Annotated in this window: 51 protein-coding genes (1 of these 51 running past the window's edge); 13 read left to right on the forward strand and 38 right to left on the reverse strand. The window is 40.1% G+C overall.

All coding sequences use genetic code 11. The features are described from left to right. On the forward strand, positions 1 to 59 hold the 3' end of the coding sequence (locus JET18_RS09210; protein ID WP_202090310.1) for an SDR family oxidoreductase. 745 nt of this gene lie to the left of the window's left edge; 59 of the gene's 804 nt are visible here — the last part of the coding sequence; the start codon falls outside the window, past its left edge; it ends in the stop codon at positions 57 to 59. Positions 60 to 115: 56 nt separating this feature from the next. On the opposite strand, the gene JET18_RS09215 is transcribed toward JET18_RS09210, so the two are convergent. After that, a complete protein-coding gene (locus tag JET18_RS09215) occupies positions 116 to 652 on the reverse strand; it encodes a hypothetical protein (RefSeq protein ID WP_202090311.1) in 537 nt (178 codons plus the stop codon). A 49-nt stretch (positions 653 to 701) separates the two neighbouring features. Next, positions 702 to 1,694 carry an aldo/keto reductase gene (locus JET18_RS09220; protein WP_202090312.1) on the reverse strand — a complete coding sequence of 331 codons (993 nt, stop codon included), beginning with the start codon at positions 1,692 to 1,694 and terminating at the stop codon, positions 702 to 704. A 140-nt stretch (positions 1,695 to 1,834) separates the two neighbouring features. On the opposite strand from JET18_RS09220, the gene JET18_RS09225 reads away from it, so the two are divergent. Further along, a complete protein-coding gene (locus JET18_RS09225) occupies positions 1,835 to 3,109 on the forward strand; it encodes an NAD(P)/FAD-dependent oxidoreductase (protein ID WP_202090313.1) in 1,275 nt (424 codons plus the stop codon). A gap of 255 nt (positions 3,110 to 3,364) precedes the next feature. On the opposite strand, the gene JET18_RS09230 is transcribed toward JET18_RS09225, so the two are convergent. The 5 genes from JET18_RS09230 to JET18_RS09250 form a co-directional block, all read right to left on the reverse strand. After that, positions 3,365 to 4,261, reverse strand: a complete 897-nt coding sequence (locus JET18_RS09230; RefSeq protein ID WP_202090314.1) for a hypothetical protein — start codon at positions 4,259 to 4,261, stop codon at positions 3,365 to 3,367. Positions 4,262 to 4,273: 12 nt separating this feature from the next. Continuing rightward, entirely contained in the window at positions 4,274 to 5,104 is an 831-nt protein-coding gene (locus tag JET18_RS09235) for a complement C1q domain-containing protein (RefSeq protein WP_202090315.1), read from the reverse strand. A 10-nt stretch (positions 5,105 to 5,114) separates the two neighbouring features. Further along, complete coding sequence (locus tag JET18_RS09240; protein WP_202090316.1) at positions 5,115 to 5,942, reverse strand: complement C1q domain-containing protein; 828 nt, start codon at positions 5,940 to 5,942, stop codon at positions 5,115 to 5,117. A 275-nt stretch (positions 5,943 to 6,217) separates the two neighbouring features. Next, the gene (locus tag JET18_RS09245; protein WP_202090317.1) at positions 6,218 to 6,538 is read right to left on the reverse strand and encodes a helix-turn-helix domain-containing protein; all 321 of its coding nucleotides are present in this window, start codon (positions 6,536 to 6,538) and stop codon (positions 6,218 to 6,220) included. 16 nt (positions 6,539 to 6,554) lie between these two features. Beyond that, entirely contained in the window at positions 6,555 to 6,989 is a 435-nt protein-coding gene (locus tag JET18_RS09250; protein ID WP_202090318.1) for a transposase, read from the reverse strand. 664 nt (positions 6,990 to 7,653) lie between these two features. Between JET18_RS09250 and JET18_RS09255 the strand changes: the two genes are divergently transcribed. Continuing rightward, the gene (locus tag JET18_RS09255) at positions 7,654 to 9,276 is read left to right on the forward strand and encodes an AraC family transcriptional regulator (protein ID WP_202090319.1); all 1,623 of its coding nucleotides are present in this window, start codon (positions 7,654 to 7,656) and stop codon (positions 9,274 to 9,276) included. 152 nt (positions 9,277 to 9,428) lie between these two features. After that, positions 9,429 to 11,276 carry a chloride channel protein gene (locus JET18_RS09260; protein WP_202090320.1) on the forward strand — a complete coding sequence of 616 codons (1,848 nt, stop codon included), beginning with the start codon at positions 9,429 to 9,431 and terminating at the stop codon, positions 11,274 to 11,276. Between the two features lie 231 nt (positions 11,277 to 11,507). Here JET18_RS09260 and JET18_RS09265 read toward each other — a convergent pair whose 3' ends face one another. From JET18_RS09265 to JET18_RS09280, 4 genes are all read right to left on the reverse strand, one after another. Continuing rightward, complete coding sequence (locus JET18_RS09265; RefSeq protein ID WP_202090321.1) at positions 11,508 to 12,776, reverse strand: hypothetical protein; 1,269 nt, start codon at positions 12,774 to 12,776, stop codon at positions 11,508 to 11,510. Positions 12,777 to 12,970: 194 nt separating this feature from the next. Beyond that, positions 12,971 to 14,518, reverse strand: coding sequence for a serine hydrolase (locus tag JET18_RS09270; RefSeq protein ID WP_202090322.1), 1,548 nt, complete (start codon positions 14,516 to 14,518; stop codon positions 12,971 to 12,973). 193 nt (positions 14,519 to 14,711) lie between these two features. Beyond that, positions 14,712 to 16,517 (reverse strand): hypothetical protein, encoded by a 1,806-nt coding sequence (locus JET18_RS09275; protein ID WP_202090323.1) that lies wholly within the window; start codon positions 16,515 to 16,517, stop codon positions 14,712 to 14,714. Positions 16,518 to 16,744: 227 nt separating this feature from the next. Further along, complete coding sequence (locus JET18_RS09280) at positions 16,745 to 17,359, reverse strand: hypothetical protein (RefSeq protein ID WP_202090324.1); 615 nt, start codon at positions 17,357 to 17,359, stop codon at positions 16,745 to 16,747. Positions 17,360 to 17,701: 342 nt separating this feature from the next. Here JET18_RS09280 and JET18_RS09285 point away from each other — a divergent pair, with 342 nt between their 5' ends. Continuing rightward, positions 17,702 to 18,298 (forward strand): Crp/Fnr family transcriptional regulator, encoded by a 597-nt coding sequence (locus JET18_RS09285; protein ID WP_202090325.1) that lies wholly within the window; start codon positions 17,702 to 17,704, stop codon positions 18,296 to 18,298. Between the two features lie 411 nt (positions 18,299 to 18,709). Beyond that, positions 18,710 to 19,054 (forward strand): mannan-binding lectin, encoded by a 345-nt coding sequence (locus JET18_RS09290; RefSeq protein WP_202090326.1) that lies wholly within the window; start codon positions 18,710 to 18,712, stop codon positions 19,052 to 19,054. A gap of 79 nt (positions 19,055 to 19,133) precedes the next feature. Here JET18_RS09290 and JET18_RS09295 read toward each other — a convergent pair whose 3' ends face one another. Next, on the reverse strand, positions 19,134 to 19,916 hold the full coding sequence (locus JET18_RS09295; RefSeq protein WP_202090327.1) for a helix-turn-helix domain-containing protein: 783 nt from the start codon (positions 19,914 to 19,916) through the stop codon (positions 19,134 to 19,136). A gap of 72 nt (positions 19,917 to 19,988) precedes the next feature. Here JET18_RS09295 and JET18_RS09300 point away from each other — a divergent pair, with 72 nt between their 5' ends. After that, positions 19,989 to 21,194 carry a CynX/NimT family MFS transporter gene (locus JET18_RS09300; RefSeq protein ID WP_228728508.1) on the forward strand — a complete coding sequence of 402 codons (1,206 nt, stop codon included), beginning with the start codon at positions 19,989 to 19,991 and terminating at the stop codon, positions 21,192 to 21,194. Positions 21,195 to 21,626: 432 nt separating this feature from the next. Here the strand turns inward: JET18_RS09300 and JET18_RS09305 are convergent, their stop codons facing one another. Further along, complete coding sequence (locus JET18_RS09305; protein ID WP_228728509.1) at positions 21,627 to 22,334, reverse strand: DUF421 domain-containing protein; 708 nt, start codon at positions 22,332 to 22,334, stop codon at positions 21,627 to 21,629. A gap of 74 nt (positions 22,335 to 22,408) precedes the next feature. Further along, positions 22,409 to 23,173: an MBL fold metallo-hydrolase gene (locus JET18_RS09310; protein WP_202090329.1), complete on the reverse strand. Its 765-nt coding sequence runs from the start codon at positions 23,171 to 23,173 to the stop codon at positions 22,409 to 22,411. Positions 23,174 to 23,264: 91 nt separating this feature from the next. Between JET18_RS09310 and JET18_RS09315 the strand changes: the two genes are divergently transcribed. Further along, positions 23,265 to 23,582, forward strand: a complete 318-nt coding sequence (locus JET18_RS09315) for a winged helix-turn-helix transcriptional regulator (RefSeq protein ID WP_202090330.1) — start codon at positions 23,265 to 23,267, stop codon at positions 23,580 to 23,582. Here JET18_RS09315 and bioA read toward each other — a convergent pair. The 5 genes from bioA to JET18_RS09340 form a co-directional block, all read right to left on the reverse strand. Further along, a complete protein-coding gene (bioA, locus tag JET18_RS09320; protein WP_202090331.1) occupies positions 23,572 to 24,861 on the reverse strand; it encodes an adenosylmethionine--8-amino-7-oxononanoate transaminase in 1,290 nt (429 codons plus the stop codon). The genes JET18_RS09315 and bioA overlap by 11 nt on opposite strands. 180 nt (positions 24,862 to 25,041) lie before the next feature. After that, on the reverse strand, positions 25,042 to 26,028 hold the full coding sequence (gene bioB / locus JET18_RS09325; protein WP_048507779.1) for a biotin synthase BioB: 987 nt from the start codon (positions 26,026 to 26,028) through the stop codon (positions 25,042 to 25,044). A 2-nt stretch (positions 26,029 to 26,030) separates the two neighbouring features. Next, a complete protein-coding gene (gene bioD / locus JET18_RS09330) occupies positions 26,031 to 26,645 on the reverse strand; it encodes a dethiobiotin synthase (RefSeq protein WP_202090332.1) in 615 nt (204 codons plus the stop codon). A 49-nt stretch (positions 26,646 to 26,694) separates the two neighbouring features. Next, complete coding sequence (locus JET18_RS09335; protein WP_202090333.1) at positions 26,695 to 27,795, reverse strand: aminotransferase class I/II-fold pyridoxal phosphate-dependent enzyme; 1,101 nt, start codon at positions 27,793 to 27,795, stop codon at positions 26,695 to 26,697. Continuing rightward, positions 27,788 to 28,411: a hypothetical protein gene (locus JET18_RS09340; RefSeq protein ID WP_202090334.1), complete on the reverse strand. Its 624-nt coding sequence runs from the start codon at positions 28,409 to 28,411 to the stop codon at positions 27,788 to 27,790. Before JET18_RS09340 ends, JET18_RS09335 begins: the two co-directional genes overlap by 8 nt. Before the next feature lie 214 nt (positions 28,412 to 28,625). Between JET18_RS09340 and JET18_RS09345 the strand changes: the two genes are divergently transcribed. Beyond that, entirely contained in the window at positions 28,626 to 30,113 is a 1,488-nt protein-coding gene (locus JET18_RS09345) for an aminotransferase-like domain-containing protein (RefSeq protein WP_202090335.1), read from the forward strand. Positions 30,114 to 30,726: 613 nt separating this feature from the next. Here the strand turns inward: JET18_RS09345 and JET18_RS09350 are convergent. Genes JET18_RS09350 through JET18_RS09390 form a run of 9 tightly spaced genes read right to left on the reverse strand, consistent with a single transcriptional unit; the run spans position 30,727 to position 44,463 of the window. Further along, positions 30,727 to 31,911: a PepSY-associated TM helix domain-containing protein gene (locus JET18_RS09350; RefSeq protein ID WP_202090336.1), complete on the reverse strand. Its 1,185-nt coding sequence runs from the start codon at positions 31,909 to 31,911 to the stop codon at positions 30,727 to 30,729. A 1-nt stretch (position 31,912) separates the two neighbouring features. Next, entirely contained in the window at positions 31,913 to 34,381 is a 2,469-nt protein-coding gene (locus tag JET18_RS09355) for a TonB-dependent receptor (protein ID WP_202090337.1), read from the reverse strand. After that, a complete protein-coding gene (locus tag JET18_RS09360) occupies positions 34,368 to 35,756 on the reverse strand; it encodes an AMP-binding protein (RefSeq protein WP_202090338.1) in 1,389 nt (462 codons plus the stop codon). Before JET18_RS09360 ends, JET18_RS09355 begins: the two co-directional genes overlap by 14 nt. Positions 35,757 to 35,760: 4 nt before the next feature. Then, on the reverse strand, positions 35,761 to 36,006 hold the full coding sequence (locus tag JET18_RS09365) for an acyl carrier protein (RefSeq protein ID WP_062646915.1): 246 nt from the start codon (positions 36,004 to 36,006) through the stop codon (positions 35,761 to 35,763). 1 nt (position 36,007) lies between these two features. After that, complete coding sequence (locus JET18_RS09370; protein ID WP_202090339.1) at positions 36,008 to 37,411, reverse strand: MATE family efflux transporter; 1,404 nt, start codon at positions 37,409 to 37,411, stop codon at positions 36,008 to 36,010. Continuing rightward, the gene (locus tag JET18_RS09375) at positions 37,408 to 39,222 is read right to left on the reverse strand and encodes an IucA/IucC family protein (RefSeq protein ID WP_202090340.1); all 1,815 of its coding nucleotides are present in this window, start codon (positions 39,220 to 39,222) and stop codon (positions 37,408 to 37,410) included. Before JET18_RS09375 ends, JET18_RS09370 begins: the two co-directional genes overlap by 4 nt. A gap of 7 nt (positions 39,223 to 39,229) precedes the next feature. Then, positions 39,230 to 40,546 carry a lysine N(6)-hydroxylase/L-ornithine N(5)-oxygenase family protein gene (locus JET18_RS09380; protein ID WP_202090341.1) on the reverse strand — a complete coding sequence of 439 codons (1,317 nt, stop codon included), beginning with the start codon at positions 40,544 to 40,546 and terminating at the stop codon, positions 39,230 to 39,232. After that, positions 40,539 to 42,965, reverse strand: a complete 2,427-nt coding sequence (locus JET18_RS09385) for a GNAT family N-acetyltransferase (protein WP_202090342.1) — start codon at positions 42,963 to 42,965, stop codon at positions 40,539 to 40,541. The genes JET18_RS09380 and JET18_RS09385 overlap by 8 nt, the downstream gene beginning before the upstream one ends. Then, positions 42,937 to 44,463 (reverse strand): pyridoxal phosphate-dependent decarboxylase family protein, encoded by a 1,527-nt coding sequence (locus tag JET18_RS09390; RefSeq protein ID WP_202090343.1) that lies wholly within the window; start codon positions 44,461 to 44,463, stop codon positions 42,937 to 42,939. The genes JET18_RS09385 and JET18_RS09390 overlap by 29 nt, the downstream gene beginning before the upstream one ends. Positions 44,464 to 44,680: 217 nt before the next feature. Here JET18_RS09390 and JET18_RS09395 point away from each other — a divergent pair, with 217 nt between their 5' ends. Continuing rightward, positions 44,681 to 45,778 (forward strand): Fe(II)-2OG oxygenase family protein, encoded by a 1,098-nt coding sequence (locus JET18_RS09395; protein WP_202090344.1) that lies wholly within the window; start codon positions 44,681 to 44,683, stop codon positions 45,776 to 45,778. Positions 45,779 to 46,049: 271 nt separating this feature from the next. Here JET18_RS09395 and JET18_RS09400 read toward each other — a convergent pair whose 3' ends face one another. From JET18_RS09400 to JET18_RS09435, 8 genes are all read right to left on the reverse strand, one after another. Continuing rightward, complete coding sequence (locus tag JET18_RS09400; RefSeq protein WP_202090345.1) at positions 46,050 to 46,571, reverse strand: GNAT family N-acetyltransferase; 522 nt, start codon at positions 46,569 to 46,571, stop codon at positions 46,050 to 46,052. Positions 46,572 to 46,648: 77 nt separating this feature from the next. Beyond that, a complete protein-coding gene (locus tag JET18_RS09405) occupies positions 46,649 to 47,725 on the reverse strand; it encodes an NAD(P)H-dependent flavin oxidoreductase (protein ID WP_202090346.1) in 1,077 nt (358 codons plus the stop codon). After that, on the reverse strand, positions 47,722 to 48,252 hold the full coding sequence (locus JET18_RS09410; protein ID WP_202090347.1) for a YceI family protein: 531 nt from the start codon (positions 48,250 to 48,252) through the stop codon (positions 47,722 to 47,724). Before JET18_RS09410 ends, JET18_RS09405 begins: the two co-directional genes overlap by 4 nt. Positions 48,253 to 48,347: 95 nt before the next feature. Then, positions 48,348 to 48,917: a Crp/Fnr family transcriptional regulator gene (locus JET18_RS09415; protein WP_202090348.1), complete on the reverse strand. Its 570-nt coding sequence runs from the start codon at positions 48,915 to 48,917 to the stop codon at positions 48,348 to 48,350. Positions 48,918 to 48,955: 38 nt separating this feature from the next. Next, positions 48,956 to 49,561: a 5'-methylthioadenosine/S-adenosylhomocysteine nucleosidase family protein gene (locus JET18_RS09420; RefSeq protein ID WP_202090349.1), complete on the reverse strand. Its 606-nt coding sequence runs from the start codon at positions 49,559 to 49,561 to the stop codon at positions 48,956 to 48,958. Between the two features lie 525 nt (positions 49,562 to 50,086). After that, the gene (locus JET18_RS09425; protein WP_202090350.1) at positions 50,087 to 50,785 is read right to left on the reverse strand and encodes a DsbA family oxidoreductase; all 699 of its coding nucleotides are present in this window, start codon (positions 50,783 to 50,785) and stop codon (positions 50,087 to 50,089) included. 86 nt (positions 50,786 to 50,871) lie between these two features. Further along, a complete protein-coding gene (locus JET18_RS09430) occupies positions 50,872 to 52,044 on the reverse strand; it encodes an MFS transporter (RefSeq protein WP_202090351.1) in 1,173 nt (390 codons plus the stop codon). 1 nt (position 52,045) lies between these two features. Next, the gene (locus JET18_RS09435) at positions 52,046 to 52,981 is read right to left on the reverse strand and encodes an alpha/beta hydrolase (protein WP_202090352.1); all 936 of its coding nucleotides are present in this window, start codon (positions 52,979 to 52,981) and stop codon (positions 52,046 to 52,048) included. A gap of 158 nt (positions 52,982 to 53,139) precedes the next feature. Here JET18_RS09435 and JET18_RS09440 point away from each other — a divergent pair, with 158 nt between their 5' ends. Next, positions 53,140 to 53,520 carry a winged helix-turn-helix transcriptional regulator gene (locus JET18_RS09440; RefSeq protein WP_202090353.1) on the forward strand — a complete coding sequence of 127 codons (381 nt, stop codon included), beginning with the start codon at positions 53,140 to 53,142 and terminating at the stop codon, positions 53,518 to 53,520. Here the strand turns inward: JET18_RS09440 and JET18_RS09445 are convergent. After that, on the reverse strand, positions 53,510 to 54,706 hold the full coding sequence (locus JET18_RS09445) for an MFS transporter (protein ID WP_202090354.1): 1,197 nt from the start codon (positions 54,704 to 54,706) through the stop codon (positions 53,510 to 53,512). The two genes, JET18_RS09440 and JET18_RS09445, sit on opposite strands and share 11 nt — an antisense overlap. A gap of 426 nt (positions 54,707 to 55,132) precedes the next feature. Here JET18_RS09445 and JET18_RS09450 point away from each other — a divergent pair, with 426 nt between their 5' ends. Both JET18_RS09450 and JET18_RS09455 read left to right on the forward strand, forming a co-directional pair. Beyond that, positions 55,133 to 55,882 (forward strand): NUDIX hydrolase, encoded by a 750-nt coding sequence (locus JET18_RS09450; RefSeq protein ID WP_202090355.1) that lies wholly within the window; start codon positions 55,133 to 55,135, stop codon positions 55,880 to 55,882. Between the two features lie 75 nt (positions 55,883 to 55,957). After that, positions 55,958 to 56,689: an MBL fold metallo-hydrolase gene (locus JET18_RS09455; RefSeq protein WP_202090356.1), complete on the forward strand. Its 732-nt coding sequence runs from the start codon at positions 55,958 to 55,960 to the stop codon at positions 56,687 to 56,689. A gap of 18 nt (positions 56,690 to 56,707) precedes the next feature. On the opposite strand, the gene JET18_RS09460 is transcribed toward JET18_RS09455, so the two are convergent. Continuing rightward, positions 56,708 to 57,049: a helix-turn-helix transcriptional regulator gene (locus tag JET18_RS09460; protein WP_202090357.1), complete on the reverse strand. Its 342-nt coding sequence runs from the start codon at positions 57,047 to 57,049 to the stop codon at positions 56,708 to 56,710. Positions 57,050 to 57,671: the final 622 nt, after the last annotated feature.

The following is a 57,671-nucleotide window of genomic DNA, read 5'->3' on the forward strand; positions in this document are numbered from 1 at the left end:
TTAAAAGGTTTTTCCCCGGCCTGCTGGCAAAAATTGTCCGTAAAGCAAAAGTGGTCTGACAAGTGGTAAAACGACAAAAGGGCGAAAAAGCTTATCTGCCATTTCACCCTTTTGCTTATTTTATATTATTTTCCGCTTCAAATTGCTTCTGTGCATAAAAAAACTTTTCATCTGCCTTGAAAACTTTCTGGTACAGTTTCTGTTTTTCACGGCCAAGTTCAAGCATCTGATCCTGTGCTGCCCGGATTTCCTGAGCTTCTTTACCGTAGCGCATCAGTTTCTCCTGCTCTATTTCTTTTCGTGAAAACAGGAAAAGTTCTTTAAGCAAAGCATAATACTCAATGGCAGCCTGCTGAACTTCTTTTCCTTTTTTAACGCCTTCTGTATCTGTTTTTTCGATGTCTTTAATAACCGTATTGAATGCAGCTTCCTCTTTGTCTATGGTATTCAGAGCTTTGGCATAGTCATGAGCGATCAGATAATTCAGCTTGACGGATTCAAGACCTTTTTCACCGATCAGCATCGCCTTGACCTGAGATTCTTTTTTAGCAAGAACTTCATTGAGACCTGTGGCTTTTTTGTTACTGCATGAATAAAAGACAGTAAGTATTAAAGCTGCAAACAAGACCGGACTGAAAATTTTACGGATCATAAGGTTCAGTTTATAGTAATTCAATTTAAAGGTAAAAAATAATTCCTTATCAACCGTTCGGAACCTGTGCTTTTTCATAGATAAGTCCTCCGGATTTCAATTCATTCCAAAAATCTGCGGGAATATCTGCATTCAAAGCATTTACATTATCCTGAACCTGTTTCGGGCGGCTGGCTCCGGGAATAATAGAAGCGAATTCATCAGAAGCCAGCACAAAATGTAAGGCAGCATGCACAATATCTGTATTATATTTTCCTGCAATTTCAGCAATCCGGGCTCTTTTTTCTGCCATTCCTTTTGGAATCACATCCTTGTAATTGTACCGTTCCCGGCCTGCAATATATCCTGAATTGTATCCTGCACCGGAAACCAGTTTTACGCCTGCTTTTTTTACGGCTGGCAGAAGTCTGTCAACCGCATCTTCATGTTCCAGGATTGAATACTGTGTGGCAGAAAGACAGATATCAGGATCCGCAGAATCGATACAGTCCAGAATGGGTTCAATTTTATTCACACCCATGCCCCAGGCCTTGATTATTCCCTGGTCGCGTAATTCGGAAAGAACTTTGAAAGCCCCTTTCCTTGCCTGTTCCAGAAAATAGGGATAACGGTCTCCTACCTGATCTTCGGAAAGGTCATGAATATAAACAATGTCAATATGATTCAGTCCGGTTCTCTGAAGACTGTCTTCGATGGATTTTTTGATGGCATCGGCTGTGTAATCATGTTTAAAATCATAATTCAGCGGCTTCTTCCACATCGTAGGCGGAACTTCAGATTCAGGAACTTCATGGAAAAGCCTTCCCACTTTAGTTGAAAATAGGAAATCATCTCTTTCCTTATCCTTTAAAAAATCTCCGAATCTTCTTTCACTTTTCGTCAGTCCATACCAGGGAGACGTATCAAAATAACGGATTCCCAGATCCCATGCAGCCTGAAGTATTGTTTGCGATTCTTCATCACTGATATCTTCGAAGGCAGTTCCTATGGCTACTCCACCTAAGCCTAATCTGTACTTTTCATTTAAAATGTCTGTTTTCATATGATTGTATTGAGTGTTGGTGGTAAACAGGATGCAAACATCGTGCTTTTCAATTCTTATATTATGTTAAATGTTTGATTTGCTATTCCTTTGGTCCTGTTATTGAATGAAATACATACACCACCCCATATTCATTGTATATGAAAAAGCATATCGTAATCGCAGGAGGAGGATTTGCTGGCATCAATCTTATCAAATCCCTCAGAAACGACAAAAGATTCAGAATCACGCTGGTTGATAAAAATAATTATCATTTCTTTCCGCCGCTGATCTATCAGGTTGCCACCTCATTTATTGAAGCCTCCAATATCAGCTACCCTTTCCGTAAATTATTCTCTAATGATAAGCACGTAAGTTTTCATATGGGAAATCTTATCCGGGTAACTCCTGAAAACAGGACTTTGGAAACAGATACCGGAACTCTGCATTATGATTACCTGGTTCTGGCCATGGGAACAGAATCTAATTTTTTTGGAATGGAAAATGTCCGGAAACATGCACTCCCGATGAAAACCATAGAAGAAGCACTTTATTTACGGAACCATATTTTGCTGACCCTGGAAGAAGCGGCCCGGAATAAAGACATAAAAGAAGCTGAAAAACTACAGAATATTGTGATCGCTGGAGGTGGTCCTACCGGTGTGGAGCTGGCTGGAATGCTGGCAGAAATGGGAAAATATATTGCACAGAGAGAATATCCTGAAATTAAACTCAGCCTGTCCAGTATTTATCTGATAGATGCATTACCGTCCTTGCTTTCTCCCATGAGTACAGTGGCTCAGAAAACAGCTTATGAAACCTTAAGGGAATTAGGCGTTAAAATTCTGCTGAATGTTTCCGTCAAAGATTATAAAGACTGTAAAGTCATTCTGAGCGACGGCAAATCGATTGAAACAGAGACTCTGATCTGGACCTCCGGAGTTATAGGCAGAGAAGTTCCCGGTATTCCCGAAGAAAGTATCGGAAAAGGAAGAAGGCTCCTTGTAGATGCTTATAACAAGGTGGAAAATACCCAAAATATTTACGCTGTTGGTGATCTCTGTCTGATGCTGTCTGAAGAAAAATATCCGAATGGTCATCCGCAGCTTGCTCAGGTAGCCATTCAGCAGGGAAAAAATCTGGCGGCCAATTTTCAGCGTATAGAAGATGAAAAAGTACTGCATTCCTTTGAATATAATGATAAAGGAAGCATGGCAATTATTTCAAAATTCAATGCTGTGGTGGATCTTCCAAAGTATTCTTTTAAAGGCTTCCTGGCGTGGCTCACCTGGCTTTTTATCCATATTATTCCTCTGGTAGGGTTCCGCAGTAAAGTTCAGCTGGCAATGGACTGGTTCCGCCTGTTTATTACCAACAATCCTTCCATAAGGCTCATTCTGTATCCTAAGAAAAATACGAATAACGGAACAACATAAAAAGGCTGAAAGCTGGAACAGAGAGGATGAAAGTTACTATTAGACAATCATACTAAACAACTGCCTTTAAATTCGTTGAAGCTGATTAAAAAATTAGTTAAAACAGCGGTATTTGTGCTGTTGGACTTCAATAGCTTCCCTCCTCAGGCTTCAAACCTCCTGACCCTATTATACAAACAAAAATGTCTTAACCCAAAATAAAATAACCTCCCGAGATGAGAGGTTATTTTTATGTATAATTTAGATTTTTATGAATTACTGCTCCACAATGGTCAGAACGTTGTAGCCTCCTGTATTCAGAAGAGGACGTTTGTCCGGATCCCAGGATACATTGATCCATACAAAAGGTCTCAGTTTATCACCTGCATTCAGGTATAAACTTGCAGTGGATGCAGAGCCTACGATCACAGCATTGGGCGAATTTCCGGTATCCTGTGGATAGCCGTTATTGGTTTTAATTCTCTGTATAACGGCATTGGAAGCGTTTCTTACTTCCCAGATGGCCTCCGTCTGGTTTTGCCCAAAACTGGTATTCACCTGGCTTGGAGCCAGCGCAAAAGTAAAAGTAACGAAGTAAACGCCTGCTCTCGGGGCAATAAACTCTCCTGTAGCAGGATTAAAGTTCGTTCGTGGCTGTCCGGAATCCGAATCTAATTTTTCAGTCCATGATGTAAGATAGGCTGAAGATCTGCCCGGAATTCCGTCTGTATAATCTCCTGTCGGCCATAAACCTGTTTCAAAAACAGTAGAATTGTTATTGGTTTTTTCGGCCATAACAATAATTCTCGGTTTTCCGTAAGGGAGAATCGGTACCCAGACCGTCCCATCCGAATATTCTATATATCCCTGTACTCCAATGGCCGGATTCGGGTTGTAGCGCATCGCTCCGGCTCCGGCTTCAGCAGCGGTCTGATTGGTCATTCCTATCGCCATAGAACCATTGGCTCCGTTTCGAAGATCGATGGCTGTTTTAGGAGCAGCGACGCCTACGCCCATTTTTCCTGTTTTATCAATAATGACCTTTTCAGTAGTACTGATCTCAACGGCATTGGTTGAAGCCGGATTAGCATTACCTATGCCAATCTGAGCGAATGTTATATGAGGAAGAATTCCAAGGCCCAGGAATACTAGTGTTTTTATATTGAATTTCATCTTTTTCCGTTTTTATAGTTCGTAAATGCTGATACTGTTATTCGTACCGCTGTTGGCTGTGTTGATATTTCTGCTGCCTCCGAAATTGTGGAATACCTTGAACTGTATCGTATTGCCCGCTGATAAATTGAAAATAGCTGTACAGTTACCGCCCACAATATTATTCACCGTAGAAACATCCCATGCCGGATATGAATTGACACTTCTGTAAGTCTGGATATTATTTGTGGATGCATTACTTTCGATAATGGTTTCTATCCTTGAATTCTGGGCAATATTGCCATCTGCCAGCGTAATATTGAAGGAAACTATATAAAACCCGGTTCTTGGTGCTGTAAAGGTTCCTGAGGTGGCATTAAAATTCGATTGGGAATCGGTAAGCACAGCCCATCCGTTTACCAGTGTTGTGGAATTGTTGGCAAGAGCCAGGGCACTGTTTTTGTTGGCCAGAACCAAAGCTTTTGGAGGCAGGGTCATCGGAAGGTTATGCCAGGCTACTCCATCCGAATACTGGATAATATTTCCGGTGCTGTAACGTATTGCTCCTCCACCGGCTGCAGCAGCGGTCTGCGTACTTGTTCCCAAACCAATGATTCCCTTCTGATCTGCAGAACGGACATCTACTTTAGTTTTGGGATTTAAAAGTCCCACTCCCAGTTTGCCTTCAGAGGTCACCACTACATCATTGAGGATCTGAGGGGCGGAAGGCGGCACACTGCTGTTGTCTTTTGCACCGTCTACATGAAAGGTCTGCATGGGATCTTTGGTGTAGACCCCTACTTGTGCCTGCAGAGAGAATGGCAGGAAAAAGATCAGGAACTGATATAAAGTTTTTATTTTCATTGTGTATTTTTTAATGTTCAATAATGGTCAGGTTGTTGAATCCCGCGTCCGGGTGTGTCCAGTCTGCATTTGCTCTTAATACCCTTGCTCCGGATCCTGTGATATTCTGATTAAGCTGCGGACGGACAGTCTGGTTGGCGGCTAAACTTACAGTAATCACCGCAGAACCTCCTACCTGTGCTTCTTCATTGCCACGGGCAAATGTTTTGTAAGAGCGGGCCAGGATAGAGCCTGTAGTAGGACTGTAGAACTGGCTGGTGACTTCAGAAGAATTGGCTACTGTACCTGAAACAAAATTGTAGGTCATCAAAAATGTGTAAACTCCGGCTCTGGGTGCAGTGAAGATTCCTGTGGCAGGATCAAAGCTTCCGGAAAGATCTCTTACCTCGTCCCATCCGGTAATATTTACATCGGTATTGTAGCCTACAGAAAAGGCGTTGGTCATTCTTGCCACGACTACAGCTTTTGTAGGAAGAACAAGTGCGGCTTCCCAGACACTTCCGTCGGAAACCTGAATCCTGGCCTGGGCAGGCTCGTATCTCACGGCACCGGCACCGGCCGCACTGGCTGTCATGGTGGTAGAGCCCAACCCTATGGCATTCTGCAATCCGGCTGAACGCATATCCAGCTTTACAATGGGGTTTAAAACGCCAGCTCCTATAAAACCGGAATTGGTAATGATCAGATCATTGCTGAGTTCTGTGGGAGTGGGTGAAGCTGTGTTATCTTTTGCACCGTCTATGTGCAGGATTCCCAGCGGATTGCTGGTACTGATTCCTATCTGCGCACCAATATGCGCCGAAGCCAGGATGGCCAGGGATAGCAAACTTTTTTTCATTAGATGTGTGTTTAATAATTTTATTTGGAATCTGCTGATTTTAAAATGTTTACTACCACCAGAAACCAAAGCACAAAAGTAAATCATTCTTTTCAGGCTTTTTCAAAAATTTAAAAATAACCGTTATTTTATGCATACAAAATTTAAAAAAATATTGAAGGTATTCAAATACATGTTGTGAGATATTCAGAAAAAACAACATGAAATAACCTTCATAAACATTTATTATACAAATATTTGTAATTTTTTATCTGAATATATATCCTTTTTTACTTTTAAAGGAATTTCTTCTTCCAGCGGGCAATGGTATTCCGGCTCAGTTTAAAATGCCTGGCCAGCTCTGCATTATTATAATTCTTATTTTTCTGATAATTGAGGATTTCAAGAATAGACTTCCGGTCGAAAGAACGGTGTTTCTGATTAAAGGTGAAAGCCGCTTCATCTTCTTTGCCGCTAAGGATGCTGCTGCAAATGATAACGTCCAATATGGAGAAATCTTTTTTTGAGAGTATCGCAGCAAAAGCTTCTTTTTTTTCAGGAAATCTTTCGTTGATGAGATCGGTGTAGATTCTTTTATAATCGGGAATATTTTCCATTGTGTTTTTTTGAGTTTTATTTTTCCATCAGGTTATATTTGTGAAGCCATTTGTAGAGGGTGCTTTTAGGGATTTTATAGTCGGAAATCACTTTGGATTTCGTCATCTCCCCTTTTCTGATCTTGTCCAGGACAAACTCGATGATCTCTTTGGTATAAAGGCTTTTACGAAACACAGGGAGCGAATCCGGTATTTTTTTCTTCTGCATGTAATTCATCGAAGACTGCGGAGAGTATAAGATCAGATGCTGGGAATAGAGCCTGAAAAAATCGTATTCCAGCAGCTTGGACCAGCGAAGCAGCATTTCCGTGTCAAAAGCCGAAGATTCATACATGTTCAGGATCTCTTCTTCTCTGCAATTGAGGAATTTACAGATCCGTGACATTTCAATGCCGTTCCCGGCCACCTTTTCTTTGATCATCGACCCAATGTTCAGATTTTTTAAATCCATACTGTTTTTATATTGTTTTGTGTTTTTTAGTGGATTTTGGGACAGAATTTAATGTTTGGGATGCATAAAGGAAAAGCAATAGGGCAAAATTTCCAATTGAGGGATCAGAAAATTTTGACGGAATTATTGCTTTTCATAGATGTGTTTTAGAATTTTTTAAGCCTGATTTTGTTTCCTTCTACAACCAGCATATCCTATTCTGGTACAACATTAGAGTTTTCCCTGGAGATGTAAAAACATGCGGTGTTATAAATTCCGAATCCCTTACCGCAATTAATCTTCCTGTTCATTTTATTTTTAACGCGATTTTCCAAAGCTCTGTTAATTCTTTTACGTTCCGGCCGCAAAGACACTCTGTTAAGCAAAGGCTGTCTGCTGTTTTGTTGGGAAGAAAGCTTCCATTTCCTTTAAGAGAGGGGCAATATTAGACCTTTCTCCGGGAATGAAAAAGAAAAGGATGAGACTATTTCTGAAAAAAGAGGCCTTTAAAAACCTGTTTTTACCACAAATAGAATCAACACAATTTAAACTGATTAATTGAATTTAAATTATTTATTATCAATTGATTAAAAATATTAATTCATAATTTAAATTCTGAAAATATTACACTATTATTATGATTTAATTATTAATATTGTACTTAATTTGCTCCTTCAAAAAACACATGATGAAGAATACCGTTTTACTTTTGATCTGTTTGATTTTCGGATTTTACCAGGCTCAGCTCAATCCCGAACTTTCTACCATTTCCCAAATTGATTCGGCAGTTAACCAGGCTGATGAACTCTACAAAACCAATCCGGCCCAATCCATAGAACTTTTAAATGCAATTCATCAAACTTCAAAAAAGAAAGGGTATAAAAAAGGAATACTTGAGAGCAGTGTTATGCTGATGGCCAGATATTACGACGCCGGAAACCATAAAAAAGTAATTGATCTGAGCGGAGAAGCTGAAAAACTTGCACTGAATGCAAAAGATGATGCCAGACTAGCCAATATCTACAGACTCAGAGCTTCATCATATACGGAGCTCGGCTTTAATAATGAAAGTATCAGAGACTTCAGAAAAGCATTGAAAATAGCTGAAAAAGTGGATTCTAAGGACAGAAAGAATTATTTAAAATCCTTAATTTATACGGGAATCAGCGGGCATTCTGCTCATGTCAATGCTCCGTTGGACTCTGTCATTTATTATCAGAAAAAATCGTTGGAAAGTGTTGTTAATATCGGAAACAGCACAGAATATATCTCAAAAAAACATCATCTTCTGGCCTTGTCTTATATGAATCTGGGCATGACCAGCGTGGCCTCTCAGCGGATTAAGGATGCTGAAAATTACTTTAGAAAAGCATTGGAAATAGCTAATAATGAACAATATAAAATTCCAAAAGATTTGAATATTACTGTTCTGAATGAATATGCATGGCTCTATTATGATCAGAAACAATATAACCTGGCCATACAATATGCCCAAAAAGCAGAAAAGTCTGAAAAAGTAATAAGCATTCCCTATATCCGAAGAGATATTTATGAGGTAAGCTTCAAATCTTATGTGGAACTTGGCGAAAAAGAAGCTTCCAAAAAATACATGAATCTCTATACCAAACTGAATGACAGTCTGGTGAATGAGGAAAAGAAAACGATCAATTCTCCTGTTAAACAGATTATGGATGAGCAGGGACAGATCCATACCTGGAATATTCAGAAAATCCTGATGTTTTCTGCGGGTTTCATGATCATTCTTTTGACAGCGGGTATTATTTTCTGGAAGAGAAATCAGAAAAAACTTCATGAAAGATATGATACAGTGATTAAAAATCTTAAAGCGGCCAACCAGCCTCCTGCTGAGCATATAAAGCCTGAAGTATCAGAGAAAAGCATCAACATCACAGATGAAACGGTAAAAACAATTCTTACCAAGCTGGAGAAATTTGAAAAGTCCCAGAAGTTCATCAAAAAAGATCTCAGTCTGACTTCCCTTGCCAACGATCTGAATACCAATACGCGGTATCTTTCTGAGATTATCAAGCAGTATAAAGAAAACAGTTATAATAATTACATCAACGGTCTGCGGATCAGTTATATTACCAATAAACTCTATGAAAATCCTATTTACAGGGAATACAAGATCAGCTATCTGGCTGAAGCCTGCGGGTTTTCGTCCCGGGAAGTTTTTGCCGTTATTTTCAAGAAGGAAACCGGGGTAAGTCCCTCCTATTTCATCAATAATCTCAGAAAAGACAGCCTGGAATCTGCATCACAGAATTTCATTCAGAATCCGGAATAAAAGTTTTTTGAAAATTATTTAAAACTAATTATTTTACACTTTATCAATCACTTGCAGTAAGTTTTCTTCCTGTTGAGATGATTGTAAACAAATTACTTATCCAGATATTTCATAAATTTACGGAACCATTATGGTTTTAAAATTGGTTCCAGGTGAAAATTCACAACAAAAAAAAGTATTTAAGCTTTCTAAAATTCAAAAGAGACTTTCAGGAATACGGACTGGAAAAGGCGCGAAGCTACGAGCTTGTCCTCCATTGGCTGAACAACAGGCTCAGCCGGAATCAGTTTCTGGTGCTCTCCGGAATTCTTGTGGGCTGTACGGCCGGACTTGCCGGTGTCGTGCTGAAAACTCTGGTGCATACCATTCACAATTTTATTACCCATAATGTGCATTTTGAATATCAGATCTTATTTTATATTGTCTTTCCTTTTTTAGGAATTGTACTTACCACGGCTATTGTGATCACTCTATTTAAAGGTCAGGACAGGAAAGGGATTGGTGCAATTTTGTATGAAATTGCCCAGAATTCAAGCATCGTGGCTTCCGTAAAAATGTATTCCCAGATTATTCAGAGTGCAGTAACGGTTGGGCTTGGTGGTTCTGCCGGTCTGGAAAGTCCTATAGCAGTGACGGGAGCTGCCATTGGTTCCAATTATGCCCAGACCTACAGACTCAGCTATAAAGAAAGAACGCTTCTGTTAGCAGCCGGAGCTACAGCCGGGATTGCTTCAGCATTCAACGCACCGATCGCAGGGATTATGTTTGCCTTTGAAATCCTTTTAACCGGGGTTGTTTTCACGGATTTTATTCCATTGGTGGTTGCTGCGGTGTGTGGAAGCCTTTTATCAAGGGTTTTGCTTCAGGAAGATGTACTTTTCAGATTCTATACAAGAGAGGCTTTTAATTACAGGAATGTTCCTTATTATCTGATCCTGGGCATTGTAACCGGGCTGTATGCTCGTTATTTTGTTGTCATTTCTCAGAAAGTGGAACATTTTATCAAAGGCCTTAAGCTTTCGAGGATGCGTAAAGCCATGTTCGGAGGTTTGGTGCTGTCATTGCTATGTGTTCTTTTTCCGCCGCTGTTTGGTGAGGGATATGAGACTGTGAAAGCTTTTACCAACGGAAATACGCATTCTATCATCAGAAACAGTTTTTTCAGATATTTTGAGATCGGCAATTGGACCATTATTATATTTCTGGTGCTGGTATGCCTTTTAAAGGCTTTTGCAACGTCTTTTACGATATTCAGCGGTGGGAATGGCGGTAACTTTGCTCCGTCCCTTTTTGCGGGCGGTACGGTAGGTTATTTGTTTGCCATTGTTTGCCAGCAGATCGGGTTTACCGATGTTCCGGTAACGAACCTTGTTCTGGTGGGAATGGCCGGAGCCATGAGCGGGGTTCTTTATGCGCCTCTTACGGCGATATTCCTGATTGCTGAATCCAGTTTCGGGTATGATCTTTTTATTCCGCTGATGATTGTCTCCATTATGTCTTATCTGATTGCCAAGTGGTTTTCCCCGATTTCTCCGGAGCTGAAATCCCTGGCTGATGAAGGAAAAATACTGACAAACAAACATGATAAAAACCTTCTCTTTGCATTGAGAACGGAAGATTTTATTGATCAGTATTCGGAGAAAATCAATGAAAATGCCTCTGTCACCGAATTGTTTGAACTGGTGAAAAACGGTAATAAAAATATTTTTGCAGCAACCGATGAAGCTGGAAAGCTGAAAGGAATTCTTACGCTGGATGATATCAGACCTTATCTTTTCAACATAGAAACTGAAGGCTCCATGATGGTTTCCCAGATTATGAAAGCTCCGCCGGCCGTTATTCACAGAGAAAACAGACCTCTGGAAATTCTCCAGATCTTTGATGATACCGGAATGTGGTATCTTCCCGTAACCAGTGAACATAATGATTTCATAGGGTTTATCTCAAAATCGTCTATTCTGATGAGCTACAGGCAGCTTTTAAAAGAATATTCCGATTAATTTTTTTAACCACAAAAGATTTCAAAAGTTTTATTTTTAAGTTAAACACATTGAGAATAAAAAGTACGCTTATGTTAAAAATATTTTCAATCATCTGCGAAAATCTGAGTAATCTGTGGTCAATAAATTTCAACCCAGAATCTGGGCAATCTGTGAGAACTAAAAAGCCTTTAAAAACATAGAAAGCGGCCTGAAGGCCGCTTTCGTAATATAATCAAATATCTTTAAAGCTTAAGGACAAGGGGTTTGAGAATATCCTCCATTGCTGTTTGGCTTGGCGTTTATTTTCTTGAAATTTCCATTGCTGTCCATTTTGGTCAGTGCAATTCCTGAATTGTATTTATCCAGTACATACGCCATTCCTGTTTCCCTGTTCGAAATATTTATATAATCTGAAAACATGTTTCCGGAGAAATTAGGAGCAAACCCAGGAACCTGGTGCTGCGGAACATTGGCAATAAATGAGGCAAATAAATTCGGGTTGGTAATAACCAGCGCATAAACTGTCCCGTTAGGATTTACTACATATCTGGTATTAAAACTCGGGTGGCTGTTGTAATATTGTATCATGCTGTAAACGTCTCCAGCAGACGGCGGCGAATTTTCAGGATGATTATGGATATCAGCTTCAGGATAGTTGTACGGATTGTTGATACTACCCTGATTGGCATTCAATTCCTGTACACCCGTTGCTTTAAGCTCACCGTTGGGAGTATCTCTTCCAAGACCTACCCCATTTTCTTTTCCGTTCTGGTTGAAGTTATTCAGAATTCCCTGTTTGGCATCACTGAACTTTTGGTTTTTAGAATTGTCCGTAGCTTTTTGCGAGCCTTCTTTCGCTTTGGTACAAGGATCATTCGGGTTATTGGTTGGTGGAATGATCACAATAGGAGGAATCGGCGGACCTGTCGGAGGCTGCGGATTTGTTGGCGGATTAGGCACTGTGATTACCACTTCTTCAATAGAGCCGTGGCATTTTTTTCCACAGGAATCCATATCTCCGTCTCCTGAGCGTGCTGAAGAAATATCTGAAATAATTTTCCCGTCAACCACCTGAATCTGGTATCTCATAGAGCCTTCCAGTGCGATGTAGGTTACATTTCCGGTCATTTTTTTCATAATCTCGTGAGCTCCGAGCCTGTGGTCTTCCGCAGAAAATTTCTCAATGGCTTCAAATTTCCATAAGTGGCCGGAAACTTTATCACCATCAATTCTGAAGGTAAGCTCTTCAATCAGTTTTTCACTTTCGTTTTTTACCGGAACTGAGATCAGAATCACATTGTTCTCATGTTTGAAAGTTCTGGCATTTTCCCATTCAATCTGCTTTCCCGAAATAACAGCCATATCCTTTGCATAGTTCTTTCTGATGTAAGAAAGTGGATCTTCCTGAAGCTGTACCGTTTCAGTTTCACGTTCCAAGGCATCATGAGCACATCCCTGCAGGGAGAATAAAGACAGCATGCTTCCCAAAAGGAAGAGTGGCAGCAATTTTTTCTTCATAGTTTTTAGTATTTAAAGGGCGCAAATATAAAATAAATCCTATAAATGAGAAATAAAAAAACAAATAGTTTTCTCAGAATTAATAATAGATTCATGAGATATTCATGAACGCACTTACTTTTATCTTTGTTCATATTCCATAAAAATATCCGTTCAGTATACCGAACGGATATTTTTATAAAGTTGAAATAATTTTATTTGGTTTTATTAGCCGGATTGGAAACAGGTACGCGGGTAAACTTAATAGGATCAAGAGTGGGTTCCAGCTTGGTGGTTATAGAGATTATTTTCCCTGCATCATCCGTTTGAAAATTAAAATTAGAATCTTCATCAGCATCTTTATCTACCACATTATTCTTAACCTCCATTGGGGTAAAGATGTCGTAATGCCTGTGTGATAAATAGAATTCTCCTTTTGGAGCCTGAGCAAAAAGAGAGTCATTTTTAACCGTAATATGAAAAGTTCCATATCCCGGATGCCTGTAATCTCCCGCAAAATCCTGTAAGGCATGGGATGGTTTTGTACCGGTTACTTTAGTTTTTGAGGTTTCTTTCTTTGTTTCGGTAAGCTTTTTCTTAGCCTCAGTCTGTTTTTCTTTCAGATAGGCAATCCAGTCGGTTTCCTGAGTGGCAAGTAAAAGGTCGGAAGCAATATTTCTGGCCAGTACAGGCAGCATGGATCCATTCTGATTGGTAAGCACTACCATTCCGATATGATCGTTGGGAAACAAAGAAACATTCGCTGAAAAACCATCAATATTCCCTCCATGTTCCAGACGGTAATGCCCTTTGTATGAAGAGACAAACCAGGCATATCCATAGCTGTTAAGATGCTGGTCAGGAAATTTCGGATCAGCAACTCCATTGATGATAAACAGCGGATTGATTGCTTTTTTCACATAAGCTTCCGGAAGTACCTGCTTTTCTTTATACTTCCCTTTATTCAGCCATACTTCTATCCATCGGGTCATTTCAAGAGCACTGCTGTTGATGCTTCCTGCAGGACTCATAGCCGCAATATTATAATAATCCATGGCTTTAGTGGTTTCCATATTTTTCCATTCATAGCCTGTCGCCATATTTTTTGCCCGCTTCATTTCTGCATAGCTCAAATTGGAGTTTTTCATTTCCAGAGGAATAAAAAAACGTTCCCGGATATTATCTTCCCAGGATTTGCCCGTAATTTTTTCCGTAATCATCCCCTGAATAAGATAGCCGAAATTATTGTAATACCACTGGGTACGGATGTCTTTGAAAGGCTCATGATATTTTATTCTGGCTAAAAGACTGTCCCTGTTTTCTATAGGAAACAGATACCATGACATATCATGTCTCGGCAGTCCGGAGCGATGGGAAACCAGATCTTTAATGGTAAGCTCAGAATTAAGCAGATCATTGTAAAACTCCAGCTTTGGCAGATATTTCCGTGGTCTGTCATCAAAGCTCAATCCATGCTCGGCTTCCATAATTCCCAGCAGACCGGTTGTAAATGCTTTAGTTGTGGAGCCAATAGCAAATAAAGTATTCTCGTCTGCTTTTTGTTTCTGTTCTATATTACTGTACCCGAATCCCTTACTATACACCACTTTATTATTTTTAACAATGGCAATAGAAAAACCGGGTGCATGCGTTTCTTTTAATAAAACTTCAAGCTTATCATCCAGCTGTTTGGTTGGAAAAGAAGTTTGAGAAAATGCGAACGTGCAATTGAGCAGAAAAACAAATAGTATACTGAGCTTCATAAAAATGTATTTTCACAAAAGTAATAATTTGTTATCCATACTGAGTTATATAATTAACAGTTTACAGAATGTTCATAATGATCCTGTTATCTTGCTTTTATCTCATGATTTTAATGTAATTTTTTCTCCTGGGAATACAAAAACAGCCTCCGCAATGGAAGCTGTTTTGATCTATCAATTAAAAAAAATACGGTTACTTTTCAGCCTGAGGAATCTCAATAGCTGTAAGCACCAGTTTATATTCCTGCAGCTGCAGTTCTATAGTTTTCAGTCCGTTTTTAAAGAAATTTGAGGTATTAAACATCTGGTGATAATACTCAATACCTCCCAGCACATTCTTTTTGAACGTGTTCCATTTCTTGGTCTGTGAATTTGTAATCTGCACGGAAGAATTGCTTATTTCCTTTTTAAGATAATCCACATACATTTTCAGTTCATTGATGAACATATTCGGGCGATGATTATCAGGAAGGATGTTGGTATTTCCATAGATATGCTGTACCATTTCCGCAAGGGAAACTTCTTTATCAAAAAAGGCAAGATTAGGTCCCGGACATATCACAACACCTTGCTTTTCACCTTTTATTTCAAGGTTCTGTTCCATGTAGGCAGCATTCACCAATCCTACGCATAAACAGGCTTTATCGGTAATTTCAGTCTTTCTTTTATTAAATTCCGCAGCGGTAAGTTGAGGATCGGCTTCAAGTTCTTTCAACTTAATATCCTGATACTTTTTAGAAGCTGTACACGTTCCCTGCGGCGAAAATTCTTTGCTTAAGGCCAGCAGTTTTTTAGGACATGAACTTCCATATTTTCCGGCAGCTTCTTTCTGCTCTTTTAAAAGCCCGTTGGACGTTCCTCTTACTGTATTGAAAGGCACTCCCAAAGGCGAGATATTGCTCAGATAGAAATCTTTTTCTCCCGATTTTAAAAGTAAATTCCTTGTTTCGGTATCCACAGAAGTCGCTTCAGGAACCAGCAGAAACGGAGATCCCCATCCCACACTGTCAACCTTATAATTGTCAAGAAGAAATTCATGCTCTTCCGAGGTCCCTACGCCGCCCTGAACGGTAATTTTCATTGCCAGAGGCTCAGAAACCGTATGTCTGCCTTTTTGTTCCAGTGCTGTGATCATTAATGCATGGGCCGACTGGATCAGGTCATTCTTTTTCTGCTTAAACTCTTCCATAATAGGCCCAAGCAGCATTCCTTCCGTGGCAAAAGCGTGTCCTCCGCAGTTAAGTCCGGATTCTATCCTGTATTCGGAGATCCACAGGCCTTTTTTCGCGAGAAAATTCCCCTGGATCATGGCGGAACGGAAATCGCTTACTTTAAGAATGATCTTCTTTTTCAATAGCCCGTTCTCATCCGGAAAGAAATCATCAAATTCTTCGATATAGCTGTACAGACGTGGATTCATACCCGCAGAAAGTACCATGGAAGAAGATAATTTACTTTGCGCAAAACCACGAAGCGAAGCATGGGCATCATTGAACATCACCGGAAGCTGCTCATCCTTTTTGTAATTGTCTTTGTCAACTTTCGTCATGATGTTGACGTCAATACTTCCCGGTTTTAAATTGGATTCAATGAAATTTTTAATGTTTGAACCTAAATGATCTTTCTGATTCACAAGGTTCTGAAGCCCGGTTTTCAAATCTGAAGTGTTCGGCAGTATGGCCACGAAATTCTTTAAAGCTTCCCTGTTTTTGGTGATTTCCTGCTTGAAAGACTCAAATTTTTCATTCACGATATCATCTACCATATTCAGATAATCCGTAATTCTTTTTGCCCTGTAATCTTCTGTTTTGGTAGAAATTCCTAAATAATCAAGATTGAATTTCCTGTTGTAAAAACCTTTCATTTTTTCCAGGATCTCGTCATCGATAATGGAAATAACGGAAGAAATTCCATATTGGGCAACACGGATCGGGCTGTCTATGGTATACGCCAGACCCATCACCGGAATATGGAAATTGTGTAATGGTTTATGTGTCATTTTATTTTGATAAAAATTCTTTCTCTCACATCAATTAAAAATCCCGGAATATTCGCTCTTATTGAGGAAAATTATTCATTCAGAACTTTTAATAGACCTAAATTTAACATTTTAATATTAGCTATGCATTAAATAATACTTGTAATATCGGAAATATGTTAAATATCATTGTTTATGAAAGAATCTACCAAGCCTATATAACAATCGGCTCATAATAAATTGAAAAACTATTCAAAATCCAGAAAGCCCTCCGCCAGTTTTTTCCACTGGATTTTGGAAATCCCTACCATTCCGCCTGCGGCTACAAAAAGGTTTCTGACAATATCTATCAATTCTGCATTAAGATTAGGACTTTCATTACGTCCGTATACTGCCGCTTTTAAATGATCCGGAGTTCTGGAAATCATAAAAGTAGATGTGGCTTTAGGACTGTAAAAATGGGCAATATGATGATTATGTTTGTTTTTTGGATCTTCGGACGGTCTGCAGGTGATCATAATGCTCTCACTTCCGGGGCTGCTGTCTTCCTGAAAACACAGATCGGTAATTTCTACCCAGTCGTATCCTTTTGATTCTTTTTCTCCCGGGCCGGGAATATCTATCCGTATAAAATCGCCTTTCTGAGGAGGTCTTTCTGTTTCAGTTCCTTCACGGTCAAAAAGTCTGAAATCTGCAAACCCTTCACCGCAATAGCTTTTCCATTTGCTTACAGAGAAGAATCTTTTTTGCAGGATTTCAAATTTCAGCGGAAGAAGTCCGGGGTCAAATTGTTTTTTACTTTCGGTGTCGTGAAATCCCCCATACTGCTGCTCCGGGACACCATTCATCTGCTTCGGTTTCATTGTATTCAATTTTAAGCTAAATTAAAAAAATCAAGAGAGGATCTTTATGAGCAGAGTCACAACGGGACTTCTGAAAAAATAAAACCTCTCAACTGAGAGGCTGGTTTTAACACGTAATGTATTGAGATATATGGAATTATTAATGCATGATAAAAGTAAAAAGAATATACAGTTTATTTTATGACTGCAGTCATATACGTTAATTTCATGATGAATTTGTTAAAGTTTCCATATTATACCTTCTTTTTATAAAGTAATATATATTTTTGGCTTGAAATTTATAACCTGTGAAGGTTAAATTAATTGAAATATTGTACTGACCCGCAAGCTGTTTATACGCCTATGATAATCGATGAAAAACTTTTACTTTCGTCAGGAGCCGAATTGATCACTTATGCATTGAATGAGGTGGTTTTTAAAGAAGGTGATACGCCTAAGTATTATTTTCAGATTAAAACCGGAACAGTAAAGATCGCCAATTATCATGAAGATGGCCGGGAAGTGATTCACAGTGTTCCTTTTGACGGGCATCCCCTTGTAGAAAGCTCCTTATTTATTGATAAAAATTATCCTGTAGATGCCATCGCGATGACCCCTTGTGAAATCTTCAGGCTGGATAAAAATAAATTTCTGGAAATTATAACCAGCTCTCCCGATCTTTTTTCAAAACTGTACAGCTACACCGCGGAAAGGATGTATTACAGGCATGTGATGCTGAATAATATTTCTGCGCCTGATCCGGGAACCAAAGTAAAACGGGTGATGGACTGTATGAAGGATTACAACCAATATACCGCAAAATATTCTTATCAGTTTCCTTTTACCAGACAGCATCTGGCCTCTCTTACCGGATTGTGTGTAGAGACGGTGATCCGGGTCGTCAAGAAAATGGAAAGAGAAAAAACAGTACGAATAGAAAACGGTAAAATATTCTATTGAGCAACACTTCTCCAAACTCACCTTGCTAACAATTTCAGTAAATAACTTAATTATTTCTGCTCTTTTTGCAAGTGCAGTATTAAAGGATTACAGATAAACGAAAATAATTATCATATTGATAACCGCGCTGATTTTTAAATAGAATTAATAATTTTTAATATTTATGCCTTTATGATGTCTTGCGTAATATAAATTTTACTTATATTTGTGGATCGAAATAATTTTTTTTCATCATTTGTGTTTTTTTAAGGTCTCCTCACTTAGGGGACCTTTTTCATTATATGTACACGTAATTGTTTATTTCATGTTTAAGTGAAAATACGGAGCTCTGAATTTGGTATTTTCTACGCAAGAATATTTCCCTTTAAAGAGAGAACTTTGGTATGTTAAACAACTTAAAACATTTACACCATGTCAACATTCAAAATTAATATCATTGCAGGTCCGCTTTGGAGCAATGATGAAGCACAGAAAATCGGAGGCCGTATTGCCGCGGCCCATTTAGGCAAATTCACCGGAGAGTGGAAAACTATTGTCGAAGGCCAGATGAGCGTTATCGAGGTTGAATACAATACCCAGCCTTCCGGAAGTACAGAATACACAATGCCCGTTTTAGCAGGACCTATCTGGAGCAATGAAGATGCGAAGGAAATATGTCCTTCAATATGTGCTTCTTACGGAGGTACATGGAACGGACAGTGGAAGACAGTCGTTGAAGGCAAAATGAGCGTTTGCGAATGTACATTCAGGTTCTAGGATCCTGTTTTAGATTAATACAGATCTCCGGGGAAACCTGGAGATTTTTTTTTGCTGTGATAATAATTTTAAAGCTTAATTACTGGGTTGTTTTTATAAAATCCGTAGGCCTGGACTGCATCACAGACTGGAAGCTTCTTGTAAATGCCTGAAGACTCTTGTAGCCCACTGCATAAGCGGTTTCCGAAATGGTAAGATCTCCGGCGCTCAGGAGTTCAAGGCTTTTTATAATTCTCAAAATCTGCTGGTATTTGCTCAGCGTCATGCCCGTTTCCTTTTTAAAGATCCGTTCAAGGGTTCGTAATGAAAGATGGGAAACATCGCTAAGGTCTTCTATTTTAATATCTTCCTGATAATGGCTGTGCAGATATCCAATGGGCTGAGACAGCCGTTTGTCCATGGGAAGTCTGATGTGAAGCTGTAGTGAATGCTCCACAAATCTAGGCAATTCATTGAAAAGAGCTTTTAAAAAAAGGATCTCATCAGGATCATTAATCATACTTTTTGACCATCTTTCTGAATATCTGATCATCTCTTTTAAAACGGCAGGTACTGAGAAAACATTGATCTCATGGTGAAAAGAACTGTGCTCATCTGTTTCTGCAAACATAATCATCAGCCTGATCTTTTCCGAATGTGAATTGGTTTTATGAATGGCACCGGGAGGAATCCACGCCGCATGATTCTGTGGAAGCAGATAGATCTTTCCATCCACCGTAATATATTGGAAACCGCTTTCCACATATACCAGCTGGCCTTTTTCATGGGAGTGAAGGATGTCATCATGCCGCCAGTTGTCTTCAAACCATACAAAATAAGGTTTATCCAGTTCATCAAGATTTATGGTATCGTGTGGATTCATGTCGTTTTACGTTAAAACTTTGGCAAAATTAAACAAAACAACTGAATTAATTTTGCATTAAATATGTATTGTATGATGAAAAACGAAACAAGAAAAAATGCTTCTTATGTTTTACTGCTGATTAATGTGCTGGTTGTGATTCTGGTTTCCAGCAATCTGAGATCCCCTATTATATCCGTTTCTCCGGTTTTGGGTGACATAAAAGAATCTTTGAAACTGGACAGTTTTCAGGTCAGCCTGCTGACTTCTATTCCACTGTTTATGTTTGCTACCTGTTCTGTTCTGGTGAGCAGATTTTCGCATAAGTTCAGCATCAGCAGATTTCTGATGTACTCTTTGATTATTCTGAGTTTTGGACTGTTTCTAAGAATTACAGGCTCTCTATGGATGCTTTTTGCCGGGTCGGTTTTTATAGGCCTTGGAATCTGTATCGGAAATGTAGTGACGCCCGGATATATCAAGAATAATTTTCCTAAACAGATCGGGCTGATGACCGGGATTTTTGCAGTTTCTATGAACCTTACGGCAGCACTGGCTTCAGGTTTCAGTGTAAGAATCGGGGAATGGACAGGTTTCGGATGGCGTGGTTCCCTGGGAATATGGCTGGTTATTGCCGGACTTGGATTGTTTGTACTTGTTCTTGAGCTATTATTTAATAAGAAAAATTCCGCGCAGTCAAAAACAGCACTTACAGTCTCCGATTTTAATATGTTTAAATCTGCACAGGCCTGGAATATCAGCCTGTTTATGGGTCTGCAGTCGTTGTTTTACTATTGTATGATGGCCTGGCTGCCCTCATTTCTTAAAGATTGCAATATGCAGGGTGAAAGTACGGGCTGGGTGCTTTTTGTGATCCAGATTACGATGATTCCTATTGCTTTCTGTGCCCCGATTATTGCCGGAAAAATGAAAGACCAACGTATTCTTATTGCTTTGATCTGTACTTTAATGTTCGGAAGTACGATAATGTTTGCCTGGCTTCATTCGCAGTGGATCTATGTCAATGCAGTGATTATCGGAATTTCTAATGGACTGTCGTTCAGCTTATCGATCCTTTTCTTTTCAACCCGAACAAAAAACAGCGCGAATGCCGTAAAAATATCGGGGATGGCGCAATCCGTGGGTTATCTGATTGCAGCTTTCGGACCGCCGGTTTTTGGAAAGCTGCACGACTGGGATATTTCATGGAAAAGTTCTTTTTATTTTCTGAGTTTTGCAGTAATACTGATGTTCTACTTCGGCATGAAAGCGGCGAGAAATAAATGTGTTGAAGATTAAAGATGAGGCTTTAGGAAAGGTTGTCTCAAAATAAGGCGACCTTTTTTCTGACTAGGTACCCAATAACATTACTGATACCATTAAGCGCGGCTTCTACCACCAGCTTCATCACTGACAAAGTCAGAATTCTTTGCCTTCCTCAGATAAAACGGTTTGTTAGATAAGCTTTGCGATAAAAATCCTATATTTTTAGAGCTGCAAATTTTTTTTTGGATTCCGGTTTGTAGTGGATTCTTAGAAATACAAATTTTAGTAAGCTTAAATTAAGGATTTAACGCAAAGTTTCCATGAAATATATGTTTGATTTAAGTAAAGCAAAGAATTCTGACTTCGTCAGTGATGAAGCGTAAATAAAACATTCGCTCATACAAAAAAGGCTATCCCTTTTGAGACAGCCTCCTACTCCAAACCGGAACTTCCAGCTCTTCCTTTTCAATTTATTCTTTTTCTATTGCTGGATTCTACCCATTCCTCTTTTTGACATTTGGGACAGTTTCCGGCATTTCCTTCGGGTTTATGTTCTGTATGGCCGCAGAAAGTACAGGAATAATAACCTTCCTGATGAATATTTTTCAATAAATTTTTTAAAGAATCAGGCATAATGGGAAGTCCGTATTTCACATCTTTATCTTCGTAATAAAACACGCTGATCTCACCGGAACTCTCTTCAATAGCTGTTTCTACCTGTCCAAGCTGTGAAACACCTTTCAGTCTGAGTTCAGCAAAGAATTCGTCGCTGCCCAGATTTTCCTTTTTAAAATTATCAATGGCAAATTCACCGTTGCGGATCAGACAGATAGGACTTCCTTCCACCAGTTTTTCGAATTTCTGACTTCTCCCAATGAAAAAAGTAACAATGCTGTATAAAAAAATAATGACGATAAAAACAAGGATGGATGAAATAATGCCCACATCTTTATTGAACATCGGGTCGCCCGCAGCAGAACCCAGCCCGATGATGACAACCAGCTCAAAAATAGACAGCTGTTTTACGCCCCTTTTTCCCAAAACCCTTAATCCTATGATAATGGCAAGAAACATAATGGCAGTGCGGAGAATGATTTCCAAAAGAAAAGACCATTCTTCGTGGCCGAGAAATAATTCCTTCCAGTTGAGCGCTAAGAAAAGCAGGGACATCATAGATATTAATTTCCAGAAAGCATCCAAAAAATGCGCCATTAGTGGCTTCGGGCAGAAACCACTTCCCTTTTCAGTTAATCAAAAGAATACATTTCCTCATCCTTTAAAATAAAACATTGGTCCTGCAGATTATTTTCATTGATTTTCTCCTGAATAAATGCGCGGTCTTCCTTACAGTGGCTCACTGCCTCAAGATGTGTAACCAAAACGGAAGCTTTCGGAGCGTATCTGCACAATTGGATAATATCCTCACTGGTCATAATGATGGGATCTCCCACTACAAAGGTTGCGGCACCTCCTGCAACAATGATGTGCTGTGGATGATGCCTGTCAATTTCCGCAGCAATCCCTTCATACCAGATGCTGTCGCCAACGATGTATATGGTTTTTTCTTCTGTTTTAAAGACCAATCCGTTAACCAGTCCCATCTTATCTCCTATTTCTCCGGTTCCGTGGCGGCCTTCCGTTATAGAAATGTGGATATTTTCCCAGGTTACAGCATCTTTAATAGAAATAATATTGTTGAACCCTGCCTGTATAATCTGTTCCGCGATGCTTTCCGGACAGATTAACGGAATGCTTTTATCCAGAAGTTCAATGGCTTTACGATCCCAGTGATCGGGATGAAGATGGGTGACTGCCACAGCATCAATTGTGGACAGTTTCTCCTTTAATTCTTCTTCAGTGAACGGAAGATCAACCAATGGATTCAAAAGTTCATTATCGGTCATTGGAAACGGGCCGAGAGCGCCTTTTTCCCCAAGCATGGGATCAATTAAAATATTCTTTCCTCCCATCTGAAGTACTAATGTGGCATTGCGCCATAATTCCATTTTCATTTTGCTTAATTTTGTTTTACAAAGCTATTGTAGAATCAAGGCTAAATAATAGACGGTTACCAAAAGGTTCACCATAAATATTTTGTAACGGATGAATTTTGAAGAATTTAAAAACTGCGGGCTCAGGCGAAGCCTGGATATTCTTTCCGGAAAATGGAAACCCCTTATCTTTCAGAATCTTTTTGAGCAGGATCAGGTGCGTTTTATAGAATTGTGGCGCAATATGCCCAGGGTTTCAAAGAAAGTCCTTTCGGAGCAGCTTAAACAGCTGGAGGAAAATCATATGGTTCAACGGATTGAAGTTTACAATTTTCCTCCGGAAGTTTATTATAAGCTTACGGATAAGGCCCGTGAATTAGGTCCTATTCTCGATCAGCTGCATCAATGGGGCAATGAGCTTACTCCCTGAACAGATCCAGAACCTCCAGAATATTCCGGTAAATAAATTCCAGTTCCTCTGACGTAATGCAATACGGCGGAACCAGATACATGATATTTCCGAGCGGACGCATGATGATTCCCCGCTGCAGAAATTCGTCATACAGGATCTTTCCGGTCCCGTTAAAGTAAGAGGTATTCTGTTCGGTTTTATATTCAAAAGCGAGAATTGTCCCGGTCTGACGGATATGCTGAACATTCGGATGCTGTGCCAGAATTTTTGAAAAATCTGCATGCTGTCTGCTGATGCGGTCAATTGAGGCTAAAGTTTCTTCCTGTAATAAAAGTTCCATACTCGCCAATGCCGCAGTGCACGCCAGAGGATTTGCTGTAAAAGAATGTCCGTGAAACAACGTTTTATATTTATCATCAGACAGAAAAGCATTGAAAATTTCCTGCGAACAGGTGGTAATTCCCATAGGCATGGTGCCGCCTGTCAGTCCCTTTGAAAAGCACATGATGTCCGGTACTTCGGTAAGGTGATCGGCTGCAAACAGTTTTCCCGTTCTTCCGAAACCTGTAAATACTTCATCCTGAATCATCAGAATTTCCTGACTTCTACAGAATTTCATCAGTTCATCAAGATGTTCGGCCTTATACATCAGCATTCCTGCGGCGCCCTGAACCAATGGCTCATAGATAAAACAGGCTGTTTCCTCTGCTAAATCTTTAACCTGAGCTTTCAGACGTTCCAGATTCTCAGCATTGGGCGTATCGATAAAAACCACTTCGAAAAGCATACTTCCGAAAGGTTTTGTCCATACACTTCTTCCGCTCACAGACATAGCCCCGAACGTATCTCCATGATAAGCCTCTTTGAAAGCCAGTATCTTTGTCTTTTCCTTCCCTCGGTTATAGGCATACTGGATACACATTTTCAAAGCTGCTTCCACTGCTGTAGACCCATTATCCGAATAAAAAACCTTTTTCTGATTCTCAGGAAGCAGTTTTAATAATTTTTCCGACAACTGAACAGCCGGCTCATGAGTAAAACCCGCAAAAATAACCTGCTCCAATGTATTCAGCTGTTGAGTAACCCGTTCCGCTATGTAAGGGTGTGCATGCCCATGCAGCGTCACCCACCAGGATGAAACAGCATCAATATATTTTTTCCCTTCATCATCATACAGATAAACTCCTTTTCCTTTTACAATGGGAACAGGATCTCCTGCTGTTTTCATCTGGGTGTATGGATGCCAGTTGACGGCTTTGTCTCTTTCTGCAAGGCGGGATTGTGTTAATGTATTCATTTGTAATAAGAAATTAGAAATTAGAGGTTAGAAGTTAGAGATTAGAAGCCCTGTAACGGGTATTATCCCAAAAACCAGCAACATGACTCTCCATCATTTTAGAAATTAGAAAGTTCCGTAACGGCATCATACCCGAACCACGAAACCCAAAAACTCGAAACTCGCACCCCAAACCAGAAACTAGCAACAAGTACTCTCTTTCATCTTCATCGGTTTCAGGCCCAGTTTTTCCAGCATCTGCATGTCTTCGGAAACGCCCGGATTAGGTGTTACCAGTAAGGTTTCTCTTTCGCCTGTGAAAATAGAATTGGCTCCGGCCATAAAGCACCAGGCCTGTTCTGTTTCATTCATTTCGATACGTCCTGCGCTCAGTCTTACCATTGATGAAGGCATCACAATTCTGGCGGTAGCGATCATTCTTACCATTTCCCAGGTATCCACTTTCTCGTTATCTTCAAGCGGTGTTCCTGCTACCCTTGCCAAAGCGTTAATAGGAACGGATTCCGGATGTTTAGGCATAGTGGCCAGTGTTAAAAGCATTGAAATTCTGTCTCTGTGTGTTTCTCCAAGGCCGATAATTCCTCCGGAACAAACTGTTATTCCGGCTTTTCTGACATTATTGATGGTGTTAATCCTGTTGTCGAATGTTCTGGTTGAAATAATTTCTTCATAATACTGTTCAGAGGTATCCAGATTATGGTTGTAAGCATATAAACCTGCTTCCTGAAGACGGATGGCCTGTTCTTCGGTAAGCATTCCCAGCGTACAGCAAACTTCCAGTCCCAGTTCATTCACTCCTTTTACCATATCGATTACCCTGTCGAAATCACGGTTGTTTCTTACTTCACGCCATGCAGCCGCCATACAGAAACGGGATGAACCGCTGTCTTTGGCTTTCTGGGCATGAGCAATAACGGTTTCTGTAGGAAGTAATGCCTGAACTTTAATATTGGTGTGATAACGGGCTGCCTGACCGCAGTATGAGCAGTCTTCAGGACATCCTCCCGTTTTGATGGATAATAAAGTGGAAATCTGTACTTCTGATGGATCATGCCATTCGCGGTGAACCGTTGAAGCCTTATAAATCAGTTCAAGAAGAGGCTGGTGGTAAATTTCTTCAATTTCTTCTTTCGTCCAGTTGTTTCTGATGGTTGTTTTTTTGTCCATTATCATAAATTTGTTTTTGTTAATTGTTCTGCGGCAGCTTTGATGCTGTCTTTTGCAGGCTGATCTATTTCAGGAATGCGGATGATCCTGGTTTCTTTTTTTATAAATCCGGTGATCACTCTTTCCGTATCCGGAGGAAAAGTCCCGTTCAGGATGAGAAATTCCAGTTTTATTTTCTTTTGATGTAATGCCATGATAGAGAGTAAGGTATGATTGATGCACCCTAAATAATTCCTAACCACCAATCCAACGGGAAGTGCCAGTTTTTCAATCAGATCGATCATAAAAACATCGTCAGAAAGAGGTACCATAAGCCCTCCTGCTCCTTCTGCAACAAGACTGTTATCTGTTTTGGGAAGTTTAAAATTTTCAATTTCTATTTCAATATTCTCTTCTCCTGCCGACTGATGTGGTGAAGCAGCGAGCTTAAAACGGTAGGTTTCGGGATGGCAGATCGTGTTTTCTGTCCATGATTCTATTTTATGGCTGTCGGAGTTATCTAAATCTCCGGACTGTACGGGTTTCCAGTAATCTGCTTTAAAATACTCCACTAAAACAGCTGAGCAGATTGTTTTTCCTACTTCGGTGCCTATGCCGGTGATGAATAGTTTGGTCATGTGAGTTACAGGTTTCGGGATGCGTGATTCAGGTTTTTAAATTGGTTTTTTAAAGGAATGCTTTAATGATTGCTGCGAGTTCTGTTATTTCTTTTTCAGTATTGAAGCTGTGAAGACATATTCTGAGTCGTTCGGTTCCGGCTTTAACCGTTGGACTGTAGACTGCATAGGTTAAAAATTCTCTGGCAGATAATGCCGACTGTAAAGCTTTCAGCTGATGATTATCGGGGATTATTACGGCTTGTATCGGGCTTATTTCTGATGAAGGTGTTTCTATATTCTGATTTTTGAAGATTTTTATATTCTGATGGAGTTTTTCCGGTAATTCAGGTCTTTGTTTTATAAATTCATAGCCCGTTTTTATACTCAGCCACAGGAAGTCCTGGGCAGATGTGGTATAAATAAACGGTGAGGCAAAATTCACTAAGTAGGATTTTATGGTTTCATTACAAAGAATAGCAGCTCCGTGAGCTCCTAAAGCTTTTCCATAAGTCACTACAGCGGCAAAAACATCATTCTGCAACTGATATTTCTCAATCAAACCATATCCGAAAACGCCGAAAGCATGAGCTTCATCTACAATCAGGGCTGCATTGTACTTTCTGGCTAAAGATGCAATTTCCTGAAGAGGAGCAAGATCCCCATCCATCGAATAAAGACTTTCTATAGCTATGTAACATGTTCCAGTCTGTTTTTTCAGGATATTTTCCAGATCTTCAGGATCATTATGCCTGAATTTTACTTTTTTTGCATGGGACATTCTGCAGGCATCGTGAACCGAACGGTGAATCTGTTCATCAACGATAATGGTATCATGACGATCCGGCAATGTAGAAAATAGCGCCAGGTTCGCATTGTAGCCGGAATAGAAAAGCAGTGCCTCAGGATATTGATGCTCCTTAGCAATAAAAGCCTCCACATCCGTTACTGTCCTGCTGTTTCCGCTGATCAGCCTTGAGCCGGAACTTCCCGATAGCAATGCTGGGTTCTCCTGAACGCAGCTCAGCAATTGCAGTTGAAATTCTTTATTTTTCGCCAGCCCCAGATAATCATTGGAATAGAAATCAATGCCACTTAATTGAGGCTTTAAAGTTCTCAGTATTCCGGTTTCATTTCTCCGGTCAAGAGCGTCCTGAAATTTTTTAAGCATAATCCAACTGTGAAACTTCCTCTGCGATAGCATTGATCCACTGATCGTGCAGTTCTTTTTCTATGACCAGAATATTTTCAGCATGCTGTTTCCATTCCTCAGAAAATTCATTGAGCTGGCTGATCATTTCTTCAAGATGGCCTTCTTCTTCCAGAATAATAGATTTCACCATAATTCGTGAAGATTCCTTAGTCAGAATATCCTGATAGACGGGATACAACTCATCTGCCCTAACTTCAATCGCATAGGTCACAAAAAGGTAGGCTGCATATTTTAGCTCTTCCTTATTTAAATGAAACGCTGTCTGAAGATATCTGCACGCCTTGACATCTAAAGAATGAAGGTATTGTCTGGTTGCAACCGGAGCCAGAAGTTCATCTGCTTCATACGTCCTGCATAATTCCGGATCTATTTTCCCGATCTGTTTTTTAAGATAATAAGCGTGACGGTGCTCTTCAGCAGCATGTTTCAGCTGTATAAGCGTAACGGAAACCGGATGCTCGCACTTGGAAATTTTTCTGGCTCCGGCATTTTCCATAAACGAAAGGGTATTCAGCCATTTGGCGTGGGTTCCGTTGTCCTGTACGATTCTTTCAAGTAGTTGTTGAAATTCCATAGGTTTATCAATTTTTGGTTCGGGTTGCGTGATTCGTGATTCGAGTTTCGGGATATGGGATAATATTAATTTCGAGTTAATGTTAAAGAAGACTAAACTTCAATCTCCGAATCAAATAACGCGTATCTCGAAACCCGCAACCCGCAACTTTTAATTTTATTCACACCAAAAGTAGTATATTGCCGGACCATTAAAAGGTGCCAGTTTTAATATTATGGATAGTCCGGTTAAGATTCCTTATAAAAGTTTTATAGAAATTGATAGAAATTCAGAGACATCGATCTATATGCAGATCGCCAATCAATTGATCAATGCTATTCAGAGAGGTTTTCTGCCTTATGGTACGAAACTTCCCGGAACCAGAGCTTTCAGTGAAATTCTGGATATCCACCGGAATACAGCGGTTGCCGTGTATGATGAATTATCTTCACAGGGCTGGGTAGAGAGCCTACCGAACAAAGGAACTTTCATTATCGGAGAACATCAGGAGAAACCCGTACAGGTGAAAAATTTTGAAAAAAACAGCCTTCAGAATTATCCTCAGGTAACAGGATTTTCATTTAAAAGCTCAAATATTTTAGATAACCCCTTTGAACATTCGGACTGTGAATATGTTTTTAATGATGGGGTTCCGGATATCAGACTGACTCAGATCGGCCAGCATTCAAGGTTTTACAGCTCTATTCTTAAGCGGAAATCCAATCAGAAAATGCTGGGCCACTACAATCATGACGGCAGTGAATTTTTTAAAGAACATCTTTCAAGATACCTTAATCTGTCCCGTGGACTGCCTATTTCAAAGAATAACCTTCTCATTACCCGAAGCACGGAAATGAGTATTTATATTGTTTCCGAAATTCTGCTTTCTGAAGGAGATACCGTATTGGTAGGAGCTCTGAGTTATTTTTCCGTTAATATGATTTTTCAGAAAAAAGGAGTGAATATCCTGTCAATGCCTATTGATGAAGAAGGAATTATCGTGGAACATGTCCGGGAAATCTGCAAAAAACGAAAGATCAGGATGCTCTACCTTACCCCGCATCACCACTATCCTACCACCGTTGCTCTGAGTGCCCAGCGAAGGCTCGAACTGCTGGATCTTGCCCATGAGTACGGTTTTGTAATCCTTGAAGATGATTACGACTATGAATTTCATTATGACAAAAGCCCGATTCTCCCTCTGGCCAGTGCAGATACCAACGGAATGGTGATTTACATAGGTTCTTTCGGAAAATCTCTGGCTCCGGGATTCAGGACAGGTTTTATTGTGGCTCCTGAAAATCTGATGGCTGAGATGAGGAAATACCTCGGAATTATAGACCGTCAGGGCGATATTTTAATGGAAAGAGCTTTGGGTGAAATGATTGAGGAAGGTGAAATCCACCGTTATCTGAAAAAATCGTTAAAGGTGTATCAGGAAAGACGGGATTATTTTGCTGAACTTCTGGAAGAGCATTTAGAAGAGCTGATACAGTTTCAGAAACCATCCGGAGGTCTTGCTTTCTGGCTGGAATGGAATGTTCCGATCAATCTGATGCAGCTGAGCCGGAACTGTGCGGGAGATAATCTTTTTATCCCTAAAACACTGCTTTACCAGACAAAAGATCTTACGGCAATGAGGTTGGGGTTTGGAAATCTCAATGGGGAGGAAATGGAGAGGAGTGTTGGAATTTTTGCGGAAAATGCCAGGAGGCTGCTTTAAATGTGGATGTTATCTCTCGCAGATTTTGCAGATGGAGCAGATTTTTGAGTATGACTTAACCTTATAGGTTTTTAAAACCTATAAGGTTTGAATTAAAAGTAAAATGATTTGTTGGTTTATCGCAATGGCGCAAAGCTTTTTTACTTTTAATGCTGCTTTAAGGCGCAAGAAAATCAGAGATTTTCAGCTAATTATTCGAAATAAATTAAGCGGTATACAATTTTATCGGAGATAAAATCCTTGCGTCCTAAAGCATTCGAATTGGAAAAAAATATTGCGTCTTTGCGCTTACCAACAGACTTCTGAGATTGCTTCGTCGCTCTACTCCCCGCAATGACAGCCGTTTTATTGCAGATAAAAATCTTTGTATTTTTCCAACATATTATAAAAATAGTTTCCCGCAGATTACACGGATCCCACTGATGTCGATACAATTTAAATCTGTGAGATCAGCGGGATCTGTGGGAGAAAAGATTTTGTAAATGTAAATAACTGATCTAAAATTTACCACAAATTGTACAGATTTCCACGAATGTTTATGTTCTTGTATGTAGAGATATTTGGTATAAAAAAAGTGCAACTGTTACGTTACACTTATCTGAATTTTTGTTTTTTAATTTGATAAAGGCTTTACTTTGACCTTCTTTTTCTTTGGTTTCTTCTTTTTTCTGTTCAGATAAATAATGAATCCGGTGATGGGAAGTGAGGCTGCAATCATGGCTGCAAAAAGATACAGGATTCTGCCTGTCAGTCCAAAGATGCTTCCCATATGAAGATCATAATTTCTTGCTCTTAATGCGGTTCCGTTTCCGATTTTCTTGTCATTATAAAACTGATGTTTTAAAATTTCCCCTGAATACTGATCAAAATTGAACTGTTCATTCTGGTATTGCTTATTGCCGTAGGTAACTTCAGCATAATAGGTTCCTTCCTCTGTTTTCGGAAAGGTGATCAGGGCAGATTTTTTATCAGCCAGACTTTTTTCTACTCTGTTTCCCACGATATCCAGAATATTTCCGGGTTTTGAGGATTCTTCGGTAGGGATTGTGCTCTTGGCTTTCTGTTCGGTTTTTGCTTTTCCGTTCAGCGTTTTTTTGACCCATTTATCGAAACCTTCAAAATTCCAGACCAATGCGGCATACGCAATAAGAAGTAAAGGAATAACGGCATAAAACCCTAAGACATTGTGCATGTCGTAATTGATCCTTTTCCATTTTGCCGATGTTTTGATGAAAAACATTCCTTTCAATGCATTCTTGTTCATTTTTCGTGGAAACCAGATCACCAGTCCTGAGAACAGCATAATCATCAATATCAGCGTAGAATATCCTGTAATGGTTTTCCCGATTTTTTCACCCAGTAAAAGCCTGCGGTGAAGGTCCATAACGATCTCAAAAAAATCATTTTTAGCGTTTTCCACTTCAAGAACTTTTCCGGTGTAAGGATCCACATAAACCCTGTAATAATGGATATAGGTTCCCCAATAGGTCAAAGCTTCATCGTTCATTTTCAGGGAACGGAAAGCATAGCTTCGTGAAGGATCGGAGGATATTTCTACCCTGCTCACTTTCAGGCTGTCCGGTAATGCCTGCTCTGCTTTTAATTTAAGAACAGAAAACGGGAGCTTTTCTTTTTTGATGGTTTTAACGAAATATTTTTCCGGGTGTATGGCATGTTTCAGTTCCTTTTCAAAAGCGAGAATACATCCTGTAACGGCCATTATTACAACTATAAGCCCGGACGTTAGTCCGAGCCATAGATGTAATTGATATGCTGTCTTCCTTAGTATAGAATTCATATTAAAATTTAAGAGTAACCTCCGCAACAAAGTTACGAGGCATCTGGGCAACTATAACACCCTGCCCGGCAAAATACTGCACATTTCCTAAATTATTCATTTTAAATCCTAATCTGTAACGTTCTTTTTCAAGAGATAAGGAAGCATTAACTAAAGTATATGCCGGGAATATAAATTGCCCGGTAGTCACGTTATCTACCGTAATCTGCTCCCCCACACGGTTCACACCAAAACCTACTCCAAGACCAGAAAGTCCTTTGATCGGCAGTATGTAACTCACCCATGAATTGAATACATTCGCAGGACCTGAAGAAGACGGACGACGGCCTTCTACATTAGCGGCAGCTCTTACAAACTTACTATCGTTATAAGAATATCCAGCCATAATGTTCAGACCCTGGATCGGGTTCATGGTGGTTTCAATCTCGATTCCTTTACTTCTCTGTTCTCCGTCCTGTATTGTTACATTATACTTTGTTCCGTCTCGTTCCACAACATCTGCTCTTAACATATTATCAACCAGAATATCATAATATCCTATGGTGAAATTCACCCTGTTTCTCCAAAGATTTCCTTTGAATCCTGCTTCCCACTGATTGGATCTCTGCGGCTTGAAATCTCCACTGTAATCTGCAAGCGGCTGCGCAACAGGAACTACATTACTGAAGCCATTCATATAATTGGCATACGCTGACAAATGCTCTTTGATGATCTGATAAGATAAACCAAATTTTGGAGACAGTGCATTCTGATTGAATGTTCCTGTATTGATATTGGTGTTCAGATCAAGCTGCCCCTTACTCTCATAATGGTCAAAACGTAAACTTAGCAAAGCAACCAAACGGTCTGTAATGTACACCGCATCGGAAATATAAGCTCCATACATATTGCTTGATGATGTATTTCTTACCAAAGGATATTTATTTGCTTTGATTGCTGTTTCAGTAGCCTCTTGTATTCTTTTAAGTGCCAGATCTTTGGATATAGAACCATATGTCCCTGTCACTTCCCCTCCTATTGGCGCTGAAAGATTTCTGCCATCAATCCTGTCAAATGCAACAATTGGAGAAAGGTTATTATTCAAAGACTGGTTTAAATAATCTAAGCCAACAAGCAGTTTATTTTTGATGTTTCCTATCTTAAATTCTCCATTAAAGTTCTGCTGAATACTGGTAGACGCACCTTCACCGTTCTGCCATTGCACATTACGCTCTAAAATATTATCACTTTTTGGAGATCTTATGAATTGATATTGGTACAAGCCTTCCGTTTTCCTGTAGTTTCTTGAAATTAAAGTCTGTGAACTCCACTGATCCGAAATTTTGTAATTCACCTCAGCTTTTACATTGATGGAAGGTGCCTTTAAACTCATATCATTATTAGAATAAGATTTTTTCCAGTCAAACCCCAGCTCTTGCGGAGTATGAGCCTCAAACGGTCTTGTTCTGGTAAGGAAGATAATCGGGGTGTTCGTTCCTTCATACGTATAAATCTGCGCACCAAGACTGAACTTCAGCCTTTCATCCACCTGATAGCTGAATGTAGGGGCCACAAACATTGATTTTCTGAACTCAGAATCCCTGAAACCGTTCTGATACTGATACGCAGCATTCAAACGGAACAATGTTTTTCTTGAATTCGTGATCGGGCCGTATACATCAGCTGCCACACGGTTCAGATTATAACTTCCCAAAAGATAGGAAGCTTCCCCACCGAAGTAATCTTTAGGTTTTTTGGTGGTCACATTGATCAATCCTCCAAAGGAATTTACCGTACCTCCGTACAGAGTTCCGGAAGGTCCTTTGATCACATCGATACGTTCAATATCCGCAGGATCAATTTCTGAGTTGGTTGTGGCAGGAACACCATCTACCATAGAAACTCTGGTAGGAAAACCTCTTAAATTATAATAAAAACTTCCGTCTCCCGCTCTACCGGCACTTCCCTGCATTTTTACAACACCCGGAGCATTTTTCAAGGCATCGGACATGTCATAAATAAGCTGTTCTTTAAGGATCTGCTGGTTAATGCTTGTGTAGAACTGTGGATTTTCTATGTTTCTCAACGGCATTTTAGCAACGGAAGTACTGTCTTTATCCAGAAATTTGTTTCTGCTGAAGGCATATACTGTAATTCCCTCAATAACGTTGTTTTCTACTGAAGAAGTATAGATCGCCGGAATTTCAAAGACATCTTTTTCAATGCGGATCTGCTCACGCATCAATTCAATATCATTCAGAACCACCTGAAGCGTATATTCTCCTGGCGGCACATTATCAAAGTAATATTCTCCTGCATTGTTGGTTTTTGCCTGATACGGCGTATTCACCAACCTTAAAAGCGCATTCTTCACGGGCACTTTTTCAGACAGCATGATCTTTCCGTTAACACGTTCATTCTGCTGTGCAGAAACAAAATGTGGAAGACTGACAAGTAATAAAAGTAATATAGGGGTTTTAAATTTTTTCATGCTGTAAGTTTTGTAGCAGTGGATAGTTGATTTTGCCGTTTTGTGATAATGGAAATGATTCTATGTGTTCGGTGCTTACGTACTGCGGATTGATGCGCAGCTTATTCTTAATGGTTTCTTTAATGATCTGGGGATCTATTTCTTTGTTGTCATACAGAACAATGATCTTTTTGTCATTGCCGTTCAGACATACCACTGTATTTCCTTCCAGCTCATTTTTAAGAATAAATTCTACCTCATCCAGGTTGAGACGGATCCCGAAAAGCTTCATAATCCTCTTGATTCTCCCTGTGATGTAGTACAATCCGTTCTGACCTCTTCTGCCCGTGTCTCCTGTATGAAGAAGTCTTGGCTGTTCGTAGGTAGAAAGATCTTCAAGCTTGTTGGCATAGCCTCCGCTGATGCTTGAATGTAAGAACAGCAGTTCATCCGTCTCAGGATCGATTTGGAAGCTTCCTCCGTGTACCGGAGTACCAATCGACGTTTCTTCTTCAAGGAGTCCGTCTGTGGTAAGATATGCCATTCTTCCGCCTGCTTCGGTCTGTCCGTACTGGGCAAAGAACTGTTTTTCAAATTCATGACAGTAATTGAATATGGTTTTCCTCAACTCAGCATTAATTACGCCTCCCGTATGGGTCATGTATCTCAGGCTGGTGCTGTCTTTTCTGAAAAATCCTATTCTGTTCAGGTTTTCGTACAGATACGGAACTCCGCCAAGCGTGCTGTATCCGTACTCTTCCATTTCGTCCCAGAAGGCTTTCTGCATGATGTCTTTGTCCGTGCATACTATTCTTCCCGCCCGCATACAGTTGGTGGTAAAAATAGAAAAACCGTACACGAAATTAATCGGTACGTTAAGCGGAACTACATCGGTTTCCTGAATCGGCATGTACTGAAGGATGCTTACCGCATTCTGATAAAGGTTTTCATCTGAAAGCTTCACCAGTTTCGGAACTCCGGTGGTCCCGGAAGTACTCAGCAGGATCTTGATTTCGGGGTGAATAACGACCTCGGGCTTATAATCTTTTTTAGCAAAGATCTTCACCGTTTCCGAGAATTCTTTCAGTTCATATCCCTGAACCTCATCTCTGGAGGGGTCAAAGATATATTTCGGACGGTATTCTGCTTCCAGACGTTCTTTAAACTCCGGGTGCAGCTTCTGTCCCAAAACAGCAATGGCATGAGCTGTTCCGTAAAAATTGAGGAGAACCTCAATACTCGGCAGCTGGTTGTCATTGTACAAAAAGATCAATCCTTTCTCTACAGGATTGAGGCCTAAAGACCGGTACAGCGTTCCAACGGGCGTGGTGGCACCGCTGGAAGCATCTGTAAACAAGAGGTTCTTGTTGGCAATTACATTTTCTAAAATTTTCATATACTTAGTTTTCTACGAGTACATCGTATTTTTTCATTTTTTCGCGGATCTTCCCGACGGTTCCCATTTCAAGGATGTCGTTGAAGTCAAACTTTACCCGGTAAAACTGTTCCAGGGCTTCCACAATAAGCAGATGCGACATAGAATCCCATTCCGGGATTTCCTGATACGTAAGGTTTTCATCTACCAGTTCTTTTTTCACAGCGATTGCTGATGCTATAATTTCGTAAAATTCGTCTGTTGTGTGCATTTTAAATTTTTATAGTTTTCCATTTACCATTTTTGAAGATCATTAAGAATAAAACAGCCAGTACAATTTCCGAGGAAACGATGGCGGTAAATATCCCTTTCAGTTCCCACTGAAGCCTTACCCCAAGCAGATAAGCCAGAGGTAGCTGAATCACGTAGAACATGATCATGTAAAGCAGGGTTACCTGCATAATATTACCGGCCGCATTAAGCGCACGGCTGATCACCATTGTAAAACCCAGTAAGAGATAAGCCATAGACACTACGTGAATGTACTGTACAGCGTATCTTGCTACCTCGGCTTCCTTAGTGAAGAAAGTCACCACATATTCGGCCGCGAACTGCCAGAAAACAGCAACCACTACCAGATAGGTCATATTAATTCCTCCGGCTCTCCATACCGTTTTTTCTGCACGGTCAGGATTTCCGGCACCCAGATTCTGTCCTGTAAGAACACCTGCGGCATTTCCTATTCCCCAGGCAGGCATTGTGGCTACGGAAGCAATTCTCTGAGCGATTATATATCCTGCCAGTGCTGTAGTTCCGAAGGTTGCAATGATTTTAACCATAATCAGCCAGCTGGAAGCAGGGACAATATACTGAACTAGCCCTCCCAGAGCGATTTTCATGATTTTCTTAAGCAAAGGCAGATCCATGTGAAATTTCATCAGGATATTGACACTGGTTTTGCGGGTAAGAAGAATAAAGAACTGGTATAAAACCGCCAGTAAACGGGATAGAACGGTAGCATAGGCCAGTCCCATCAATCCGTAAGCAGGAATAAAACCCAATCCGAAAACAAGAATTACCGCAAACACCATACTGGAGATATGACAAAGCCACAGGGACTTCATCGCAAGATCAGCATCGCCCGCTCCCCTGAACAGCCCGTTGATAGACAGACGCAGAATCACCAGACCGATGCTTAAAAAGACCAGTTTGGAAAAAAGAAGTCCGTTTTCAACGATTCCTGTATCAAATCCGAGGAAGCTGATGATTTCCCCTGCAAAAAGGAATGACAACCCGCCAATCAGTAATGCAAATGCAGAAGCCAGCAATATGATATAGTGAGCAGTTCTGCCCATACCTTCCTGATCCTTTTCTCCGGCTCTTCTCGCCGTCAGTGTTGCCGCAGCTATACCCAAACCAATGGCAATCGCATTGGCAAAATTGATATAGTTGTCCGCAATCCCGACAAGACCAAGAACCTTATCTCCCAATCTTGCTATAATTAAAAGATTGATGCTGACAAAAACAGATTCCATAACCAGTTCCATAACCATAGGAATCGCCAGGCTGAAGATAGAACGGTTGATACTTCCTGAAGTGAGTTCTACTTTTTTTCCCGCCAAAGCTCCGTACGCAAATACAGAGCCTTCTTTTACAAGATGCAGAAGCTTTCTCATACTGCTTCTACAGGGTTTTTATTCGCAATCTGATACAGAGGATTCGGCAGTGCGCCATCCTTTTTCGGAATGGCAAATGCTTTATTTTCGCTGTAACCGCCGTTTTTCAGACGCAGACTGTTGATGTAGAATCTTTTGAATGCAGGAACATACAGATCATATTTTTCATAACGGTCATTCAGATGAGGATTATGATTTTTGTAGTTCTCAATACAGTCATGAACAAGCGTCCAGAATGTTTCTTCTTCAAAGTTGGAATACGTATGCAGAACATTGGATAAATATCTGAAGAACGCATCAAAAACGCCCAGAAGAATAGATAACGGAACATTTTCTTTGTTGGAAGACTGGATCAGTCCGTCTGCCAGATGATCAGGAAGTTTTTCCCTTGCTTCTGCGGTCAGGACAATATCATCCACAAAATCTTTGATCACAATTCTTTGCGGCACGCCGTTTTTCAGGACCACCATAATGTTTTCCCCGTGAGGCGTTACACAAAGAGAATGGGTATAATAAATGTGAAGAAGCGGTGTAAGATAAGCATCCAGATAATCTGTGATCCACTGCTGAATACTTATTCCTGCCTGTTCTGCAAAAGCCTGTACCAAAGGAACGCCGTTCTGATCTACAAAAAGCAGGGAAGCCATGGTGAACATTTCTTCGTCTTCTTTTAAGTATTTGCAGGCACTTTCACGCCATAAAGCACCCAGGAATTCATTGTACTGATAAGGAACTCCGGCTATCGCACTGTATTGAGGGTGCAGATAAGCAATTGCAGCTTCCTCGCCCAGGAATATGGTTCCTTTTGTTTCTAAATAAGCATCACCTTTAATAAGGCCTTTCACCCAGTCTGTAATGGCCGGAGCGATTTTCATCTGCTTAGGCGACAGTCCTCTGATGTTTCCTGTGCTCAGAATGGAAACGGCTGTTTTTAAATATCTTTTTTCAGGATGATCTGTATTGAATAGAGTTCTGATACTTTGCTGAGGACTGTAGGTATCATTTCCTTCCCCTAAAAGAATTAAGATTCCGGCCGCGATATCTCCTGCAAAATGAATCTTCAGTTTATGTTCCCACTGCCAGGGATGCACCGGAATTAAATTATAATCCTGAACAGATTTTCCTGCATCAGTAAGTTTCTGCTGAAACTCTTCAAACAGATTATCTCCCATTTCGGAACGGTAAAATCCTTCCTGATCAATATGCTCCAGCGACTGGAAAGCAGATCTGTCCTTGTGTGCGGCCAGCCATAAAACTTTTAAGTCCTGTCCGGCTTCCGGAGCAAACTTTTCAAGGTCGGTAGGAGAAAATCCCAGCCTGCTTTTATTGACGATCACCCACGGATGGCCCGTCATCTGATGCTCTACTGTCTGGTAGTTGCTTGATGCGAGGTCTTTTGAGGACATTACCCCTCTGGATAAGATCAATGCATCGCAATATAAAGTATGAAGTAATTCTTCAGTATATCTTGCTAAAGTGTTAGCATCCAGATCAAATACAGTCTGCATTTCAAGAAAGAACTGAGTGATATTCAATGCTGAGGTTTTTACGCCATTCTCGATCTTTTCAATACTGTCTTTATCAATATGCCAGTAATCCATCATTCTTTCCTGTCCGCGGAAAGTGTATTCAATGTTTTCAACTCCGGTTTCAAGCTTAAATACGGTAAATCCGGATTCATCCTGAAGCACAGGAATGGGCTTCAGCCTTTCTTCATGCATCAGTTCTGCAATGGTCTTGGCCATAAGATCCCTGTTGGCCTGCAGCCAGATTTCCTGGCTGATGGTTGTATTATTTAAAGTGGTGTTCATTGTTCTGTTATATTTTCGCAGCGGGCATTGCAGCATGTTTTTCTACGTCAAAATCCTGAAAAGCAATTTTCTTCTCGATTTTATAATATTCTCTTCCCAAAATATCATTGATGATATACGAATTACGGTAAGCCGCCATTCCAAGGTCGGTAGAAATGTAACTGTGGGTGTGTACTTCTGCGTGAAGCACATAAATTTCACCTCCGTTATGATCTATAGAATAATTCCTGTTCACGGCAAACAATCCGCCTGAATCTCTTTTAATTCTGTCCTGGATATTCTTCAGGAAAGCAGGTTCATGATAACGGTATCCTGTACCTACCACCAGATAATCAGCTTCCTGTTCGTATGGAACTTCCTGCTCCAGTTGGGTGAATTCAAGGGTTAAATGATCCGGATTGCTGTTGTCTACTCTATCCAACTGACTGTTTGGAATAATAGTCAGTTTTGGATCCGCATTATCAATATTCAGGTCGTAGATGAAATCATAGATCTGGTTGATCAGGTCGTAATTGATTCCTTTAAACTGTGCCTGCTGCTTGCTTAATATGGACTTTCTGGCCGCTTCATCCCTGCTGTAGAAATAATCTACATAATCAGGAGAAGTTAATTCCAGCGTCAGTTTTGAATATTCCATCGGGAAGAAACGGTCCGGACGTGAATACCAGCCCAATTGGGTATCTTCGTCACGGCTCTGCAATAAATCATAGAAAACCTCAGCTGCACTCTGTCCTGAACCGATCACGGCAATTTTTTTACCCTGAGCTAAAAGTTCTTCTTTACGGTACAGATAAGAGCTTGTATGAAGGATACGCGAATCCTCTTTCGGAATAAACGACGGAATATGCGGCTGTGTCCCTGTTCCCAGGATCAGTCTTTCTGTTCTGAAAACCTCCGTTTCCTTGGTTTTGGTGTGAACGGTTGTAATTAAATACAAACCATCTTCATACACAATATCAACAACCTGTGTGGAGAAGCGGCACTGTGGCAGCTGGCTCACTACCCATTGGCAGTAACGGTTGTATTCTTTACGCGGAATGAAAAAATCTTCCCGGATAAAGAATTTATACAGCCTGTTGGTTTCTTTCAGATAGTTCAGAAGGCTTAAAGGATTCGTAGGATCTGCCATGGATACGCAGTCGCACAGAAAAGGCGTCTGCAGGGTTACATGGTCAATCATCAATCCCGGATGCCAGTCGAAACCGTCTCTCTGGTCAAGGAAAAGTGTTTTTAATTCAGAAATCGGATTGGATAAAGCGGCAAGTCCCAGATTGAAAGGGCCAATACCTATTCCGATCACGTTATATATATTTTCGTTATTCATGTTCAGCAATTTTTACGGTGAATTCTACATTTTTGTTCTGAGGGAATTTTTCCCAATACCATTCTCTGTAGCAGAAGTTCAGATTGGCTTTTTTATGAGGCATTTCAATGACTTTATCTACTTTGAAGCCTACATGAGCCTTATTCATCATAGAAGCCAGAGAATCTACCGAGCCTTCCCCTACCATTTTTCCCACTTCCGGCTGGGCAAATACGTAATCTACCATAGACTGTGTGGAAGGAGAAACGAATTTCTTCTTAGGATCAGTAGGTGCTATGAACTGGTGCGTTCCGTAATCGGTTGGCAGCACATCATAGTAATCTCCTACAATATCCCTGCACGGCCAGTATACCTCAATATTACAGGTAGGTTCACCGTTACTCATCACGATGTAGCTGTGCGCTTCATCTCCCGGAAGCATCAGACGGTAATAGGTTTCCAACTCGTCAATAGGCCAGTTCATCTGCCAGATCTTGACTGCATGTTCCCGGTTAAACCATTCATGAAGCATTTCTAGATCTTGATCAAGATCTATAGGTCTCATCGTAACTGTTACATCATCTTTCTGGAAATAACGGCTGAAAAACACGTCTTTTCCTTTCGGCTGGATCAGCTGGTCTGAGAAATAATGATAATGAAGAAGATTCGGAACTTTAGCGTAAGAAATAGCTCCTGCGCTGGTAATTCCATCAATTTCATTAGCCACTGCTTTAAAATTGGTTTTTGTGCCCCAATGACGGTTTTCAAGCGCATAACGGGTAAAATCTGAAGGCATTTCGTGGTGAATCTGCTCAAATTCATCATGTAGGATATTGATCAGCTCTCTTTCACTGGCCCATCCGGTTTTTCCCAAAGATGTAATAAGTGCTGAAAGATTGCTTACCAGTACATGATAAGAGATAATGTCCAGAAGACGCTCATCCCTGATGAAAAGGTCTTCAATTTCAGGATACTGTTTTGAAAGTTCAGTGTATTGTTCTCTTGCGCTTTCTCTCAGTAAATAACCCTGTGCGTCTCTTACAAAAAGAGTTTGTGGCAGCAGCTGGTCATCCAGTTTGATCAGAAGGTTTTGCTGATGCGCTTCCGGAGCCATTCCGTACTGGCTGTATAAATGGTTCAGAGGCGTAATTAATAATTGAATATACTTCTCAAACCATATTTTCACCGATTCTTCCGGACTTGTTCCCAGCTTTTCTGAAACGTCTGTAAAGAATTGCTGAATGAAATTTTGTCCTTCTGAAGGCTCATCCTGACAAAGTCTAGCCAGTAATATGATTTTATCTTCCTGTAAAAACGGATTCTCACGGATCAGAAGATTCAGGCTTTCAATATTTTTATCGTCATGGTAAACGCCTAATGTTACAGGCTCCAGAAGCAGTTTAAACTGATTAAAATCTTTTTCAAACGATGCCCCTGCATGCTTACGCCATAAAGCTGATGCGTAACCTCTTGCCAGATCTTTCTCCGTATTGATTCTTATGGATCCTGTTAACAGGACATTTAAAGAAAACTTAGGCATCCACGGAATATCCGGGCTGTACATGCTTCTGATGGAAGAGGTTGAATAAAATTCTTCACCCAACGCTCCGATGTGGATCAATGTACGGTTACCGATCATTTCAGCACCTTCTTTTGCCGCCAAAAGATAGCTGGCTTCCCACGGATGGCACGGAACGGTATAAAAATCTGAAATAGTTTCGCCTTCATTCAGGTATTTCTGTTCGAGGTTTTCCGTTAATGAAACCAGGCTTTTCAGAAATTCGTTATAGGAAACATCCAGTACTGAATTCTCTTTTACACAGCTTTTATGAACCAGGAAGTATTCAAGCTGAATGCCTTTATTGAATTCCGGGCCGTAAAGAAGCTGTTCTTCTCTGGAGAATCCCATCCTTGCTTTTGTAAAAGGGTGAAGATTGTGGCCTACAGGAAGCTGCTGTTCAGATTCAAGGAAAGAATAGGCTGATGTATTTTTCTCCTTCAGACCTTCAGTCATGATCATTTGAAGGTTATGGAAGCTGCTTTGGATTCTTTTGGTAAAAAGTTCCAGTCCCTGCCGGGTAGGTCCTTCAGAAAGCTCCTGATAAACCAAAGCTGTCAGCTGATCAAGATCTGCTTCAGCAACCGTCTGATTTTTATGATCAACGATCCATAAAGGCATTCCATAGTTATGAAAAGTACTTTCGGAGCGGTAAGAAACGGGAGCAAACAAAAACACTTTGCTTTTTTTCAGGTCAAACCTTATGTGCAGCGGATAAGTTGTATTTTGAAGTGCCTGAGCCGTCAGCGTATCATATTTCGGAACTCCCTGGTAGAATTTTCCGTTTCCAAGCTCGCGGAGCATTCCGTTCAGCAGGATCCTTACGGTAATTTCCTGCGCCTGTTCTGTAAACTTAGTTTGCTGTACTAAAGTCTTCTCCATGAGCTTTTATTTTGTTTAAAATTTGATGAACGTCTTCTGTTGTCGTAATCGGGTTCAGGAAGGTAAATTTCAGGTAGAAATTCCCATCCACTTTTGTACTGGCTACCAGAACTTCTCCGCTGTAGAAAAGCTTCATTTTGATGTATTGGTTCAAAGCATTCAGGTCTTCAATATCGGTTCTGATATAACGGAAAACCAGAACGCTCAGGTCCGTATCGGAAAGCAGTTCAAAGTCGGCATTTTCGTTGATCATGGAAGCAACATCTTTCGTAAGGTCTATTACGGTATCCGTGTATTCGGAAAGCTGTTCTTTTCCCATCATTCTTAACGTAAACCACAGTTTCAAAGCATCAAATCTTCGGGTACTCTGGATAATGGATTTGTTGATCTGTGCAGGAATTTCCTCCTCATCCATTTCTGCAGGATTCAGATAGTCTGCGTGATGTTTAAGGATTCTTAATTCCCTTTTGTTTTTAACGATGAACGCACTGCTGCTGATGGGCTGGAAGAAAGATTTATGATAATCTATCGTCACAGAATCTGCTCTTTCGATACCATTCAGAAGATGACGGTATTTTTCGCTTAATAATAAAGCACATCCGTAAGCGGCATCTACGTGCATCCAGATATTGTATTGTTCTGCAATATTGGCGATATCTTCCAGCGGATCTACGTTTCCGAAGTCTGTAGTTCCTGCCGTAGCTACAATTCCAATTGGAATATTTCCCAGCTGCTCTTCGCGCTTGATGTATTTTTTAAGTAAAGAAATATCCATACAGAATCTCTCATCCGTAGGAACTTTAACGATACATTTCTCGCCCAATCCCATAATGGAGGCATTCTTTAAGTTGCTGAAGTGAGATTTATCAGAAACAAAGATTCTGAAACGCCCGGCCTCCTGCGGAAGTCCATCCAGCTTAATATTGTGATTGTATCTTTTCTGGGAAAAACAGTCGCGCATCATCACAAGCCCCATCAGGTTACTCTGTGATCCTCCGGCTGTGAAAACGCCGTCGCTGGTTTCTGCACTGTATCCTAACTGTTCCGCCGTCCAGTCGATCAGCTTTCTTTCCATAAATGTTCCTCCGGCGCTCTGGTCGTAGGTATCCTGGGAAGAATTGATGGCGCTTACAAGGATTTCTCCTGCCAGTGCCGGGATTACGATAGGACAGTTAAGATGTGCCACATATTGTGGTAAGTGAAAAGCTGTAGCATGCTTTACATATATAGTATCTACTTCCTGAAGAAGTTCCTGGTAAGAAGACAGTTTTTGATTAAGGTCTATCTGCTGTACCATGCCTTTCATTTCTTTGGCTTCTATTCCGCTGAAGGGTTTGTCGTTTCTGTGAAGAAATGTTCCCACAAGGTCTAAAGTTTCTTTAACGGCGGAACGATAGTGATCATAATTGTCAGAATGAAAAATATTTCCAAAATTCCCCGAAATGTGAGGTAAGGAAGCGCCCAGGATGTCTCCGGCGGGCATTTGATTGTTGTTCATATACGGTATTGTAAGGTGATTTTTAAAATCAATAAGTTGTGTAAAGTTTTATGATATATAGATGTATATACCTGACAGTCAAGTTTTTAATTTTTACATTTTTTTTACTTTTTATTTGGTAGATGATAAATTATTCATAAATTTGAACTCGCAATTGTTATTTAGAATAATTAAAAACAAATATAAAAATTATATTCACACACCAAATATTTTTTTAATGAATTCTTTAGAAATTTTAGATAACGACAGTATTACCGAGGTAAAACTGCTTCCCAGAGTCATTGAGATCACATCTCAGGAGAGAAGAATGATACAAGATGCAGCGGCGCATCTTCAGAGAAAATATGGCAGCTATGAAAACCGTGACTTTATTACCCATGTCCATCAGCTGGCCTCTTATTTTTTACCGGAAAGAATTCTACATATAGCAGCTGATTTCGCCAGCGACTTTTCAAAAGATCAGTATGGAGCCATCGCGTTCAGAGGGCTGATGGATATTGATCAGGAAAACATCGGGACTACGCCTTCCAACTGGCAGTCGGCAGATTATTCCAAATTCAATATCTATGGTTTTGCCTGTGCATTGCTTCACGGGGCGCTTCCGTCCAAGCCGGTGCAGTATTATTCCCAGCGTAAAGGCGGCGGACTGATGCATGCCATTATTCCTGATGAAAAAATGCGTGAAACACAGACCGGATCAGGATCTTCAACAGATCTTTACGTACATACGGAAGATGCCTTTCTGAAACATCAGGCAGACTTTTTGAGCTTTATGTACATCAGAAATGAAGAGCAGGTGCCTTCTACCCTATATTCCATCCGTTCGCATGAATCCATCGGAGAGAAATTCAGACCTCTGTTTGAGCGGATGTACAAGATCCCGAAAGATGCCAACCTGGAAACAGGAACGGACGAGGAAGAAGTTCTGGATGCCATTCTGTATGGAAATTATGAACTGCCTTTCATGAGGTTTGATGCCGCGGAACAACTGTTCAATCCAAGCATTAAACAAAGTGATGACGCGCATCACCATCTGAATGAATTCTGGGAAGAGGCAAAAGACCTGGTTTATTCCGGTTTTACGCCCCAGGCCGGAGATGTTATATTGGTTAATAATCACTTATGTGCTCACGGAAGATCAGCTTTCCGTGCAGGAGTAAGAAATATTGACGGGATAGAATACCGCTGCCAGAGAAGAATTATGCTCCGGATGATGAGCAAAGTGAGCCTGATGGAAATGAGAGCCCACACCCTTACCGAAGATCCGTTCTTTGTGATTGAAGAACATTTGGGCAAAAACTTTGAAAATATTTAAATTGTTTCGATAACGTTTATTAATCAATCATGATAAATCCTTTTAAGACTTGTGCTTAAAAGGATTTTTTTATTTAAATTATTTTTTAAACCATTAAGATTTAATAAGTTTTTAAGATCATTAAGGTGAGCTACGCTTTAAGTAAATACTATGCTTAAGAAATCTTCTGATTTTAATATTAACTTTCCTTAATCACTTCAATACTCTTACTATTTCAGAAAAACAGCAGTAGAATTTTTTTTAAACTCAGCAGCAAAAATTAATTTTTGAATTACTTCAGAATTTTCATCATCATCAGATCGGTCTGCTCATCATCTCCCAATCTGAATGTATGGTTTCCAAATACTTCAAAACCATTTTTCTCATAAAATTTAATCGCCCTCAGATTCTTTTCCCAGACCCCGAGCCACAGATAACTTTTATTAAGATTTTTGGCGGTTTCCAAAGCCTGATCATACAGCAGCTGTCCTACTTTCTGACCGTGGTGGCTTTTTTTGACATAAATCCTTTCTATTTCCAAAGCCGTTTCATCCTGAAGCTCAGTCTGTGCAGGCCCTGAATTTAATTTAAGATAGCCAACGGGAATATCTTCTTCCCAGCCGATATAGAAATAAGAATCGGGATTATTTAACTCTGATTGTACTTTTTCTGTATTGAAGCTTTTTTCAAGATACGTTTTCATCGCTTCCTCTGAATTGCTTTCTGCAAAGGTTTCGGTGAAGGTTTGTATGCCCAGACTCTGTATGGTTTCAAGATCTTCTGCTGAAGCTTTATTGATGATAATAGATGCCATTATTAGTAGTGATTAATCAAGTAAAATTACGGATAATTCACCAAAATGACTTTCGGATGGGCCAATTATTTTCTGCTTTACATCATGCCGTTGAGCTCCTTAATTAAACCTGTCATGAAAACCTGTGCATCGTGGTGTTTCAACAGCGGGGCTGCCTGTCCGCTCCAGAAAGATTTGAATTCGGGGTGAGTTTCCGTATTGGCGGGATAGGCTCCGAGCTTTCCAGTAATCTTTCCCTGAAGAGGATATGGAGCCAGAACATGCTGTACTTCATGCAGCTCCTCTGTAAGGCGGTTTCTGATGCCTCTGGACAGTCTTCCGGTAAATACTTTGGTGAGTGTGGTGTATCTTGCATCTTCAGAAAACAGTAATTTCCGGTGAATATTACTGGTTCCGGACTGTTTTGTGGCTAAAAATGCCGTTCCGATCTGCACCGCATCGGCTCCAAGACTGAACGCAGCTTTCACTCCCCTTGCATCGGCAATTCCTCCGGCTGCAATAACAGGAATTCTAACGTGGTCTGCCACTTGAGGAATCAGTGAAAATGTTCCTACCAAAGACTTTTCAGCCTGTTCCAAAAATGAAACCCTGTGTCCTCCTGCATCAGAACCGGAAGCAACCACCGCATCTACCCCTGCCTTTTCTATGGCAATGGCTTCATCCAGTGTGGTAGCAGTTCCTATGGTTTTAATGCCGAGCTGTCTGCATTTTTCCAGAATGTCTTCAGAGGGAATACCGTAAACAAAACTGAAGACAGAAGGTTTGATGTCCAAAAGAGCTTCTACCTGTTCTTCAAAACCGGGACTTGCAGGCAGCGGAAATGAGGGTGGTTCTATTCCCGTTTCTTCAAAATACGGCTGAAATATTTTGATGACTTTCTCAAATTCTTCTTTCTGAAACAGATCAATATCATCATCCCTGTCTTTTACCCAAAGATTAAGATTGAATGGCTTATTGGTCTGATGCCTGATTTCTCCTGAAATCCTGATCATTTCTTCCCCGGAAAAAGGCTGGGCGCCAAAAGAACCTAAACCGCCGGCATTGGAAACCAGAGCCGTAAGTTCCACTGAAGAAAGTTTTCCTCCAAACGGTCCCTGAATGACAGGAAATTCAGTACCGAATGTTTTTGTGAATTGGGTGTCTTTCCAGTTCATGACATTGTGTTTTGTCCGATCAACTTAAACTGAAGTACAAAATCATCATGAATCAATTTATCCCCGAGGTTGGGAAGAAATTTACCGGAACCATACTTCATATTGTACAGCGTACGGTCTATCACAATTTCTCCAAGAGCATGAAGGAAATCTGTAAAAATCTCTACGGAAGTGATAAATCTTACGGGATTTGTGATATCCTTAATGGTTAAGTCACCGGTGATTTTATACTTCCCTTCTGCTTTTTCTGCGTGGGTAATGGCTAGTTTTGCAGTTTTAAACTGACCTGTGGAAAAGAAATCATCATGGTTCAGATGATCAAGAAAGTCCTGATTCGTTTTAGGGTCTTTAATGTCTGTAATAATGATACTTTTCATATCCATTACAATTTCCCCTCCGGTAAGATTTTCATTTTCAAAGCTCAGATAACCGCTTTGGATAGTAATGGTTCCTGTATGTAATCCTAAGATCTTTTTGCCTGTCCAGTTCACTGTGCTGCTTTCAGGCTGAATGCTAAATTTTGTCATTGTCTTTATGTATTAAAATTTCTATGACAAAATTGGGAATATGAGCAGCCTTTTGAAAGGATGCACCTCACATTTAAATGGTGATCTGCATCACATTATTTTGAGGTATAAAGCCTGCTGAGCGTTTCACGGGTCACTCCCAAATAAGAAGCCAGGAGATGTTTGGGAAGTTTCTGAACCAGATCAGGATAATCCGAAAGGAATTTTTCATAGCGTTCCCTGGCACTGCTGCTCAGTAAAGTGAGAATCCTGTTTTGCAGGGATACATTTCTGCGGTTGGTTTTCTTTCTGAAAAAATGTTCGACCTTATGAAGTTCTTTACAGAGTTTTTCACGGTTGTCATTGCTTAAACACAATACTTCCGTGTCTTCTATACAGTCTATATTCAATGTAGCCGCCTTCTGATAGTAATAGGCCTCATAATCTGTAATCCACCAGTCTTTTGCCCCGAAGAGAATAATATGAACCTTCCCTGCCGCATCGGTATAATAAGATTTTACACAACCGGACAGAATAAAATAATCATCCATCACCTGCTGACCTTCCTGAACAAGAAACTGATGCTTTTTCAACTTTTTATACGCAAAATGACTTAAAATATAATCAAACTCCTGATCAGAGATTTCAATGATCTTTAAGAGCTGATGTTTTAATATTTCACTCATAGGTAGTGTTTTATCCGGTTGATCAGAAGGCTGATTGTTTAGTTTTGATGCAGATCAGAATCTTCTGTGAAAAGCAGTTTTTTAAAGGCCTCAGAAGCCAGATGTACCTGTACAGACCAGTCATCCGCTGCATCGCTTCCCGCATCATCCGAAATGTATTTTAAACAGAGAAAAGGGATATTTTCTTTCTTAGCGATCAGGGCAAGCGGATAGGCTTCCATATCTACAATATTATAATCTGTCTCTGAATGGTTCATTTCAAAACTGTCGCCGCTGCCACAGATTCCCTGTTCCAGACCTTTCATTTCAAGGCCATATTCCAGAACGGGAGGAATTCCGGATAACGGTGTTTCATAAAGGCTGAACCCAAGCCCCCGCACATCCATATCACGCTGGATAAATTTGGTGCAGCAAACCACTTCCCCTTTCCCGAAGTTTTTACTTCCTGCCGATCCAAGATTGACAATCAGTTTTGGTTTTCTGGTATGAATTTCCCGGGTAAGTTCTATCGCGGCATTCACTTTTCCAATTCCTGTCACCAGTTTATTTTTTCCTTCAAAAGCTTTTCCTGCTTCAGAATCCAAAGCAAAGACGAACAGGGTTTCCGAAACCGGATATTGAGATTCAGCGTTGATTTTTATCATCGGGTAAATTATTTAAACAAAAATAAGCATTGGATACATAAAATAAACTTCTTTTCTTTTTTTATTACTTTTTTTAGAGCAGAATTTTTTTGACGCAAAGTTAAATTTTGAGACTGCATATTTTAAGGAATGCAAAGGTAAAAATCAATCTTCGATTGATTCTATGAAGCGTCCGCATATAACGGTTGCTTAATCAGTGGCGAAGCCACATTCTTTGCTTAGCTCAAAGTAGAAATCATTTTTCATAAAACTTTGCGTTAAATCAACATCAAATTGATATTCAATATATTATATAATTAAAACAAAAACTCTTTCAATTTTTTATTATCATAAAGCAAAAAAACACCCCGGATTGAGGTGTTCTCTATATTGGATAACTATTTTTTCTCTTAAAACACTAATGTCACTAATTTTATCACAAATTTCACGAATCTTAAGGTCGTTCAATTGTAATATCTGTGGATCTATTGGTGATATTTGCTGTCAGCTCTAACTCGTTTACTCTTTAGTTCTAAGACTTTCAAACTAAACACTGCATCCATCCGTATCACAAGAAGCTCCTCCCTGAGAAAGATCCTGAAACGGACTTACAGTTTCTTTGTATGTCTGCTCTAGGGCTTGAGCAAAAACTTCCGCCGGCTGTGCTCCGGATACGGCATATTTTCCGTTCAATACGAAGAAAGGAACACTCGTAATACCGTTGTGTTGTGCTTCCTGAATATCCTTACTGATCTCAGAATTCAATTCATCCGAGGTTAATGCCTGTCTGGCTTCATCCTTATCAATCCCTACATTTTCAGCAAGGGAAATAAGCTCGTCCAGGTCTCCAACATTTTTTCCATCGATGAAATGGGCTTTAAACAGGGATTCTTCCATTTCAGAAGCCTTTCCATGCTTTTTAGCAAGATGAAGCAGTTTATGCGCGGTATATGTATTGATGACCAAAGCTTTTTCAAAATTGAAATCAATTCCTGCCCCTTTTCCCATCTGGGCAACCTGACCGATCATTTGAGCGGCCTGCTCTGCCGGAAATCCTTTTTTCTCTTTAAAATACTCGATGGTATTTTGAGACTTCGAGGCGTCCAAAGTGGGATCTAGCTGGAAACTCTTCCACTCTACTTCTACTTCATTTTTAAAGGGCAGTTTTTCAAGAGCCTGTTCAAAATTATGCTTTCCGATATAGCAAAACGGACACATCACATCCGACCATATTTCTATTTTCATTTTTTCTGTTTTTAATTTCTGATGAAATTATTTATAACCACAAAATTAATGCATTTTTATAATGTAACAAAATTTATTACATTAAATTAAGAACAGGGAATAACAGTCTTCTCCTTTTCAGCTCTTTTTTCTAAAATACTTCTCCATATGATCATTAAAAAAGCCAGGATACCAAATACAAAGCCTATCCATGGATTGTAAGATGCCCCTTTAGCAACAATCATCCATCCTCCCAAAGTTGTTCCCAGTGTTACACCTAAGTTCCCAAAAGAAGTGGCCAGGCTGTTGGCAAATTCCAGAGAATTTGGGACAGAAGAGATCATGTAGGTAGACGCATTTTGAAAGCTCGGAGAATACAGAAAGCCCCAGATTGCTATGCTGATGATATTGGCTGGCAGACTGTCTCCTGAGAAATACAGTAAAAACGGCATGATTACCGTGCCGGAAAGAAACAGAGCGGTCGTTTTCGGGACATTCCAGCTCAGCATTTTTCCAGCCAGCCAGTTTGAAAGTACACCGATGATTCCAAATAAGAAAAGCATGTAGCTTACCATCGTTCCATCCATTCCTTTTGCTTTATTCAGATAATCTGCAAAATAACTGTAGGTAGAAAACCAGGCCGTTATCATGAAAAAGTTCATAGCAGTACTGATGATAAAGGCAGGCTGAGTCAAAATCGTAAGCTGGCTTCTGTAAGATTTTTTCTCCTGTACGGGCATCGGTGGAAGTAAGAAATAAATCCCAGTGAGGGCAATTATACTGACCGCAGCCTGAACAATAAAGGAAGATTCCCAGATCCATACACTCGCCAGCCATGTCGCAAACGGTACTGTAGTGACCATGGCTAAAGCAACCCCGATAAAAACAATTCCCATAAGGCTATTCGCCTGTTTTTTATCTGCACCGGACACCGCGACGGACAAAGCTGTCGCAATATAAACAGGCTGTAAAAATGCGGGAAGTATCCTGACCAGCATCAGAAGCCAAAAGGGAGGTGACATAGCCGAAACAACCGCTGTAAACAGAAAGATAGCAATGGCTGCCAGCATGACTTTTCTTCGGTCAAATCCGGACATCAGCAGGGTCATAAAAGGCCCTGTCAGTGCAATGATCAGCGCAAAAGCACTAAGGAGCCAGCCCGCTTTATCGATACCGATGTGATAATGTTCAGCAATCTGAGGGAGAATTCCGATGACTCCAAATTCAGTGGTAATCACCGCAATAAACCCCAGACATCCGATGTAGGCATATTTTTTCATCCTATTTTTCTACGGTTTCAAGATGTTGACGGGCAAAATCAGCCATTTCATTCACTGCCAGCTGTACTTCACTCAGCACCTCGCCCATATGCATAAAACCATGAACCATATCCTTATAAAAGCTGATCTGAACGGGGATTCCCGCCTCTTTCATATGTTCTGCCAGCTCCTGCCCTTCATCTCTCAAGGCATCGTGTTCTGCAATTAAAACCAATGTAGACGGTGTATTCTTAAAATTTTTGATCAAAACAGGAACAGCCAGCGGATCGGGTGTATTTTCACCTTCAGGATGATACCATTTCCACGCCTGAATGCCGCCTTCTTTGTTTAAAACAGGACCTGTTTCATAAGTTTCCCAGGATTTTGTATTTAGTTTATTGTCTGCTGCCGGATAAATCAATACCTGAAATTTCAGAAGTTCTCCTATCTGTGTTGAAACACTTGCTGAAAGGGCTCCTCCGGCACTGTCGCCTATAATTCCTATCTGATCGGCATCAATTCCGAGAGATTCTGCATTTTCAATGACCCATTTTACAGTATCAATGCAGTCATTCAAGCCTGCTGGGAAAGGATGTTCAGGAGCCAGCCGATAATCAACGAAGATTACTGCTGATCCTGTTTTGTTGGCTATTTTCCGTACCACAGCATCATGGGTTTCAAAACTGCCGGCAATAAACCATCCGCCATGTATATAAATAATGGCTGATGATTTTTGACCGCCTTTCCCTTTCGGACGGTAGATCCGGATCGGCACTTCGTGGTTTTCTATCGGTACATGAAGCTCTTCTATCATGGCAACGGCTTCTTTTTTTCCGCTCAGCTGCAGTGACATGGTTTCAAGGTATTTTCGGGTATCGTCTAACGGATTCTGTGCATTAAACGATTGTATTTTTTCTAAATGACTGATGATCTGATTGATTGATGATGTGAATTCCATTATTTTTTATTTCCTGTTAATGATATTTCAAAGGGAACATGAGCGCTATTGTTCCCGAACTGATGTCTGTTTTCAGTTTCTTTGGACAAAATTAATTTTCAAACCTTACATTTGCACGGTATACAGCTAATTGTATGGTACTAACAAATTTGTAAGCTATGGGGAAAATAAAGGAAAATTCGACGAATAACATCAATAAAAAGTACATCCAGGAATGCGATCTGTCTTATGCTGTATGCAAGATTGGCGGGAGATGGAAACTTTTGATTTTAAACAGATTAAAAGACGGAAAACTCCGTTTCAGCCAGGTCCGTGACCGCATCTGTGGAATTACAGAACGGATGCTTACGCTCCAGTTACGGGAACTTGAAAAAGAAGGTCTGGTAAAAAGGACCGTGCATGCCGAAGTTCCGCCAAGAGTGGATTATGAGCTTACCAATATAGCCCGCGAGCTGATCCCGATCTGGGAAGATCTGGAAAAATGGGGGAATAAGCACCGGGATTTAGTTCAAAATGGTGAGATTGAGGCTAAAGTTTAGGTTGAGAGATATTAACTTTGTTGCAAAACAAAACGTGAGCTATAATCGCCAACAGTCCGAAAGAAGCTCCTACAAGGCAAACTCCTTCCCACTGTGCATACTGCCAGGCCATAGAAGCGAGCCAGGTACCGAGTGATCCTCCGATAAAGTAGGAAACCATATACACGGTATTCAATCTGTTGACCGCATTGGATTTAATCATGAAATAATTCGTCTGATTCATAATATGGCTGGACTGTACACCAAGATCTACCAAAATAACCCCAACGATCAGTCCCCAATAGGTTTCGCCGGCAAAATAGGTGAAAGCCCAGCTTCCTACAACAATGAACAGCGAGTACAGTATAATTCTGTTGATATCCAGATATTTCTGCAGTTTCCCCACTTTTGCTGCCGCCAGTGCTCCAACGGCTCCTGCCAGCCCGAAGCTTCCTACCACTGAAGATCCCGCATTGAAAGGAGGTTTTTCCATATGAAATACCAGCGTTGTAAATAAGGCACACATCGACCCAAACGCCATTGCACCACGGAATGATGCGAGCTGTAGTATAGGCTGTGTTTTGGCTAAATGAACAACGGAGCGCATTAATTCTTTGTACGTTCCTTTAAAATTTGGAAGCATTTCCGGAAGCATTTTATATACGGCCAGCCAGACAATGATCATCAGTCCTGCCGCGATCCCAAACATGGCTCTCCAGCCCCATATTTCCCCTACAATGCCGCCGATAAAACGGGACAAAAGTATGCCCAGCAGAAGCCCTGACATGACAAGCCCGATATTGGAAGATTTTTCTTTATCAGAGGATAATTCTGCGGCAATAGGTACAAACAGCTGAGGAATCACCGAAGTGGCCCCAATCATCAGGCTCGCTGCGTACAGCATCCATAATTCAGTGGCAAAGGTCATCCAGAGCAGAGACCCGAATACAAGAACCAGATCCAGTAAAATCAGTTTCTTACGGAAAAACTTATCTCCCAAAGGAACAAGCAGCAGAAGCCCAAGCGCATACCCGATCTGTGTAAGCACGGAAATCCTGCCCGCCGCGCTTTCGGAAACATGGAGATCGTCTGAAATAAGGGCCAGCAAAGGCTGGTTATAATAATTGTTGGCTACTACAAGACCTGAAATAACGGCCATCAGCCAGATTACAGTACGGGAAATGCCGGGAGAAGTGCTTGCCTGCATGATACACTTAAGATTTATTTTAAATTTAATTACAGAAGGGATGGAAAGTATAGAATTTCTTGCGGCTGACAAGTTATCATTCAAGCCAGGAAATTCAGCATCCTTCTTAAGACAGCCAAAGATACTCAATAAAAAAAGAAACCGTCCGGAAACGGTCTCTTTTCAATCAACTATGGCATTTAATCGTAAAATTATGTGTCGGTAGGAAAAGAGGGAGGTTTTTCGTCAATAATGGCTTTACAGAATAGGAGCCATGTGTTTTGTGTTTATCTCTAACGGAAAAATGTCTGTTAATATTTTGTGTAATCTGTATTTTATTTCAATTATTTATAGAAAAGTATCCCAATTGCCTTTATTTAAAGGGATTTTCTATGAAATTTCATTTTTTTTCAGCAAATTTGTAGTAAGACACATTCAACACGTTCCATGGATTTTAAACAACAGCTTATACAGCAATCAGCAGAAGCAAAGGAAATTTTCCTGCCTCATATTTCAGCCGACCCCGTTATTTTTGGATTTGAGCATAATGAGCTAAAAGTTTTGCTATTGAAAACCAATTACAGGAAAATATGGCTGCTCCCGGGCGGTTATGTAAAAAAGGATGAAGATCTGGATGAAGCGGTAAAAAGGATTCTTAAAGAGCGATCCGGAATTACAGATATTTATCTGGAAGAATTTGGTGTATTTGGAAAGAAAAACAGAAGTGAATTGTACTTTGAAGATTTTGATGAAACGCTTTTCCAGAAACAGCGCTTTGTTACCGTTGGATATTACGCATTATACAGCCCTTCCATGTTCCGGCTGATCCCTGATGAGTTCAGTGAAACCTGTGAGTGGGTCTTTGTCAGTAAGCTGCCGGAGCTGGAATTTGGGATGGATCATTATGAAATTATCCAGCAGGCCCTTTTTACCCTGAGACAGAAAATTACCACAAAACCTATCGGACAGAATCTTCTTCCGGAAAAATTCACCCTTCCTGAGCTGCAGAAATTATATGAAGCCGTTTTAGGAAAAGAGCTGAACCGCGGAAATTTTTACCGTAAAATAAAAAATCTGGGAATTCTGAAAAAGCTTGAAGAGCAAAGACGCGGCGGCGCCCATAAAGCCCCTGACCTCTACTCTTTTGATGAAGAACACTACGCCAGAGCCATGAAAAACGGCCTGAACAGCTGGTAACATCATTGTTTTTTCCAATGTGTTCTATTGAGAAAAATATTTTCAAATCTTAGAAATAATAGGGAAATTTGCAGCATGAAAATTATTCCGCTTAAAGAAGGCAATTTCTCTGCAAGCAAAACAAAAGATTTTACGCTACTCACAGAAAAAAACTTTGATACCGTCAAGGGAATTAAAATGTCCGTACAGCCTTTTCTGATTGTCACGGAGCATGATTTTATCCTTCTAGATGCCGGCATTGGCTGGAAAAATGCTGCTGGAAAGACCGTTGTTTCCGAAATTCTTGAAAAGGAAAATATCAGTCCCGAACAAATTACCAAACTTCTTCTTTCACATCTTCATAAGGATCATATTGACGGAAGCATCCGGAATACGGAGAATGGTTTTGAGGCTGTGTTTCCCAATGCTGACATTTATATTCAGAAACGGGAACTGGATTTTGCGCTGGAAAATAAAGGAAATCCTTCTTTTGATTTTGATACCCTGGAAAAACTCATCAGCCTTCCGAATATTATCTGGATGGATGAAGACCGGGGAAATATAAGTGCGGAGATCTTTTTTGAAGTAGTGGGCGGCCATACGCCTTTTATGCAGGTGTTCTGGATCAGAGAAAATAATGAAACGGTGTTTTACGGTGCCGATGATCTTCCGCAGGCATCATACCTGAAATACCATCTGGCTTATAAAAGTGATTTCGATGGCAGAAAAGCCATGGAACTGAGACTGGAATGGCAGAAAAAAGCAAGCGAGGAACAGTGGAAAATACTGCTTTATCACGATCTGGACAAAGCAGTAATCCAAATATAGTCTGGCGCACAAAATTGTTTACAATTCATTAAACCATTTGTAGATATCCAGGTCAGAAGGAATATTAAGCTTTTTCCTGATTCTGTTTTTTCTGTTCTGAATGGCTTTTGGGGTCACAAAAGTATAAGTCGCAATTTCCTTTGTGGTAAAGTTGAGTTTTAGATAAATACAGAAAATAAGTTCAGAATTTTTGAGATTGGGATATACTTTCGCTATTTTATCAAAAAAATCGGGATATACCAATCTGGCCTTATTCATCAGGCGTGGGGAATTCTCTTTGGCTAGAGCCATGATCTCATCCTGCATTAAAATTTTTTGGTTCAAATCTTCTAAATTGGATTGCGGTTTTTCGTTTTTCATAATATTTTTCTCATCTCTTTATTTCTGACGCTTCACGGGCAATCAGTATAAGCTCTTCTTCTAGCGCTGTTTTAAGCTGTTTTTGAGGCTTTATTGAATCGGTTTAAATTTTCATTTCTTATCATTTAACAGTATTATATTGTATTTTCCAGGCTTTGGTAATTATTTTTAAAATTTTCAATCTGAAATTAATTCTCCCGATGGCTTTTAAATAGAACAAAGAAAGAAAAAAGGATTAAAATTTTACTCAAATGGAATACCACATACATACCACGTTATGCCTATAAACACTCTATTTCTTCTATTTTCAGATAAGTTTTTCAATTCCCTTATATTTTTGGTTATTTTAAACAAATGTAGCAGAATAGACATTTTGTTTTTTATGATCTCAATCAATATTTTTTCCGATTTTATTTACTATTTAAGGTAGGTACCAGAGATTTTGAAAATGTAAATTTATTTATATTTGTGGTACATATATGGTATCTTATTTTTAAGAGAATGTTTAAAATTTGAGCTTTCTTTACATTATTGAAATTTCGAGCTTTCTTTTTTAAATGCATGATGAAAGAAATCAATGGTTAAACATTTGTTTAAAATTTTAATTAAACCTTATTAAACT

The sequence above is a fragment of the Chryseobacterium endalhagicum genome, assembly GCF_016745235.1.
In the GTDB taxonomy this organism is placed as follows: Bacteria; Bacteroidota; Bacteroidia; order Flavobacteriales; family Weeksellaceae; genus Chryseobacterium; species Chryseobacterium endalhagicum.

Bases quoted from the DNA above. Each gene is read 5' to 3' on its own strand.
- JET18_RS09215 (WP_202090311.1), bottom strand. From the start codon at position 652: ATGATCCGTAAAATTTTCAGTCCGGTCTTGTTTGCAGCTTTAATACTT.
- JET18_RS09220 (WP_202090312.1), bottom strand. From the start codon at position 1,694: ATGAAAACAGACATTTTAAATGAAAAGTACAGATTAGGCTTAGGTGGA.
- JET18_RS09225 (WP_202090313.1), top strand. From the start codon at position 1,835: ATGAAAAAGCATATCGTAATCGCAGGAGGAGGATTTGCTGGCATCAAT.
- JET18_RS09230 (WP_202090314.1), bottom strand. From the start codon at position 4,261: ATGAAATTCAATATAAAAACACTAGTATTCCTGGGCCTTGGAATTCTT.
- JET18_RS09235 (WP_202090315.1), bottom strand. From the start codon at position 5,104: ATGAAAATAAAAACTTTATATCAGTTCCTGATCTTTTTCCTGCCATTC.
- JET18_RS09240 (WP_202090316.1), bottom strand. From the start codon at position 5,942: ATGAAAAAAAGTTTGCTATCCCTGGCCATCCTGGCTTCGGCGCATATT.
- JET18_RS09245 (WP_202090317.1), bottom strand. From the start codon at position 6,538: ATGGAAAATATTCCCGATTATAAAAGAATCTACACCGATCTCATCAAC.
- JET18_RS09250 (WP_202090318.1), bottom strand. From the start codon at position 6,989: ATGGATTTAAAAAATCTGAACATTGGGTCGATGATCAAAGAAAAGGTG.
- JET18_RS09255 (WP_202090319.1), top strand. From the start codon at position 7,654: ATGATGAAGAATACCGTTTTACTTTTGATCTGTTTGATTTTCGGATTT.
- JET18_RS09265 (WP_202090321.1), bottom strand. From the start codon at position 12,776: ATGAAGAAAAAATTGCTGCCACTCTTCCTTTTGGGAAGCATGCTGTCT.
- JET18_RS09270 (WP_202090322.1), bottom strand. From the start codon at position 14,518: ATGAAGCTCAGTATACTATTTGTTTTTCTGCTCAATTGCACGTTCGCA.
- JET18_RS09275 (WP_202090323.1), bottom strand. From the start codon at position 16,517: ATGACACATAAACCATTACACAATTTCCATATTCCGGTGATGGGTCTG.
- JET18_RS09280 (WP_202090324.1), bottom strand. From the start codon at position 17,359: ATGAAACCGAAGCAGATGAATGGTGTCCCGGAGCAGCAGTATGGGGGA.
- JET18_RS09285 (WP_202090325.1), top strand. From the start codon at position 17,702: ATGATAATCGATGAAAAACTTTTACTTTCGTCAGGAGCCGAATTGATC.
- JET18_RS09290 (WP_202090326.1), top strand. From the start codon at position 18,710: ATGTCAACATTCAAAATTAATATCATTGCAGGTCCGCTTTGGAGCAAT.
- JET18_RS09295 (WP_202090327.1), bottom strand. From the start codon at position 19,916: ATGAATCCACACGATACCATAAATCTTGATGAACTGGATAAACCTTAT.
- JET18_RS09300 (WP_228728508.1), top strand. From the start codon at position 19,989: ATGATGAAAAACGAAACAAGAAAAAATGCTTCTTATGTTTTACTGCTG.
- JET18_RS09305 (WP_228728509.1), bottom strand. From the start codon at position 22,334: ATGATGTCCCTGCTTTTCTTAGCGCTCAACTGGAAGGAATTATTTCTC.
- JET18_RS09310 (WP_202090329.1), bottom strand. From the start codon at position 23,173: ATGAAAATGGAATTATGGCGCAATGCCACATTAGTACTTCAGATGGGA.
- JET18_RS09315 (WP_202090330.1), top strand. From the start codon at position 23,265: ATGAATTTTGAAGAATTTAAAAACTGCGGGCTCAGGCGAAGCCTGGAT.
- bioA (WP_202090331.1), bottom strand. From the start codon at position 24,861: ATGAATACATTAACACAATCCCGCCTTGCAGAAAGAGACAAAGCCGTC.
- bioB (WP_048507779.1), bottom strand. From the start codon at position 26,028: ATGGACAAAAAAACAACCATCAGAAACAACTGGACGAAAGAAGAAATT.
- bioD (WP_202090332.1), bottom strand. From the start codon at position 26,645: ATGACCAAACTATTCATCACCGGCATAGGCACCGAAGTAGGAAAAACA.
- JET18_RS09335 (WP_202090333.1), bottom strand. From the start codon at position 27,795: ATGCTTAAAAAATTTCAGGACGCTCTTGACCGGAGAAATGAAACCGGA.
- JET18_RS09340 (WP_202090334.1), bottom strand. From the start codon at position 28,411: ATGGAATTTCAACAACTACTTGAAAGAATCGTACAGGACAACGGAACC.
- JET18_RS09345 (WP_202090335.1), top strand. From the start codon at position 28,626: ATGGATAGTCCGGTTAAGATTCCTTATAAAAGTTTTATAGAAATTGAT.
- JET18_RS09350 (WP_202090336.1), bottom strand. From the start codon at position 31,911: ATGAATTCTATACTAAGGAAGACAGCATATCAATTACATCTATGGCTC.
- JET18_RS09355 (WP_202090337.1), bottom strand. From the start codon at position 34,381: ATGAAAAAATTTAAAACCCCTATATTACTTTTATTACTTGTCAGTCTT.
- JET18_RS09360 (WP_202090338.1), bottom strand. From the start codon at position 35,756: ATGAAAATTTTAGAAAATGTAATTGCCAACAAGAACCTCTTGTTTACA.
- JET18_RS09365 (WP_062646915.1), bottom strand. From the start codon at position 36,006: ATGCACACAACAGACGAATTTTACGAAATTATAGCATCAGCAATCGCT.
- JET18_RS09370 (WP_202090339.1), bottom strand. From the start codon at position 37,411: ATGAGAAAGCTTCTGCATCTTGTAAAAGAAGGCTCTGTATTTGCGTAC.
- JET18_RS09375 (WP_202090340.1), bottom strand. From the start codon at position 39,222: ATGAACACCACTTTAAATAATACAACCATCAGCCAGGAAATCTGGCTG.
- JET18_RS09380 (WP_202090341.1), bottom strand. From the start codon at position 40,546: ATGAATAACGAAAATATATATAACGTGATCGGAATAGGTATTGGCCCT.
- JET18_RS09385 (WP_202090342.1), bottom strand. From the start codon at position 42,965: ATGGAGAAGACTTTAGTACAGCAAACTAAGTTTACAGAACAGGCGCAG.
- JET18_RS09390 (WP_202090343.1), bottom strand. From the start codon at position 44,463: ATGAACAACAATCAAATGCCCGCCGGAGACATCCTGGGCGCTTCCTTA.
- JET18_RS09395 (WP_202090344.1), top strand. From the start codon at position 44,681: ATGAATTCTTTAGAAATTTTAGATAACGACAGTATTACCGAGGTAAAA.
- JET18_RS09400 (WP_202090345.1), bottom strand. From the start codon at position 46,571: ATGGCATCTATTATCATCAATAAAGCTTCAGCAGAAGATCTTGAAACC.
- JET18_RS09405 (WP_202090346.1), bottom strand. From the start codon at position 47,725: ATGAACTGGAAAGACACCCAATTCACAAAAACATTCGGTACTGAATTT.
- JET18_RS09410 (WP_202090347.1), bottom strand. From the start codon at position 48,252: ATGACAAAATTTAGCATTCAGCCTGAAAGCAGCACAGTGAACTGGACA.
- JET18_RS09415 (WP_202090348.1), bottom strand. From the start codon at position 48,917: ATGAGTGAAATATTAAAACATCAGCTCTTAAAGATCATTGAAATCTCT.
- JET18_RS09420 (WP_202090349.1), bottom strand. From the start codon at position 49,561: ATGATAAAAATCAACGCTGAATCTCAATATCCGGTTTCGGAAACCCTG.
- JET18_RS09425 (WP_202090350.1), bottom strand. From the start codon at position 50,785: ATGAAAATAGAAATATGGTCGGATGTGATGTGTCCGTTTTGCTATATC.
- JET18_RS09430 (WP_202090351.1), bottom strand. From the start codon at position 52,044: ATGAAAAAATATGCCTACATCGGATGTCTGGGGTTTATTGCGGTGATT.
- JET18_RS09435 (WP_202090352.1), bottom strand. From the start codon at position 52,981: ATGGAATTCACATCATCAATCAATCAGATCATCAGTCATTTAGAAAAA.
- JET18_RS09440 (WP_202090353.1), top strand. From the start codon at position 53,140: ATGGGGAAAATAAAGGAAAATTCGACGAATAACATCAATAAAAAGTAC.
- JET18_RS09445 (WP_202090354.1), bottom strand. From the start codon at position 54,706: ATGCAGGCAAGCACTTCTCCCGGCATTTCCCGTACTGTAATCTGGCTG.
- JET18_RS09450 (WP_202090355.1), top strand. From the start codon at position 55,133: ATGGATTTTAAACAACAGCTTATACAGCAATCAGCAGAAGCAAAGGAA.
- JET18_RS09455 (WP_202090356.1), top strand. From the start codon at position 55,958: ATGAAAATTATTCCGCTTAAAGAAGGCAATTTCTCTGCAAGCAAAACA.
- JET18_RS09460 (WP_202090357.1), bottom strand. From the start codon at position 57,049: ATGAAAAACGAAAAACCGCAATCCAATTTAGAAGATTTGAACCAAAAA.